We start from the raw sequence: 56221 nt of genomic DNA on the forward strand, positions 1-56221 counted from the left end.
TGCTCGAGGCGGGGCGCGACCGGGTCGGCCCGGGCGGCGAAGACGTTGAGCCGTTCGGGGTCGCGCGACGCGCGCGGGCGCCGGACGAGGAGGATCTTGGCCTTGAGCGCCTGCGCCCGCTGGCGCAGCGCCGGCCCGAGCCCCTCGGGCAGGCGGGCGTCGAGCAGCGCCTTGTCGCCCCAGGGCCCCGAGTGCTCGAGGAGCAGCCAGGTGCGCACGTGGGTGGCGGTCCCAGCGACCGGCTCGTCGCGCGAGAGGCTGGCCGCTGCGCAGCTGAAGCGGCTTCCGTCGTCGGTCACCGGCCCAGTCAAGCGGACGCGGTGGTGATCTCGAGCAGGCCCTCCCGGACGAGGCGGCGGCACAGCACCAGGCGGCTCTGCTCGTCGAGGTGCTCGGCCAGGTCTCCCGGCGAGAACGGGCCGCGGATGCCGCGGGCGGCCTCGAGGGCCGGCCGGATCCACGCGGGAACCATCAGCGACCGGTCGCCCAGCAGCACCTCCACCTGGTCGCCCCGGTCGAGCAGGACGCAGGGGTGGCCCGGACGGCGTTGCAGGAGCGTCTCGTCGGCGAGCTCGGCCCGGAGCGCGAGCACGTCCTGCAGGCCGCCGGCGAGACGGGAGGGCCGGGACGTCAGGAACCGACGGATCTCCGTCTCGACCGCGGCGGCCGGGTCGAGGCCCCTCAGCTCGGCGGCGAGCGCCTCCAGCCGCTCGGCCAGGCCGTCGCGCAGCAGCCCCGGGTCGTCGAGGTAGCCCGCAGGCAGGTGCTCGGCGCCGACCGACGCCACGACCGGAGCGACGGTGCGCTCGACCAGCCCGCGCCAGGTCAGCTGGTTGATGCCGACGGTGACGTGCAGCGACACCGTCTCCTCGGCGCGAGCGGCGTGCGGCGTACCGGTCGGGAGATACATCGAGAGGCCCGGCTCCAGGAGGACGTCCTCCGGACCCTCGTCGCCGTGCACCTCCCACTGCTTGGACCCCGCCGTCTGGAACACGAAGACGTCGTGGGAGTCCGAGTGCACCGCGAAGCCCTGCGAGCCCGGCGGGGTCAGGTAGGCGTTCGCCTGGCAGGGATGGCCGAGCTCGACCTCCAGCTCGGCGATCAGCCGCGTCAGCGGCGGCCAGTAGCGGTGCAGCCCCTGGAAGACGACGGTCGCCCCGTCGTCGAAGAGCTGCAGCACCTTGCGGGCGTCGACCAGCCCGGTCAGCGGCTTGCCCGCGAGCGTCGCACCCTTGCGCGTGTACGACGCCTCGGGCAGCACCGCGCCGTCCTTCGCCAAGCGCAGGGCCGGAGTCCGCAGCCCCGACGAGGTCAGCAGCTCGTCGGCGTCCCGCAACGACAGCAGGCCCACCAGGTCGTCGGGCGCCGTCCGGTGGAGGTGGACGCGCGACGCCCAGACCTTCGCGAGGAAGGTCTGGGCGTCACCACTCAGCAGGTCGAGGGCCGACACTCAGGAGCCGCTCCCGTCGGTGCCGTCGCTGTCGGAGGAGTCTCCGTCGGACGCGTCACCGTCGGTGCCGTCGCTGTCCGACGAGTCGCCGTCGGTGCCGTCGCTGTCCGACGAGTCGCCGTCGGTGCCGTCGCTGTCGGTGGAGTCGCCGTCGGTCACGTCGGTGGCGTCGCCGTCGGTGCCGTCGGCGTCGCCCGTGGCCGGCATCGGGTCGCCGTGGGGAGGCGTGGTCATCTGGTCGTCGCTCAGCGGCTCTTCAGGGGTGTTCGTCATGGGCTTCCTCCGTCTCGATGGCCGTTGCGGCCAGTCTGGTGTGCGGCCACCCCCGGCTCAAGGGGACGGCGGCCGGTGATTAGCGAGGTACCCGCAGCATCGGCGCGCACACCGGTCCGCAGCCGGCTGCATACGCTGGCGGCATGGTCCCCACCGTCACCCTGAACGACCGGTCCACGATCCCCCAGCTGGGCTTCGGCACCTACCAGGTGCCGCCGGCGCAGGCCGCCGAGGTGGTGACGCAGGCGCTGGAGGTGGGCTACCGCCACATCGACACCGCGCAGATGTACGGCAACGAGCAGGGCGTCGGCGAGGCCATCGCCTCCTCGGGGATCCCGCGGTCGGACCTCTACGTCACCAGCAAGCTCAACAACGACGCGCACCGGCCCGACGACGTCCGTCGTACGTTCGAGGAGACGCTGTCGCGGCTGGGCCTGGACCACCTCGACCTCTTCCTCATCCACTGGCCCCTGCCCACGCGGTACGACGGCGACTACGTCTCCACGTGGCGGGCGATGGCCGAGCTCGTGGGCGACGGCCGGCTGCGGTCCGCCGGCGTCTCGAACTTCCAGCCGCCCCACCTGGACCGGATCGTCGGCGAGACCGGCGTGGTCCCCGTGGTCAACCAGATCGAGGCGCACCCCTACTTCGCGAACGACGACACGCGCCGGGCCTCCCGCCACCACGGCATCGCGGTCGAGGCGTGGAGCCCCCTGGGCCAGGGGGACGTGCTGGCCGATCCGGCGCTTGCCGAGGTGGGCGGCAAGCACGGCCGGACCCCGGCGCAGGTCGCGCTGCGGTGGGCGATCCAACGCGGCGACATCGTCTTCCCGAAGTCGACGAGTCGGGCTCGGATGGACGAGAACTTCGCGGTCTTCGACTTCAGCCTGACCGACGACGAGATGGCGACGGTCGACGGCCTGGACCGCGGCCCGGCGGGGCGCGTCGGGCCCGACCCGGACACGTTCGACTGGATCCCGGCTCGGCGGCGCTGAGCGGTACGTCGCGAGGTCGGGGGGTTTCGGCCTCGGTCGTCGGGTACTGAGAGTCGGCGGCCGGAGCCGGCCGCAGGGGGTCGCCGCCTCGGGAGCGGCGGGGGAGGGTGACGCGCCAAGCGTCCCGTCGTTGAACCTGCAACCCGAGGTAAAGGAAACGAAATGCGCGACAGATCTCGCCGCCGCCCGATGAGGCGTGCCGCCCTGGTCGCTCTCGTGGCCGGAGGAATGGTCGCCTTCTCGGCGGCCCCGACGGCCGCGGAGGAGGACACCGATCCGCTCAAGCAGGTCACCGACCAGATCAACGAGGTCGTCGACAAGCTGCTGAAGCCACCGGCCCCGGCGCCGAAGAGGGCCGAGCAGCAGGCGGCTGCGCCCGTCCAGGACGACGACGACTCCCCGGGCTACGAGACCCAGGACCCGGCTCCGCCGGACCACGGATCCTCCCAGGGACTCTCGGCGGACCTCGCGGGCAACGACCTGGCGTCCGTCGGCACGACCGACTCCCGGATCGAGGACGACCACTCGGCCAGCGCCGACGCCACCACGCTCGCGATCGCCGGTCAGGAGATCCTCGGTGCGCACGCCGACTCCGGCGGCACCGAGGAGGACGAGGCCGACCCGCTGGCCGCGATCTGCGAGGGCACCAGTGGCGCGATCTGCGCCTCCGTGCTCTACGCGGAGGCGGAGGCCCACGAAGGCCAGACCACGTCCGACAGCTCGGCGCGCAGCGGCGTCGCGTCCGCGTGCCTGGGCGGCACCGGGGCGGCGACCTGCGACGGCCCCGTGGGAGTCGGCGTGCTGGACAGCTGGAGCGAGATCAGCCGCGACGGCTCCGGCCACACCGAGGCGTCGTCGGGCTCGTCGGTCGCCGACGTCTGCCTCGGTCCGGTCCTCGGCGCCTGCACCGTGGGCGCCCAGGCGGTCAGCTCGGAGGGATCCTCCGACTCGCGCGGCTCGGCCTCGAAGGAGTCGCAGGTGATCGGCCTGCAGCTCGGCGGACCGCTCGGTGACTTCACCGAGCCGACCGCGATCAGCATCCCGCCGGGGTGCACGAGCCCGAGTGTCGCCTGCGTGTTCCTCAACCAGGGCGAGACCTACCTCGGCAACGGCATCGCCGGCCACGGCGCCATCGCGCTGAACGCGTCGGTGCTCGACGGCGTCATCCTCGCCGACGCGGCGCAGTCGGAGACGCTGGTCCACAAGGCCGGCTCCCGCTCCGGTCCGGGCGGTCCCGGCGACGGCCCCGGCGGTCCCGGTGACGGCGACGGTGGTCCGGGTGCAGGTGGCCCGGGTGCCGGTGGCCCGGCCGCCGGCGACGGCGACGCGGGTGCCGGCGTGCTGCCGGACGCCGGCGGCGTGTGGAGCGGCCTGCTCGCGATCGGCCTCTTCACCATCGCACTCGGTGGGTTCTGCCTGGCCTGGGCCCGCCGACGAGACCCGGTCGATGCGGCTGCTTGATCGTTGGCCGCGAGGTCGCGAGGGTGTCACCATCGCCGTCGCCATCGGGGTGATCGCAGCACTGCTCGGTAGTGCAGCGGCGATCTACGCCTGGGGCGGCAACGACAGCGACAGCGGCGCTGGTGACACCCCCGCCGCGACCACACCCACCCGCTCGGGAGACGCGCTCGTAGCCGTCGTCTCCCGGGCGGGTGGCTTTGCGGTGACCGCTCCCCCGCAGCTGGTCGGCGAGAAGGTCGACCGCGGCGTCAAGCTCTCGACCCGCGCCGGGGACATCGTGATCACCGTCGGGCCCACCGGCAACAAGGGGCTGCGCGCCGGGCACGCCTCTGCCCTCGAGGCCATCCGCTCGACGTTCCCGCGCGTGCGCGTGGAGCGGCGGCTCCGCACCGAGCTGGGCGCGCTCCCGGCCCGCCGGAGCGTCGGCGTCGTACGCCGGGCGCGCGGCGACCAGGTCATCTTCTCGGTGACCACCGGGGTGCGCGGTCGCCGCACCTGGTCCGTGGTCATGTTCGCGGCCCGCGACGTGCGGCCGGCGCGCCTCGAGCGGTTCTACCAGCCGATCCTCGACGGGTTCGAGCCGGTCGCCCGATAGACACAGCAACATAAACACAGCAGACACAGCAGACACAGCAGGTCCCGACCCGGACGGGTCGGGACCTGCTGTGTCTTGTTGCGGCCGAGGTGACCGTCAGGCGGTACGCCGGCGTCGGGCCGCGACCGCGACCAGGGCGCCGCCGAGGAGGGTCACCAGGCCGCCCGCGAGCGCCGCCAGCTGGAGGTGCTCGTCCAGCCCGGTGGCCGGCAGCCAGCCCGACCGGGCGTCGACAGCGGCCCGGACGGCGGCACCGTCGGCGGCGGCGCCGGGCGCGACGTCGCTGACACCGGCGACAGCGGCGATCTCGTCGTCGGTCTCCGACACCCCGCCGACCTCGTCACCGTCGCCGGGGTCCTCACCGCCGGGCTCGCCGCCCGGCGGCACCTCGGACGTGGCCGGGCAGTCGGTCGCGCCGACCTCTCGGGCGCTCTCGCCCGGCTCGGCGTAGCGGATCGCCACCGAGTTCACCTGGCCGTCGGAGAACGGGAACGGGAACGTGCCGTCGAAGCCCTTGCCGACGAGCGCGTTGGCGTTGACGACGATGGGGTGGGAGTACACCTCGTCGACGCCGGGCTTGCGGACCCACTTGCAGACGACGACCCTCGGCAGCTTGCCCACGGCGTTCGCCTCGCCGCGGGGCGGCTCCGCCCCGTCGCCGGGGGCGGCACCGTCGCCCGGTGCCGCGCCCTGGCCGGGTGCGCCGCCCTGCCCGGGCGCGGTGTCGGGCGCCGGGGGCGCTGCGTGCGGCGGGGGTGGGGCGTCCTGGGGGCCGCGGCCCTGCCCGGGCGGGTCCGCCTGTGGTCCTCGGGCGGCCGCATGGTCGGGAACGCGGGCCTGCTCCGGCATGGGCGGGCGGTTCTCCGGCGCCGGCCGGGGGCCGGGGTCGGGACGCCCGCCGTCCTGACGGGCGGAGTTCTCGGCCCCGTTGCCTCGTGGGTCGCCGGGATCGGCATGGACGGGTGCCGCGACGAGCGCGGTCGCGAGCGCGGCTGCGGGGATCGTCAGAAGGCGGGCGGATCGGGCTGGACGGCCTGGACGGGCTGGACGGCTCGCTGAGCTGGACATGTGAGAGAACCCTTACGTGGAGCAGCGCGGCCGGAGCCGCGACCGGTTGGATTCGACAGCTGGTCCCCGAGAACCAGAAGAAGGAGCGGTCCCCCCTCGCCCGCAGCGCATGCGGACTCGGGTGAATCGCTCCCTCCCCGGTTGTCGCGCCCGCCGAGTCGGACCGCCACCACCGGTTCACGCCGGCAGTACCCAGCGGCCCGTCGTCGAGACGTTGTCGGACAACTTTTCTCGGCAGCTCCGCCCCCGGCTCTCGCCGTCCGGGGCTACCTCCGGTCGTCGGGTGTGTCGAACGGGCCGGGATGCGGCCCGCCCGCCGGGCCGCCGAGCCTGCCCTTCGGGCGGAAGAGCCGCTTGATCAGCTCGAGGATGCGCATGGCTTCATCTCCTTCCTGATCCCTTCCTGATATATCCGTCCTGCGTCGGACGGGATCACTCGTCGGCCTGCTCGGCCTGGTGCGGGTAGGCGTCCTCGTCGTCGCCGGTGACGCTGGCTCGCTGCTCCAGCGCGTCAGCCTCGTTGGCCTCGCCGCCGGAGACGTCATCACGGGGCGTCACCGTCCCGGGGTCGTCGAGCGACTGCTCCTGCTCGATGACGTCTGCCTCGTTCGCCTGCTCGATCGGTTCTTCGCTTCGGGCCGTCATGCACTCACGGTGCCCGAAAACGCCGCCGGCAACGGGTGCGTCCGGCCTCGATCCCACCCGCTCGGGCTGGGGGCCGCGACGTACGCTCGACGGATGATCGTCGGCCGGGTGCGAGAGCGGATGGGTGCGGAGCTGTTCGCGCGGGTCGCCGGGCCGGACGGGCCGCGTGCCCGCGACCGGATCCACAACCGGCCGGGTCCGCGGTGGTTCCCGCCGGAGAGCCCGATCGCCCGGGTCCACGGCGACGCCTCGATGTTCGTCGGCGGCCTGCGCGCGCTCCTGCTCCAGTCGCTGCATCCCGCGGCCATGCGCGCCGTGTCCGAGCACAGCGGCTACCGCGGCGACATGTGGGGCCGGCTCGCCCGCACCAGCACCTTCCTGGCGATGACGACGTTCGGCCATGCGGAGGACGCCGAGGCGGCGGTGGCGGTAGTGCGAAGGATCCACGCGCAGATCACCGGCACCATGCCCGACGGCTCGCCCTACGCCGCCTCGGACCCGCACCTCCTCGGCTGGGTGCACGTCGCCGAGGTCGACAGCTTCCTGCGTGCCCACCAGACCTACGGCCACCGGCCGCTCGACCGGGCCGAGCGCGACGAGTACGTCGCCCAGGCCGCGGAGGTCGCCCGGCGGCTGGGTGTGGTCGACCCGCCGCTGACCGAGCAGCAGTTGCGCGAGCGGCTGGCGTCGTACCGGCCGGAGCTGCGCGGCACGCCGGAGGCACGGGAGGCCGCCACCTTCCTCCTGCTCCGCCCGCCGCTCCCCCTCGCCGCCCGCGCGCCCTACGGCGCGCTCGCGCTGGCCGCCGTCGGGCTGCTGCCCGGCTGGGGACGACGCGCCCTGCGACTGCCGTGGGTCCCCGTCTCCGCCGACGTGGTCAGCCGTGCGCTCGGCACCGTGGTGACCGGCACCATCCGCTGGGCGATGACGCCGCCGCCCGCCGCCTGAGCCGCCGGAGAAGAACCCGGAAGATTTTCTTGCGCCGTCGTGTCGAACGCCGTGCCCGCCGTTCGGCACAGGGGTGAAAGCACCCCCTCGGGCACCCGCCCGGACGACCAAGGAGCACACTCATGGGACACCTCAAGTCCAGCCTGTTTCTCTCCCTCGACGGCGTCATCGAGGCGCCCGAGACCTGGCACTTCCCCTACGTCGACGACCAGATGGGCGCCGTCGTCGGCGAGCTGATGGGCGAGAGCGAGGCGACCCTGCTGGGACGGCGCACCTACGACGAGTTCGCCGCGTACTGGCCCGCCGCGGACCCCGCGGACCCGATGACGGGCGTGATGAACGGCGCGCGCAAGTACGTCGTGTCCTCGACCCTCGAGGCGGCGGCGTGGGAGAACACGACGCTGATCTCCGGGCACGACGTCGCGGCGCAGGTCGCGGAGCTCAAGCGGGACACCCGGATCGGCACGACGGGCAGCGCCACCCTCGTCCGGTGGCTGCTCGAGCAGGGGCTGGTGGACGAGCTGCACCTGCTGGTCCACCCGCTCGTCGTGGGCAGGGGCCGCAGGCTGTTCGAGGACGGCGCCACCGTGCCGCTCAGGCTCGTCGCCTCCACTACCTTCGACTCCGGCGTCCTGCACCTCGTCTACGCCGGCGCCGACCGCTGACCCGCCCCCCAGCCGACCGCCCCGAAGGAGCCCGACGTGCGCTACATGGTGATGCACTACCAGACCGAGGACATGGAGAACGACGTGCTGCCCTCACCCGAGGAGCAGGCCGCCATCGGCGAGTACATGCAGGAGGCGGCGATGTCCGGCGTGCTGCTCAGCGGCGAGGGCGTCCGGTCGAGCCGGCACGGCGCCCGGATCGAGGTCGACCACGGCGACGTCCGGGTGATCGACGGCCCGTTCGCCGAGGCCAAGGAGCTGATCGCCGGGTTCGCCATCCTCGAGGTCGACTCGCTCGAGGAGGCGGTCGAGCACGCCCGCCGGTTCGCCCTGCTGGTCGGGAGCCCCCGCGTGGACGTGCGCAAGGTGACCGAGTTCAGCGACCTGGCCGGCGGCCAGGAGTAGCACCCACCCCGCCACAGCGCCATGACCGACGACACCGAGCCGTTCCCCCGCGCCGAGCGCCCGGGCCAGGACGAGGTCGACCGCCGGCTCGCGGCGCTGTGGCGGGTGGAGTCGCCGAGGGTGATCGCGCGGCTGGTCCGCCAGGTCGGCGACCTGGACACCGCCGAGGAGGTCGCCCAGGACGCGTTCCTCGCCGCCATCGAGAAGTGGCGGGCCGGCGGCGTCCCGGCCAATCCCGCCGGCTGGCTGCACACCACCGCACGGTTCCTGGCGATCGACCGGATCCGGCGGCGCGACACCCAGCGCAGCAAGTACCACCTCGTCGCGGCGTCCGGCACGGACGCGCACGAGCCCGACTGGGACCGCGTCGTCGACGGCGACCTCGCCGACGACCTGCTCGGGCTGGTCTTCATGGCCTGCCACCCGGTGCTCTCCCCCGACGCCCGCTCCGCGATGACGCTCAAGCTGGTGTGCGGCCTCGGCTCCGAGGACGTCGCCCGCGCGTTCCTGGCACCGGTGCCGACAGTCGCCCAGCGCATCGTGCGGGCCAAGCGCAGCCTGGCGGCCGCGAAGGTCCGTTTCGAGCTGCCCGAGGGCGCGGACCGGGCAGCCCGCCTGGACGCCGTGCGCGAGGTCGTCTACCTGCTGTTCAACGAGGGCCACACCGCCACCCGCGGCGACCAGTGGCTGCGTGGCGACCTGTGCTTCGAGGCGCTGCGGCTCGGACGGATGCTGGCGGCACTCACGCCGACGGACACCGAGACGCTCGGCCTGCTCTCCCTGATGGAGCTCACCGCATCGCGACTGCCGGCGCGCACCGGACCCGACGGCGAGCCGGTGCTCCTGCTCGACCAGGACCGCGGCCGCTGGGACCGGCTGCTCATCGGCCGCGGCCTCGCCAACCTGGCGCGGATCGAGGAGCTCGGGGGCACCACCGGCCCCTACGCCCTCCAGGCCGCCATCGCCGCCTGTCACGCCCGGGCCGCCGTGCCCGAGGACACCGACTGGGAACAGATCACCGCGTTGTACGACGCCCTGGCCGGCGTCAGCCCGTCCCCGGTCGTCGACCTGAACCGCGGTGTCGCCGCGTCCCGCGCGTTCGGGCCCGACGCCGGCCTGGAGCTCGTGCTGCCGCTGTTCGAGGTCCCCGGCATGCGCGACCACCACCTGCTGCACGCGGTGACCGGCGACCTGCGCTGCCTGGCGGGCCAGCACGAGCAGGCCCGGGAGCACTTCCTTCGAGCAGCGTCGCTCACCCAGAACGCGGCCGAGCGGAGGACGATGCAGCGGCGGGCGGCGGAGTGCGCCGCCGGCCACGACGATCCCTAGACCAGCGGCGCGCGGCTCACCCGGACCCGCGCAGGGCGGGGAGCACGTGCTCGCCGTACGCCTCGAGCATGGGGCGGTAGTCGGGGCCGATGTTGCCGACGTAGATCTCGTCGAAGCCGGCCGCGAGGTACTGGTCGTACGTCGCGGTGTGGCGGCCGGTGTCCGGGCCGCAGGTGAGCGCCTCGCGCGTGGAGTCGCGGGTCACCAGCTGGCTGGCCTGCTCGAAGTGCTGCGGCGTCGGCAGCACCTGGGCGAGCTCCCCGGGAAGTCCCGCGTTGGCCCACAGCCGGTGGGCCGTGGCGACGCCCTCGTCCTCCGTGTCCGCCCAGCACACCTTGAACCCGACGCTGGTCCGCTTGCCACCCGCGGAGCGGAAGGTGTCGAGCACCTCCTCGTCGACGGAGGTGGTCACCAGGCCGTCACCGATGCGGGCCGCGACCTCGGCGGCCTTCGGGCCGAACGCGGAGACCCACACCTCCGGCGGCTGCTCCGGCAGCGTGTAGAGCCGGGCGTTCTCGGCGGTGAACCAGCGACCGTGGTGGTCGACGACGCCGCCCTGCCACAGCTCGCGCATCAGGCCGACGGACTCCTCGAGCATCTCCAGGCGGCGCGGGGCGGGCGGCCAGTGGTCGCCGAGCACGTGCTCGTTGAGCGCCTCACCGGTGCCCACGCCGAGCCGGAACCGGCCGTCGAGCAGCACCGCGGACGTGGCGGCGGCCTGCGCCGTGATCACCGGCCCCATCCGCATGATGGGGCAGGTCACCGCCGTCGTCACCGGCAGCGAGGTGGCCTGAGCGATCGCGCCGATCACCGACCACACGAAGGGGCTCTGCCCCTGCTCGTCGTTCCAGGGATGGAAGTGGTCGCTGATCCAGAGGGCGTCGAAGCCGGCGTCCTCCGCCAGCCGGGCCTGCTCGACCAGGGCGTCGGGGGTGTGCTCCTCGCACGACAGGAAGTATCCGAGAGTGACCATGCCCTGCGAAGTACCCGGGCCGCGCCGGCGGAGACGGTCGGCGCCGCCCGCCACCGCTGGGAGTCAGGGCTGGAAGACCACCTTCACCATGCCCTCCTCCTTCTTCTGGAAGTGCTCGTAGGCGCTGGGCGCCTGGTCCAGGGGGAGGTGGTGGGTGGCGAACGCGTCGACGCCGAACGGGTCGTCCTCGATGAGCATCCCGAGCAGCTCGTCGGTCCACGCCCGGACGTTGGCCTGGCCCATCCGGACCTGCACCTGCTTGTCGAACAGCTGCATCATCGGCATCGGGTCGGCGGAGCCGCCGTACACACCGGAGATGGAGATCGTGCCTCCGCGACGGACGGCGTCGATGGCGGTGTAGAGCGCCGCGAGCCGGTCGAGGCCGGCCTTCTTCATGACCGGCTCCGCGACCGCGTCGGGCAGCATCCCGGCGAACTTCTGCACCAGACCCGCGGCGGGCGAGCCGTGCGCCTCCATGCCCACCGCGTCGATGACCGAGTCGGGGCCGCGGCCACCGGTCGCCTCGCGCACGACGTCGCCGATGCCGCCGACCTTCTCGGCCTCCTCCAGGTCCAGGGGCTCGGCCCCGAACGCCTCCACGCGGGCCAGCCGCTCGGGGATCCGGTCCACGGAGATCACCCGGTGGCCGGCCCGGACGCCCATCCGGGCGGCCATGTCGCCGATCGGGCCGGCGCCGAGCACCAGCAGCGTGCCTCCGTCGGGCACGTCGGCGTACTGCAGGGCCTGCCAGGCCGTCGGCAGCACGTCGGAGAGGAACAGGAACCGGTCGTCGGGATGCTCGTGGGGCACCTTGACCGGCGAGAAGTCGGCGAACGGCACCCGCAGGTACTCCGCCTGGCCGCCGGGGACCTGGCCGTAGAGCTTGCTGTAGCCGAAGAAGCTCGCGCCCGTGCCGTGCTCGTGGTTCTGCGTGGTCTCGCACTGGCTGTAGAGCCGGCGGTCGCACATCCAGCAGGAGCCGCAGGAGACGTTGAAGGGCACCACCACCCGGTCACCGGGCTTGAGGTTGGTGACCTCCGCGCCGACCTCCTCCACGATGCCCATCGGCTCGTGGCCCACGATGTCGCCGGCCTCCATGAACGGCGCGAGCGTCTCGTAGAGGTGCAGGTCCGAACCGCACAGCCCGGTCGAGGTGACCTTGATGATCGCGTCGGTCGGGTCCTCGATCCGTGGATCCGGCACCTCGCTGACCTGCATGTCGTGGACTCCTTGCCACGTGACTGCCTTCATGCCGGGAAACCGCCTTCGCTCGGGGACTGGCTGGACGAGTGGGCGGTACCCGTGCGCCATCCCCGCATGCCGGTCACTTCCGGGCCTGGAACTCCACCTCCGCGATGGCCGTGCGGCTGTTGTCGGCCGTGCCCCGGTAGGCGCGGCGGATCTCGAAGGTCACCTCGGTGACGTCGCTGACCCCGATGCCGAAGCGGGCGGGCCCGACCTTGTCCTCGAACTCCAGGTCCTTGACCTCCACGGAGCCGTCGCTGCGACGTACGACGGCGTTGAGCTCGGCAGGACGGCCCTGGGTGAGGAACAGCTCCTCGTCCTCGGCCGAGATACCCGGCGTGATCAACACCTCGACCAGGCGGATCGGCTCCTCGAACTCGACCGTGAGGGTCTCACCGCGGCCGGGCCCGGCCGCGGCCGGCGCCCAGTAGTGGTTGGAGACGCCGTCCCGTGCCTCACGGGCACCGTGGCCGCGCTGGCTGCTGCTCGCCCGGATCGCGCTCGGGTTGACCTCCTCGGTGCCGGCGATCCGGTCCCGCACCGTCTCGACAGCGCCGAGCAACGGCTCCCGGAACGCGAAGCCGCCGACCCCCGCGATGCCCAGCACCGCGAGAAGCACGAGCAGGGCGGCCGGCACCCGGGGCCGGAACCGGCGAGGGTGCGCACCGCGCGGCCGGCTGCCCGCCTCCTTGACCCTGCGCTTGTTGCGCCACCGGCGCCACCAGCCGACCCGGGCGACCTCGGCCTCGGCCAGGGTCGTGCCGCAGCGGCGGCAGAACTTGCGCGACGGCTTGTTGCCGATGCCGCACTGCCCGCAGACCAGGTCGCCGTGCCGGATCGGGTCGTCCGCGGGCGGGCGGGGGCGCCGCGCCTTCGGCGCGGGTGCGCCCGGCTTCTGCGGTCCCGGCTGCTGCGGTGCACCGGGCTTGCGCGCCGCCGGCTCGTCGGAGACCGGCACCACCATCGCCTTGGCGACGTCCGGCGGCGGTGGGGGCTGCCAGGCCGCGGCACCGTCCGGGGGTGGCGGTGCGTCCGCGGGCCGCTCGGCGGTCGACACCCGCGGCGGCTCGGTCGGTGCCACCGGGCGGGACGGCGGTCCGGACCGTGGACGGGGAGCGTCCGGAGCGGTGACCACCTTGCGCTCGGCTTCGGGCTCGGCCTCGGGCTCGACCGCGGGCTCGACGGCGGGCTCCGGCCGCTGGTCGGCGTCCGGCGCGGCCGCGGTCTCGGACCAGTCCACGTAGGCACCGCACTCCCCGCAGAAGCGCTCCCCCTCGTCGAGCGGCACGGCGCACGACGGACACGACCTGCTCACTCCTCACCACCTCCTGATGCGCGCATCACGCTGTAGTGCCGGACGACGTGGGCGGGACAAACGTCCTCGAGGAGACCCTCGATCCGTCGGGTGTCGACGGCCTTGGGGTCCGCGACGGAGATCGTCACCGTGACCGACGGGGGGCCGCTGCCCTCGGCGCTTCCTCCCGGCCTCTGCGACCAGGTGCAGGAGCCGGAGTCGGCCACGGTCACCTCCGCGCCGAGACCCTGCTCGAGCGCCGCCCGGATGCCCTCGGTCGTTCCGCGCTGCCGGTGCAGCCGGGCCGCGTCGGCGATCACCCGTCGTCGGGTCGGCAGGTCCCACGCGTCGTCCAGCTCGACGCCGACCCAGGTGGCCAGCCAGGCGAGGAAGTCGTCGGGGGCCAGGGCGGGGTCGAAGTAGGCGCTGAGCGAGTCCAGGGTGCCGAGGATCGGCGCGTAGGCGTCGTCGAAGGCCGACACGAACCGGACCATCAGGTCGTCGTCCTGCAGCACCCCCGGCAGCCGCTGCGCAAGGGGGGTGGGGCTGAGCAGGCCGGGGACCAGCCGCCGTCGGCTCGCGCTCTCAGCCACCGCGGACCACCCGGACCCGGTGGTCGTAGGAGAAGGCGAGCGCGAACCGGTCGAGATCGATGCGCTGCACCGGCTCGCCCCGCTTGCCGGTGATCGGGTCGGCCGCGAACAACAGCACCTCCTCGACCAGCTCGGTGCCGGCGAGCCGCTGGAGCACGGCGTACACCTCGCCCGCCTGGACGGGCCGGCCGAACGGCCAGCCACGGCCGTCCAGCCCGCCCCGGAGCGGGTCGAAGTAGCGGTTCAGGGCGCGCAGCGCCGCCTTCTCGAGCTCGACGGAGGAGGTCCGCGCCCGCGCAACGAGGGTGGCGACCACGGTCACGCCCTGGTAGAAGGGCGGCTCGACGACCACCCGCGCGCCGACCGTCCGGCGCTCGTCGAGGTAGGCGGTGACCGCCTCCAGCGTCTCCACCGTCGGCACCAGGTCCTCGAAGCGGAGCCGGTCCTCGGCGTCGGCGGACGCCGACGGCACCAGCAGCACCTTCACGGCACCGGCATCGTCGCCGCTGGCAGGCACCGCGCGGACCCGCGCGACCTGCGGGGCGGCCGCCTTCGCGAGCTGCTCGTAGTCCTCGCACGTCACCGCGCGGTCCCGGGTCCGCAGCGCCAGGGGTCCCCGCAGCTTGGCCTCGTCGACGGACTCCGCGGCCACGCCGCCGACCGCGGCCCGGCGGTTCTCGACGCGGGCGATGCCCGGCACCGCAGTCCGCGCGACCCGGATGGCCCCGGCCGCGACGTTCCCGGCCGGACCGCCGCCGATGCGGTACGACGGCACGCGGATCGGCGCGCCCTTGGGCGGCACGGCGCCGTGCTGGCGCAGCGACCCGTCCGCCTCCCGGACGGCCGGCCCGAAGAGGACCTCCCCGGTCGACCGGTCCACCCGCACGACCGGGTCGTCCGGGCCGTGGTCGGCGAACGAGCTGACCTCCACCCAGGTGTCCCACCCGGCGCCGGAGGCGACCTCGACCGCGAACGGCTGACCGTCGGCGACGACGGGCCCCCGCCCGAGGGGGAAGACCTGGCCGGGCACCCCCTCCGACAGCCCCAGCACCTCGTCGGTGACCGTCTCCGCGTGGACGGCCGGCACCGTGCCGCCGATGGTGTACGCCGACGCCTCGGTGACCGTCGGAGAGGCGCTGTAGAACGGGAAGCCCTCGGCCGGCGGGACGACCCGGCAGCGCAGCCAGCCGGCCCTCACCTGCGCGACCACGGACACCTTGTGGCTGGGCGGGACGTGGACGATGACGTCGCCGGGCCGGTTCAGCCCGCCGGTCGTGTCCTCCTCGACCTCGCAGGTCGCCCAGGCGGACCCGTCCCAGGCCTCCCACACCAGCGGCGGCCGGGTGGGGTCGACACCCACACCCTGCAGGTGGCAGGTGAAGCGCAGCCCGATCGCGCAGGAGGGCGCCGCGTCGTCCAGGCCGACGTAGAGCAGGTCGTCGTAGGCCGGTTGCTCGCTGAAGCTGGCGAACTCCGTGCCCAGGCTGAGCTCGTCGTCCCGTCGCTCGGGCTCCCCGCCGACGTTGTGCGTGACGAGGTGGGCGAGGTTCCGCGGCGGCATGACCAGGTCGTCGACGGTGCTGAACACCACCGCCTCGTCGTGCTCGGTGCGCACCGTCGCGACCTCGGCGGCGGCCGGCAGCACCATCTCCTCCTGCGCCGCTGCGGCCAACCAGGCCGTCACCTCCACCCGCGCCGGCGTGGGCGGGTGCAGGGTGACCCCGAGCAGGTCGAGGAAGGTGATGTAGAGCCGGTCCGGGACCCGGTTGAGCCGGTAGAGCAGCTCGTCGGTCATGAACGCGAAGGTCTCGATCAGGGTGACCCCGGGGTCGGAGACGTTGTGGTCGGTCCACTCGGGGCATCGCTGCTGGACCATCCGCTTCGCGTCGTCGACCAGGTCCTGGAAGCGGCGGTCGTCGAGATTGGGGACCGGCAGGCTCATGCATCCTCCTCGTGGGGCGGAATGACGTAGAAGGGGAAGACCAGGTTGCGTGGGTCGTTCACGCCTCGCACGGTGTAGCCGATGTCGATGTAGAGGACGCCGCGATCCACGCCGTCGAACCTCACGACGACGTCGCCGAGCTCGATCCGTGGCTCCCACCGGTTCAGGGCCACGCGCACGGCGTAGGCGATGTCGCCTGCCGTCGCGGCGTCGGCGGGTGCGAACACGAAGTCGTGGACCGCACAGCCGAACTCCGGACGCATCGGCCGTTCGCCGGGCGCCGTCATCAGGATGAGCCGGATGCTCTCCTCGATCTCGTCGCGACCGCCGACCAGCGCCACCCGTCCCGTCGCATCGGTGCGCAACGGGAAGGACCAGCCACGGCCGACGAACTCCGAGCCCATGTCAACCGCCGATCAGCACGGTCGGACAGCCGGGCGGAAGGATCGGCGCCCCGCAGCCGGCCAGGTCGCCGACCCGCGCGGCGGGCTTCCCGCCGATGAGCACCGTCAGCGAGCCCTTCACGATCGGCGAGGGCGGGTGCGGCCCGGCCGGCGGCGGCATGCTGCAGGCGTGCTGCGACCCGACCGTGGCCGCCGGGAGACCACCGATCAGCACGGTGGGCACGCCCGGCGGCAGGATCGTGCCGGGATGGCCGGTCAGGTCCCCGGCGCGGGCTGCTGGCGTCGACATCAGTTGATCTTCACGATTGCGCCCTTGAGGGTCAGCGGCCCGGTCGCGTCCACGCTGACCGTGGCGCCCTTGAGCTTCAGTTCCGCCTGCGCCGACACCTCCACGCTGGTGCCCCCGACCTTGATGCTGCCGGTCAGGCTCTTCACATCCACGTTCTGCTGCGCCTCCACCTTGACGTTCTTCTTCGCGGTGACCTCGACCGGTCCCTCGGAGACGATCTGGATCCCCTTGGCGGTCTGCAGGAGGGTGACCCGCTGGGCACCCCGGTTGGTGCTCACCTCGAGGGTCTCGTTGCCGTTCTGCTCGACGAACGCCACCTTCATGCCGGTGCGCGAGGTCCAGCCGCGCCAGGTCACGGCGCCCGCTCCGCTCTTGGTGTGCTCGCTCCAGGCCGGGTCCGGGCGGTCCTTCCGGTTGAACATGCCGCCGAGCACCACCGGCTGGGTGAAGTCGCCGCCGACGAAGGCGACGAGGACCTCGTCGCCGACCTCCGGCAGGACCACCAGGCCACGGCCCTTCGCAGCGCCGGCGTGGACCGTGCGACACCAGGAGGACTCGAGCGACTCGTCCCACCAGGGGAACTTGACCTTCACCCGTCCACCCTCCTCGTCGTCCTTGACGTTGGTCACGATCGCCGGTGCGACGCCCGCGAACGGCGCCGGGTCGGTGCGGGTGGCGCCGTGGACGGAGCCGAACAGCGAGCGGTCGGATCCGTGGCTGGCGGCGAAGTGGGTCAGGTAGGCCCCCCGGGCGTCGAACTCGTGGCGCACCGACGTCAGGACGTACTTGCCCGCGAACCCCGCCGGCGCCTGCTCGAGGCTGACCGGCTTCCCCGCACGGAGGTCGGGGTCGCCGAGGGCGACCCCGTCGATCTCGGCGTACCCCCCCGCCCGGTGGTCGCTCCGGGACCGGGCGACGTTCGCTGCCGTCGTCCCATCGGTGATCCGCGGGTCGGCGACCACGACGGTCGAGCTCCCGAACGCGCGGGTCGCCTCCTGGGTGCTGCCCTTGTCCAACGTGGCGCTCGCGGTGGACGCGGTGGCCCTGCCGTTCACCGCCATCTTCTCGGCGGGATCCCAGCCCCGCACCTCGACGTTGCTGACCTGGTCCGATGCCGTGACGCTCGTCCGGAGCTCGACCACGTTGCGGTGGACCGTCAGGACCGGGGTCTCCCCGGCGGCGGCCGCGGCGGCGTGCTTGGCGAAGTCGAGCTTGCCGTCGCGGAAGGTGAGCAGGCGCTCGTGGGCGACGGCCAGGCGCGCGAGGAGATCCCAGTCGCTCTCGGCCTCCTGGGCCAGGTAGGGGTAGACGGGCGTGGTGCTGTCGATCCGGCCGCAGGCCAGACCGGCCTCGCCGGCCACCTTGCGGACCACGTCGGAGGCGGACATGTTGACGAACGTCCGGCACTTGGTGCCGCGTCGAAGCCGGTGGGACAGGTCCAGACCCCGGACCATCGTGTATCCGGCGCCGGCACTCACCTCGAACTCCATCGCGGTGACCTCCGCCTCCAGGAGCAGCACCGGACCCGTGGGCGCGCCGGTCTGCGCGGAGATCCTCACCTTCCGCCCGAGAGCGAAGCTGCCCGCTTCGAGCATCGCCCCCTCGGGGTCGGTGAAGCGGAGGGTGAAGACGTCGGGCAGACCGGTGTTCTGCTCAACTCGTGTGCTCGTCAGGCTGTCGGCCACCACGGCCGGCAGCGGGCGGCCCTCCACCGCCACGACCAGCATGCTCCGGACCACCTCAGTGACGGGCATCGGCCATCACCTTCCGCGGGGGCGTCGCGCCCTCGAGCTGGTCGAGCGCCGGCAGCAGGAGCTCGGTGCCGGGCCGGAGGCGACTCGGATCGTCGATCCGGTTGAGCTCGGCGATGGTGCGCCACAACGACGGCCGTCCGTACTCCGCGTAGGCGATGGCGGGCAGGCTGTCGCCCTCGACCACCTGGTGCACTCGGTGCGGCACGAGGGCTCCCGAGGTCGGGTTCTGTCCCGCAGCCTCCCCGGACAGCTCCTCGAGGGTGATCTGGCACGTCGCCCGGATCGGCACGCCGGACGTGGTGAACAGCGTGTACTTGGCCTGCACCTGGCTGACGTAGGCGAGGAAGCTGGTCAGCCCGCCCCAGCGGAATACAACCCACGGCGGGGACGCCTTCTTGTTCTGCAGCGACTGGTCCGTGGGGACCGTGAGCTCGAAGAGCCGCTCGACCGCCTTCACCACCGAGCTGTCCTGCTTCTCGGACCCGTCGAAGAAGATCTCCAGCGTGAGCTTCGACGGCTCGGCCCCGGTGAACTGCGGCGGGGAGGCCGACTTGTTTCCCTTGGCCTCCTCCCGCTTCCACTTCGCCGCCTTCGCCAGCGACAGCTCCTTGGGGTTGAACTGGAAGTCGATCTGCGGGAGCTTCGGTCCGGGCGCGGCCAGCGACCCGTCCTTCGACGGCTCGTGGACCATGAGGTAGGCGTGCTCGAGCTTCGACCCGGCCCCCGCACCGGCGGCGGCGGCGTCGAAGCCGACGGGACTGCTGCTCATCGGTGTCCTCCTCAGCCGTTCGGCATGAAGCCGTGGTGGGCGATCTCGAGCGTCTCGGTGAGCACCTTCGGCTGGTCCGGGGTCATCTGCGGACCGGTCCACCGGACCGGGACCACGTCGTTGAGCGACCAGGTCGCCACGACCGTGCCGTCGGCCGTCATGCACTGGATGGTCGCGGTCTGGCGCTGGTAGCCGGTGACCATCGTGGCCACCCAACGGGCGATGCTCTCGGTCTGCTTGCCGAGCGGTCGGGTGAGCTTGATGTTGGGGTACTTCAGCTTGGTGGGCAGCTGCCACACGTAGCCGTTGTTGCCGCCCTCCTCGCGGGTCTCCATCACCACCTCCACGCCGATCCCCTCGCAGCTGGTGAAGGCGCCGAGGTCCTGCCCGTCGATCTTCACGAGGTAGCGGACGCTGAGGGCGGTGTCGACGTCCTGGAGCTGGCTCATCGTGCGCTCATCTCCTTCCCGTCTCGATGCCGGGCCGCGGCCCGGTCAGGACAAGGTCCTCACCTGCACTCAGCACCGACTCACCACCGGTCCGTCCGGAGGCCGCGGCGGTCCCGCTCGACCACGAACTCGCGGCGGATCAGCCGCAGGATCGCGGGGAACAGGTCCCGGGCGAGCTCCTCGGTCTCGGCAGGGGTCCGTTCGGGTCCGGCCGCGTCCGCGTCGGCGGGCGCGGCCCCGCCGGCAGTGGCGGCGGCCGGAACCATGCCGCCGAGCCCGGTGCCGGCGGGATCGGCCCCGGAGGCGGGCGCACCGGGACCCGGCCCGCCCTCCGCGCCGGAGGTGCCGGAGCCCTCGGAGCTGTCGGGGCTGGTGGAGCCACCTTGCTCGCCGGTCCCGAGCTGCTCGAGGTCGTCGTCCACGGCCGGTCCCCCGAGAGCCAACGGGCCCACCGGAACGGCCGCCGGCGCCGGACCGCCCGCAGGCCGACGGGACCTCGGGCGCCGGCGTCGGCGGCGCTGGACGACCAGGTCACCGCCGTACGCCGGGGCGGGAGCCGGTGGCGGCACGAGGACGGCCGACGGCGTCGTGGTCGAGAAGGAGTCGGGTGCGCTCCCGCCGGGCGATGCCGTCGACGGCACGGTCGCGCCAGGAGCGGCCGCACGTTGGACCGCCACGACGTGCGGTCTCCCGCCGGTCACCGCAGCCGGAGCGTGCGGCACCGCGACCGGGCCGCTGCTGGCGACCGGGGCGGTGGCCGGGCCGCCGACGGGGGACGGTCGCTGCCCGGTGAGCCGCTGCAGGAGAGTCCTCGGGGGCTGCGGCTCAGGCACGTCGTAGCGGGCCGCGGGACCCGGGCCGGGAGCGGCGTGGCCGGCGGCGGGGTCGGCGGGGTCGGAGGAGTCGGAGAAGTCGGAGAGGCCGGAGACGTCGCGCCCGGTGGGCGCTTGCGCCACTGCTCGGCCCGAGCCGGCCGGCGCCGCGGTCGCCTCGACGCCGGAGGCAGGCAGTCGCTGGACGCGCACCACCCGACCGGGGGGAGCCGTCGGGGCACCGGCCGGCCGCACCGCGAGTGCCGGCTGCGGCACGCCGGGCCCGGGCAGGACGGTGGCGCGCTGGATCGAGGTGGCCAGTCCGCGGACGTGCAGCGGAGCGTCGCGGTGCACGTCGAGCACCGTCGCGGCCGGGCGGGGGACGTCGTCGAGCCCCTGGAGCGGGACCGGTTCGGCGAGGTCCGGGCCCGGAGCGTCGTCGACGGAGGTGCCCGGGGCCTGGTCCGGCCGGTCGACCGACTGCTCGGTGTCGGGCGGGGGACGCCGCTGCAGCACCGGGCCGGCGACGGGAGCCGGCGGAGCGATGTCGACCTCGGTGAAGCCGCCCGCCCCGGGCCGAAGGTCCCCATCGGTGGTCCGTCCGGGGGCGGGCAGGTCACGCGGGCCCGACGACCGCTGGACCGACCGCTGGACCGGCGCGGCCGGCGGCGGCACGGCGACGGCGCTGTCCGGAACCCGCTGCAGGGGCGCGCCGAAACCCGGCCGTGGGCGCTCCGCTCGGCGCGACGGCCCGGCGCCCTGGCGGTCGACCGCACGCTGCAGGCGCAGGGGCGGTGCGGTGGGCGGGCTGCCGGGGTCGAACCGCGGTCCCACCGGCTCCGGCTCCGCGGCGGTGGTGCCGTCCGTCGCCGCGGGCAGCACCGGGAGGGCGTCGGACGCCGGGAGCAGGCCGGTCTCGGCCACCTGCTCGCCCACCTGCTCGGCCACCTGCTCCGCGATCGGCTCGCCGGGCCCGGGCGGCTCGTCACCGGGCGGTGCGGCCATCGACGGTGCCGGCGCCGGTGCCGGACCCGGGTCCCGCACCGCGTCCGCTACCGGGTCGGGCGTCGGCGCCGCCGGCCCGGGCGTGGGTGCCGCCAGGACGAGGGCCGGCGGGTCGGCCTCCCGCACCTGTGCGACGGAGGCGGGAGCTGTGCCGGAGGCTGGGGGCGGGAGCGGCACGGCCGCGCGCTGCACCACCGGCGCGGACTGGCTCGCTGCCCGGGTCAGCGGGCGACGTACGGCCTCTCCGGTGGGCGCCGGAGGCGGCGCCGACGGCCCAGACGGTGGCGGCTCGGACGGTGGCGGCTCGGACGGTGGCGGCTCGGACGGTGGCGGCTCGAACTGGGGCGGGTCCTCGGCGGCGGCGGTCCGCTGGACGGGCAGGGCGGCCGACGGCCGGGGTGGCGGCAGCAGGGGCAGGTCGACGGGCGGCCCCTCCAGCAGGCGTGGCGCACCGAGTCCTCGGCCGTCGCCGTCGATCAGGCCGGACGGTGCCGCGTCCGCGACCGCGTGGGTCATCGTGCCCGTGAACGACGGCGAGACCCACGCCCCGGGCTGGAACGATCGGCTGACGGGGCGGATGGGCTCGCTCAGCTGTCGCTGGATGGGCGGCAGGAACGCCCAGCCCATCGGGGCGGGCGCGGCCGGCGACTCGCGCGGGGTGTCCGCCGCGGTCGCACGTGCGCCGGTGCCTCCCTCAGCGTCCTCCGCGGACCGTGTCTCTCGACGCCACGGCCACGACCATGCCACTGATCAGCGCTCCTCGTTGAGCCGGTTGTTGATCGCGGCGATCTCCTGCACGTAGCGCAGCCGCTGGCGGTGCTCCATGTCGAGGATCGCGTCGGGCTGCCAGTGGAAGTGGTACGCGACGTACGAGACCTCCGCGTAGATGCGGTCCGCCCCGTACGTCACGATTCCCCCAGGCGCCCACCGGAGAGGTCGATCGCGAACCGGTGCGAGCAGTCCGGGCAGGTCACCGCCGCACGGGTGTGCCCCTCGGCGTTGATCCGGCGGTAGAAGTCCTGGAGGAACGCCACGTCGCTGGCGAACATGTTCTCGACGACCTGCGCGTCGACCGTCGGCAGCGTGCCCAGGCGGGTGATCACCCGGCCCAGCAGCACCACGGTGGTGAACGCGGCGTTCTCCTGCACCCGCTCGTCGTAGAGCGGGAGCAGCTCGTCGCGCGCCGTCGCCAGCCGCATCGTGCCCGCGCGGTGCGTGACGCCGTTGCCGTCGACGTACCCCCGCGGCAGCTCGAAGTCGAACTCCGTGCGCAGCGGCGCCTCCTGGGCGGGGCGCGCGGCCGCCGAGCCATCCAGCGAGGGCTCGGCGAGCGCGGGACCCCGCTGCATCAGGACACCGTCACTTCGTCGAAGCAGACGGTGAACTTCTCCGTGGCCTGCTCCGATGCACCGGCCTTCAGCTCGTTGACCTCGACGCTGCGGACCCAGCAATTGGTGAAGTTGTAGGTCTTGATCGGGGCGCCGGCGTAGTCGAGCAGGACGACCGAGGCCGTCTTGCGGGACCCGGCGACGTCGCCCTTGCTGACGGTGGACAGCCAGTCGGTGACCGTCTTGGAGTCCGTCAGGCCGCGGGTGACCGTGAACTCCCCCGGCTTCGGGCGGCCCACCAGCTGCCGGACGACGTACTTGCCGTCGGAGGTCTGCTGCTTGAGCTCGATCTTGTCGACCTCCTGCTTGAGGCCGCTGACCTGGTTGACCTTGGGGACCTGGATCCCGTCGATGGTCACCTTGAAGGAGTACGCGGGCGATGAGTCGAGTGCGTCTGCGAGGGGCATATCTGGTTCCTACCTACTCTGCTACGAGGCTGGTGCCGCCGGAGAACTGGGACAGCTGGAAGATCACGAACTCGGCCGGCTTCACCGGCGCCACGCCGATCTGGCACACGACCTGGCCGGCGTCGATGCCCTCGGACGGGTTGGTCTCCTCGTCGCACTTCACGAAGAAGGCCTCGTCCGGCGTGGTGCCGAAGAGCGCCCCGCGGCGCCACTCGTTGATCAGGAAGGCACTGATCGTCCGGCGGATGCGGGCCCACAGGTCGGGGTCGTTCGGCTCGAAGACCACCCACTGGGTGCCCATCAGGATGGACTCCTCGAGGTAGTTGAAGAGCCGGCGCACGTTGAGGTAGCGCCACTCCGCCTCGCTGGAGAGCGTCCTGGCGCCCCAGACCCGCACCCCCCGGCCGGGGAACGTGCGGATGCAGTTGATGCCCACCGGGTTGAGCAGGTCGTGCTCGGCCTTGGTGATCGACGTCTCGAGGCGCAGCGCGCCGCGCACCACCTCGTTGGCCGGCGCCTTGTGCACACCGCGGGTGTCGTCGCTCCGGGCCCAGATGCCGGCCATGTGGCCCGACGGCGGCACGAAGGTGTTCCCGCCCGCCGCGGGGTCGAACACCTCCACCCACGGCCAGTACATGGTGGCGAACTTCGAGTCGTAGCCCGCCTCCTGCACCCGCCAGTTCAGCACCTGCTGGGCGTTGAGGCCCGGCGGCGTGTCCAGGATGGCGACCCGGTCGCCCATCAGCTCGCAGTGGGAGATCATGCCGAGCTGCACGGCCTTGAACGTGTCGAGGTCGATCGCGCCCTGCTCCAGGGCGGCGGCGAGGTCCGGTGCGGCGACCATGGTGATCTCGTCGATGGCCTCCAGGCCGCCGAACCCGGTGCGCTGTGCGACGTCGCCGACGTAGTCACCGGCACCCAGGTTCTCCGTGCTCGGCGGGGTGGCCGGCGGCTCCACCGCCTCCAGCTCCACGTTGCCGTGGGCGATCGGCGTCAGCGCGCTCCCCGAGCTGGTCTCCTCGAGGTTGATCAGCTTGGAGGACTGCTTGACCTTGGTCGCGACGTTGTTGTCGCCCGGCTTCGCGGTCACGTGGTCGAAGGTCTCCGACGGCTTCCCGTCGACCTTGACGACGAGCTTGAACTCACCGTCGGGCGGGTTCTCGCCGCTCGCCGGCTCGACCGAGATCTCCAGCTTCTTCTCCGCCTGGGCGCCCTTGGCGATGGACACCACCTCGTAGCCGCCCAGCGTGGCCCGCTTGGGCGCGGCGATGGCCTTCGGTGCCGAGCCGTTGGACTTGCCGCTGTTGGGCGCGATCCGTACGACGAAGCAGTTGCCTCCGCCGTTCATGAACCAGGCGTAGACGGAGTGGGCGAGGTAGGAGTTCTCGACGAAGTCCCCGAAGGCGTCGGAGAACTGGGTCCAGTTGGACACCAGGGTCGGCTCGTTCACCGGGCCCTTGGCGGCCAGACCCACGAACGCGGCCACGGAGGTCCCCACGCCCTCGATCGGCCGCGTGCCCGCCGGCATCTCCTCGACGTAGACCCCGGGCGAGAGGTAGTTCGGCATGGTGCCTCCTCAGCGATTGACGTGCGTACAGCGTCGTCACCTCCGGGTTCACCCGGCAGGTCCCTCAGGCCGCCCGGTCAGGAAGGGTCTGCTGCCCGATCAGGCACTCGCCGTACGCCGCCCGCCGGTCAGGCCCGCGGTCGAGCTCAGGACTCACCGTCGGGTCCGCTGAAGCCGGGCAGCTGCACCTCGGTCCGGAACCGCGCCCGGCGTCCCTGGTCGTCGGCGGAGCCCTTCTCCGAGTTGCAGGGTCCGCACAGCAGCTGCAGGTTCGAGATGTCCTCGTTCCAGCGGACGCGCTCCTGGTGGGAGCAGCGGTGCCCGACGTCCTCCCAGTGCTGGGCCACCGAGCCGCGGTGGTCGACCTGGGAGCCGGCCACGTTCGCCCGGTGCGGGCCGCGGCGGGCCGGGTCGCGGGACCGCGACCAGCCCGGGCAGGTGAAGGTCGGTCCGTCGGCATGCCTGGCCTCCCTCTCGAGCGCGCCGCGGTGGCGCTGGTAGCCGCTGCCGTAGAACCAGCCCCGGATGTCGGCGCGGTACTCGTCGCGCAGGAGCCGGCCGTCCAGGGTGTACTTCGTCTGGCCCGCGGTGCCTCCGCCGGGGACCAGGTCGGGGCCGCCGTTGGCCACGTTGTCCAGGAAGCGGGAGACCTCGAAGGTGACCCGGGGCTCGTTGGTGCGGCTGGTCCCGCCGATGGTGCGCTGCACGTCGTACCTCAGCACCACGAACCCGTGCCGCACGCCCGGGCGCTCGTGCAGGTCGGCGCTGAGCACCGTCGCGTTGCGGCCGGTGCTCCGGACGATGAAGCGCTGGCCGACGAGCTGGCGGGCACGCTCGACGAGGGCCCGCACGTCGGTGCCCAACGGCACCGGCGGCGTCTCGGCCCGGTTGCGCTGCACGTGGATCTTGAACGTCCCCGCCGCGGCGCCCGCGACCATGCCGGCGGACCGGAGCCCGTGCCGCTGGCGCAGTCCGCCGAGCTCGCCGCGCACCGACTCCGGCGTCGCCCCCGGGCGGCGCAGCAGCTGCTCGCCCTCGCGGACGGCCGCGGAGAGGCTCCGGTCACCCGCCGCGGCGCCGGCCCCCCGGCCGAGGCCGAGCGCGGCCGCGGCGCGACGGCCGATGCCACCGACCCAGCCGAGCACCCGGTCGATCGCCCCGTCGATGACGGTGTGGACGCGCTGCATGATGTTGCGCACCGGCGTGGCGATGTCGCCGATGCCGAGCAGCCGGGAGAGGAAGCCGAGCAGCACCGGTACGGCGCGGCCGAGCGCCTGCTCGACCCGCTGCACCGCGCCCCCGATGGAGCCCGACGCGATCGCCTCGATCGAGTCGAAGATCGCCTCCCCCAGCGCGGCGATCTGGCGGCCACGCTCGATGAAGAACTGCACGGTGTTGTAGATGGCGATCGCGGCCTGCACGATCGCCCCGGCCGGGTTGAACATCGACACGATCCGGGTGATCGCCTGCGTGACGACGTTGTTGGTCACCCACTCGCGGATGCCGCCGAGCACCGTGTCGACGATGCCGCCGGTGAGCTCTGCGATCCGGTCGGTGATCGCGGCGAGCCCGCGCCGGTGGAGGTCGGCGACGAGGCCCGCCCCCTGCTCCAGCCGGTTGAGGACGGGCTCGGGGATCAACCGGGTGAGCCGGCCGCGCACCCGCTGCCAGGTGAGGCCGAGGAAGTCCATCGCCATCCCCAGGACACCGGGGAGGTCGAGCCTCGCGGGGATCCGCAGGACGCCCCCGAGGGCGCCCGTCAGCCACGAGATCAGCCCGTTGCGCAGGTGCGTCCCGATGTTGGCCCCGAACGCGAGGAAGCCGCCCTTCGCTGCAGCGACGAGGTTGGCGAGGAAGCCCATCGGATCCGCGACGATCCGGTCGAAGGCCCCACCGGCCCGGCGGATGATGCCCATCACCTGACCGCCCGCGCCGCCGGCGAGCGCCATGGCGCCCTCGACGATGAACTCCATCAGGGTCCGCACCGCGCCCGAGGCGAACGAGCGGAGCCGCTGGAGCGGCTCGCTGAAGACACGCATCACCCGGGCGATGGCGCCGGGGATGTCGAGGAGGTCGGAGGCGTCGAGCGTGGCGAGGACCCGGTCCACCAGTCCCTTGACGTAGTCGAACGTCAGACCGAGCTTCGGCACCTCCTGGTCGAGCCAGGCTCCCGCCCGCTCCACAGCGCGGGACTCCTCGAGCGGTCGGCGGATCCGGTCAGAGCCCGGGACGATGTCGAGGAACCCGTTGATCAGCGCCGCGCCGGTGCGCTCGACCGGGGCGTCGGTGATCGGATCCTTGCCCAGCACGACGGCGAGCAGCGAGTAGCCGGGGAATCCGCGGGCCCGGTCGCGGACGCTCCGCAGGATCGTGTCCCGCACTCCCCCGGCCGCGTCCGCGATGTCGTCGAGGAGGCCGGTGCGCTGGACCACCGGAGCCGCCGCTGCGGCCGGCACCGGCTCCGCGACCCCCGGCCCCGCGACCCCCGGCCCCGCGACCCCCGGCCCCGCGACCTCCGGTCGTACGACGCCGGGCGGCGTCGTACGGGAGCGCTGGACGGCCGCGGCCACCGCCCGGTTGCCGGCGGCGCGCTGGAGCGCCAGCACCTGCCCGACCGCACGTGGAGCCGACGGCCCGGCGCCGCTCGCGGGTGCCTGCCGGTCACGCTGCTCCGGGGCGGGAGCCTGCTCCCTGGCGGTGGTCATCGGCGGGGCCACCCCTCAGGTCGGGAGCTCCTCTTCCTCCTCGGCGGCCTCCTGGCGCTGCACGGGCCCGAGGCTGTCGTCGTGCGCGGCCTGGAGCTCCTCCTCTTCCGGGGCCGCCTCGCGCTGTACGGGCCCGAGGCTGTGGTCGTGCGAGGCCTGGACCTCCTCGTGCTCGGCGTGCCGCTGGACCGGTGCGGGGGCCGCCATCACCGCCTCGGCGTTCGAGACGGCCTCGCGCTCGAACCGGTCGGAGGGGTCGCTGACCGACAGGCCGCCGCCGATCGGGGTGCCGTCGACCGGCCCGTTGCGCTGCTGCACGACGTGGGTGAGCTCGTGGGCGAGCATCGTCTGGCCGGCGGCCGACCCCGGGTCGTAGGCGCCGCGCTGGAAGACGATGTTGGAGCCGACGGTATAGGCGTGGGCGCTCACCGACCGCGCGGAGGCGTCGGCGGCGTCCCCGGTGTGGACGCGGACGTCGCTGAAGTCCTGGCCCATGCGGGCCTCCATGTCGCCACGCACCTCCGTGGGGAGCGGCGAACCGCTGCCGGACACCACGTCCTGCACCGACGGCGTCTCCTCGACGACGCCACGTGCGGCGGCGTTGCCGGCGCTGCGCTGCAGGCCGAGCATGCCGCCGCTGCCGAGGACGTCGGGCCGTCCAGCGAGGGCGGCCCTCACCAGCAGCGGGTCCGGCGCGTCCACCTTCGGACGCGACGGGTCCGCGGTCTCCAGGTCGGGGCGCTCGTGGTCGTGCTGGTGCATGGGATCCTCCGGTCGTCGGCCTTCCCCCACGCTGCTCCCGCGCGGTCGCCGGGGCCAGCACCGCCTCACGGGCCGGCTGGGCAGCGGTGGCTGCCCGTTCGGGCACCGAGGTCAGGCGGTCTCCCTCAGCAACGGCCAGTACGGGCCGAACTCCGACTCCAGGCACAGCCGGCCGAGCTTGCGGTACTCGCGGTGCACGGCCAGCACCAGGTGCCGCATGCCGATCACGCCCGCGTCCGCGGCCGCCAGGTACGCCGCCGTCACTGCCGACGAGCGGATCGAGCCTCCGGCCAGCTCGAACGACTTCGCGAGGAAGTCCAGGTCGATGTCGTCGCCGCGGCGGACCGCGCGCCCGAGGCACGCGTCCCACAGCGACCGGCGCCCGCTCTCGTCGGGCACCGGGAACTCCACGACGACGTCGAGCCGGCGGGTGAAGGCCTCGTCGATGTTCGCGCGGAGGTTGGTCGCGAGGATGATCAGGCCGTCGAAGGACTCCATCCGCTGCAGCAGGTAGGCGCTCTCGACGTTGGCGTAGCGGTCGTGGGCGTCCCGCACCTCCGACCGCTTGCCGAACACCGCGTCGGCCTCGTCGAAGAGCAGCACCGCGTTCACGCCGGCCGCGGCCGTGAAGATCCGCTCCAGGTTCTTCTCGGTCTCGCCGATGTACTTGTCCACGACGGTGGCCAGGTCGACGACGTACAGCTCCAGGCCGAGGTCGTGCGCGATCACCTCGGTGGCCATGGTCTTGCCGGTCCCGGAGTCGCCCGCGAAGAGTGCCGCGACGCCGATCCCGCGGCCGCCGCCCGGTCGCATCCGCCACTCGCCGAGCACCTGCTCGCGGTGGCGGGCGCGGAGCGCGACCTCGGTCAGCGAGGTCAGCACCGCGGGCGGCACGACGAGGTCGGCCCACGACACGGCCGGCTGCACGCGGCGGGCGAGCCGGTCCAGCGCCGATCCGTTCTCGGCCCGCGCGCCCGCTGCGACGTGGTCGGCGGAGACCCCCCGACCGGACAGGGAGGCCTGCAGCTGGGCGGTCCGCGCCGCGCGTACGACGTCCTCCGGCCGCAGCCGGAACTGCTCGGTGGCAGCGAGGACGTCGGACCCGACACCCGCACCGGCGAGGGCGAAGCGCCACAGCTCCCGCCGCTCGGCCGTCGTGCTCTCCGGCACGCTGAGCTGCGCCACCGCGTGCCCGGACCAGGCCGGGTCCCACACCCGCGAGCCGACGAACACCAGTGGTCGCGGCTCCGCCAGCAGGTGGCCCACCAGCGCCGGTCGCTGCTCCAGGGCGGTGACCGGGCCGGCGACGAGACCCGCGTCGGACAGCCGGGCCTCCCGCGCCGCGACCCGGGCCAGCCGCTCGGGATCCGGCTGGGCGAGCAGCCGGTCGAGGTCCACGTGGAGGGCCCGGTGCCCGGTGAGCCGGAGCGCCTCGGTCGCGAGCACCCTGCCCGAGCCGGTCGCCGGCTCACGCAGGTAGACCAGCGGCACGCCGTCCTCGAAGGCGCGGGCGAGCGGGGCGGGGTCGCCCCACGGCACGTCCGGGACGTCGGTGAGGACCGCGGCGAGCTCGGTGTCGGGAGCGTCGTCGCCCAGCAGGTAGGCCACGACCCGGTCGGGCACGCGGAGGGCCCGACCCCCGAACGGCCGGTCTCCCCCTTCCAACTCGACGAGGCCGCCGCGGACGAGCGGGCCGTGCAGGAGGTGCTCGTAGCCTTCCGGCGTGCCGAGCGGGACGCCGGCCAGCTCCAGGGCGACCGCGACGGAGGGCCGCCGGCGGCTGACGTCGTCGTTGAGGTAGCCGAAGAGTGCCTCGAACCTGGGGTCGACATCGGCGGCGATGCCGACGAGCAGCAGGTCGACGTCGACCGGGTCGAGCCCGAAGTTGGCGGCGACGTCGCGGAGCCGGAGGGCGACTCCGGAGTCCTCGGCCTCGTCCGCGGCACTCTCGACCGCGGTCGCGCGTTCCTGCGGCGGCCAGTGGACCGGGCTCCGCGGACCCGCGAGGAGCCGGTCGATCGCGACGTCGTCCAGGTAGAGCCCGCGGAAGGGGTCGTCGGGGTTGGGGTCGTCCCGGCGCCGGGCGGCCACCAGGGTCCGCACCCGCTCCTCCACCACGGCGAGTCGGCCCAGCACCTGGGCCAGGCTGTGCGAGGTCATCCGCTGGTCCGCCTGCGCGCCCGGGGCCGGCCGACCGGGACCGGTGCCGGCGCCTCGGCGGCGGGCGCCGGCACGTGCCGCTGATGGCGCTCGCTCCCGCCGTGCACGGTGTCGTGTGCCTCGATCACGATGCCCTCCTCGACGGGTGGGCCGGCGGGGTAGACCCGACCGGTCCACACCGGTGCCACGACGACGAGGTCGAGCGACGGCTTGAGCTCGCCGCCCAGCGCCGACCACACGTCCGCGAAGGCGCGGTCCTCGGGTGGCGGGAGCCCGACGGTGAGCTTGACCGCCTCCCCCGGCTCGGCGAGCGGACCCACCACCAGGTGGTCCGGCAGCGCGTCGTACCTGAGGAAGGCGCGGAGCAGCGCGTCCAGCAGGCGGTGCTCGTCCTCGGGTCGCTGCGTCCACGCGGTCACCAGGTAGCTCAGCTTGAAGAACCGGGGAGCCGGGGCCCGGGAGACGACCGCGCCGGTGTCCGGCTCGACGTGCTCGACGAACCCCGCGGCCCGACCCTTCAGGTCCTCGCGGATGTCGTAGAGGTAGAGATTCACCGTCGGCGCGTTGCGGCGCGCGGCCCAGTCCTTGGTGGGCGCGTCGAACACCACGTCGATCTCACCGTCGACGGCGTCGCTGCGCACGATGTCGCGCAGCGCCTCGTCGACCTGGGAGATCATCGCCGCCCCCTCATCCGCGGCCCACCAGGTCCGGCGGGGACATGGACCGGAGCGTCACCAGGATCTCGCCGTCGACGGGTGCGAACTCGTCGGTCGTGCTGGTGGCGGTGAGGATGCGCTCGCCCAGCTGGTCGCGCCGCACGAACAGGATGGAGGTCCGCGCGGTGCCGTCCTCGGCGACGGTCAGGGTCCCGGGCTCGGGCACCGTGCCCTCGCTCCAGCGGAGCCCGACCGAGGTGCCGGGGGGCATGTTCTCCGCGTACGCCATCACCACCTGCCCGGGTCGAGCCACAGCCGGCACCAGCCGGATCGTCGGCTGCAGCACGGGCAGCGTGACGGCCGCTCGGTTGTTGGCCGGCACCACGTCCCGGGTGGTGGTCGAGACCCGCGCCACGATCCGCCCGCTGCCCTCCGCCGGCGTCGCCAGCAGCACGTCGTAGCGGATGACGGCGCCGGGCGCGAGGCTGCCCAGGGCGCACGGGTCCCCGGCGGCCAGGCACTCCGGCGTCGCCGGCGCGGGAGGCGCCGGCGGCGGCACCGCCGGCGTCAGGTGGTCGGGCCAGACGGCCCGAAGGGTGACGGCCTGCGCGACCCTCAGGCCTCGGTTGCGCACGACGACGGTCGCGGTGCGCCGGCCACCGGCGTAGCCCACCGGCTCGTCGAGGCGGACCCGGACGAGGACGTCGGCGGTCGGCGTCGCGGCCGGACGCCCCGGCCGGTAGGCGGGCTCGGTCTCGGGGCCGCGCTCGTCGGTCACGCTCCGCAGCCCGCTGCCGTCGGGCTCGATGGCCCAGATGCCCCGCTGGTCCGGCTGGCCGACCGGCTGACCCGCGAAGGCGATCTCCGACCCGTCCGGCGCCCACGCCGGGTCGTCCCCCGCCTCGACGACGTAGCGGGCCTCGGTGGGCCGGGTCTCGCCGTCCCAGTAGTCCAGACCCACGAGCACCTCCGGCTCCGCCACGGTGAGGCCTCCGTCAGGGGTGTCGCCCTCGATGTCCAGCATCAGCAGGTCGCCGTGGTGCTCGTAGACGATCCGGCTCCCGTCCGGGGACCACGCCGGTCGCCGCCCCTCCACCGGGCAGGGGCCCTCGCACATCCACGCCACGGGGCCACCGGCGCCGGCGCCGTCCGCCGGGACGGCCCACAGCTCCTGGGAGTGGAACTCGTAGTAGTCGACGATGGTGCGAGCCACCACGAGGCGCCTTCCGTCGGGCGACCAGCTCGGGTCGGCGTCCTCCAGCGGCTCGACGCCTGAGCCGTTGCCGGTGGGCGTGATCCGCACCAGGCTCCTGGCCTGGACGTCGTAGACGAACACGCGGCGGAACTCGTTGGGCCGATGGCGGACGAAGGCGATCCGCCGGCCGTCCGGCGACCACTCCGGGTCGGAGTCGACGTCGTCGCGGCGGTGGTCGGTGAGATCGCCCAGCGGCTGGGGATCGGTCCCGTCGGCGTTGGCCACGACGAGCTCCTCACCGAACCCCTCGCTGCCCGACGCCCGGGTGTAGTCGCTCCTGGCGTAGACCATCCGCCTCCCGTCGCGCGTGTACGACGGCGCGGTCTCGTGGTGGCGGAACGGCCGGGACTCGACCGAGGTGCGCGCGTCCACGACCACCCGGCGATCGGACCCGTCGGCCGCGAGCGCGTCGCTCACGTCGCCGTCCACGAGCCGCGTGGTCTCCTCGTGGGGTCCCCGGAGGGCGCGTGCGGTGAAGACCAGGTCGATGTCCGGCGTCTCGCCACAGCAGAACCTCCCGAGGAAGGCCGGATGGCTCTCGGCCACCCGGCGGTCGTCGGCGACCCGGGTGACGGTCGTGAAGGTGAGCTCCGGAGGCTCCTCCGACCCGGTGAAGCGCCAGGTGAGCTCGGCGAGCCAGATCCCGCCCAGCGGGTCCCGATCCTCCTGTGGACCGGTGCTCCGGAACGCGATGACCGGGCGCCCCGCGCTGCCGTCCCAGGCGGCCTCCGAGCTCTGCTGGCGGGGTCCTCCCGCCCACGGGTCGACCCGGGTCTCCGGGTCGGACAGCCGGCGCAGGGCGAGCGAGCCGTCGTCCCGGGCATGGGTCGAGGTGTGGACGATCCACTCCTCGGTGCCGGAGTCCTCGCCGGCGACGCGGACGATGCGGGGATGGGTCTCCGCCTCGTCGGGGGTCTCGACCAGCACCTCCGGCTCGAACCAGTCGCCGTCGTCGTACCGGACCACCCACAGGTCGGCGAGGTCCTGGTCCGTCGAGCGGGAGAAGACCAACTCGCCGGTGCCCTCCCCCTCCGGGAAGTCGGGCGTGACCGTGGGCCACTGGTCCTGCTGGTCGTCCTCGCCCGGCCCGGTCAGGTTCAGGAAGGTCCAGTCCTTGGAGCAGGGCTCGGACGCGGCCGCGGCCCGGTGTGCGCGGCTCCGGTCGTCGGCGGGGTCCGACGCCCAGCCGGGTGCGGGGCGGGCCGGCGGGCCGGGCGGCGGGGGCCCCGTCGCCAGCCAGATGTCCCAGTCGCCGTCGGCGTCGGAGGCGAAGAACACGTGGCGTCCGTCCACCACCGGATGCGCCTCCACGAACTCGTCGCAGGTGACGCGGACCTGCGCCGTCGAGCCGTCGTGCGGGTAGTCGAGGTAGACCTCGCCCCGCGGGTGGTCGCGGGTGCTCACGTAGGCGGTCGAGTCGCCGTCGTGCGCCATGGAGAGCTCCGCCTCGTGCACCGGCTCGGCGGCGAAGCCGGTGACGGTGGTGAACGGCCCCGCTCGGCCGACCTGTCCCGTCATGTCGTAGCGCGGGACCGGAAACTCCCCGCCGGTCTCCGACCGGGTGACCCGAGCGCCGTAGAGGGAGTCCTGCTCGTCGGTGAAGCCCACCCGGGTGTCCGCCGGCAGGGGTGCCGCCGCCCCCGCCTCCCCCGCGGACACCGCAGCCACCGCCTCCGCTGGCCGGTCGGCCGGCGGCCGGCCGGGACTGCCGTCCGAGGACGGCCCGGGCAGCGCGAGAACCGACGACACCGCTAGGGCGAGTGCCACCGTGGGGACGCGGTACCGCTTCACCAGTCGTCTCCTTCTCGGGATCCGTCGATCGTCGTACGCACCGGAGCACGCGGCGGCGCGGCCGCGGGCAGGCGATCGGGTGGCGCCGGGCGCCTGATCGGGCACCTCAGATGAGCCCCTCGCGCAGGGCGTAGGCGACGGCGTGCGACCGGTTGCGCAGCTGGAGCCGGGTGGTCACGTCGTGCAGGACGTTCTTCACCGTCCGCTCCGAGTAGGCCAGCTGGGTGGCGATCTCGCTGGTGTCGCAGCCGTCGGCGACGAGCTTGAGAACCTCGATCTCCCGGGCGGCCAGGCCGTTGAAGGCGATGCCGCGCGGACCCAGCACACCGCGTTGGAGGGCGCCGACCTGGTCGAGCAGGCGACCGAGGAGGTCGGGGGGCACCGTGCCCTCGTTGCGGGAGGCGGCGAGGATCGTGCCGACGAGGCGGTCCGCGCTCGCGTCGGGGCGGCGGAGCACACCGACGACGCCGGTCTCCACGACGGCGACCAGGTCGCTGTCGTCGAGCTGACCGACCACCAGCACGGTGCGGGAGCCGCCGCAGTCGCGATGCAGCTTGCGCAGCAGGTGGAGGGTCCCCTCGTCGACCCGGTCGGCGACGACGACGGCGACCGACGCCTCGCCGGCCTCGTCCTGCGAGACGATCCGGACCTCGGGACGGGGGCGGAGGTGGCTGACGACTCCGGCCCGGAGGATCGGGTCGACAGCGTGGACGTGGACACGGATCTGACGGTTCATGGCTGCTGGTCACTCCCTGGGGGCAAGGACCGCTGGAGGGGGATGCGGTCCGGGCGAGCAGATCAGGAGGCACTCCGCGTGCACTCAACGCGGGCTCTACGGGCAGGTCCGGTTGCCCGGAAGTCCACCCGTACGACGGGTCTGGGCGGGGGCCGACCGACCTAGCGTGACGCGCGTGACGACGACTGCCAGCCTCGAGTCCACGGCCGTCCAGCTCGACCCGGGCGCCGAGGCCGTGATCCCGCTCCAGATCCGGAACAACGGGTCGGTGGTGGAGGGCTACGACATCACCGTCGTCGGCGTCCCCGGCGCGTGGGCGACGGTCGAGCCGGCGCAGGTCTCGCTGTACCCGGGCACGACCACCACCGCCACGGTCACCTTCCGGCCGCCTCGGTCGGCACGCACGCCCGCGGGCGAGCAGCGGTTCGGCGTGGTGGTCACCCCGCGCGACAACCCGCACGACGCCGTGGTGCCCGAGGGGGTCGTCGAGATCCTGCCGTTCCTCGAGACGACGGCGGAGCTGGTGCCGCGGACCTCCCAGGGCCGCCGCGGCCGCCACCAGGTCGCCGTCGACAATCGCGGCAACGTGCCGGTCAACGTGCTGGTGCGGGCGCACTCCGACGGTGATCGGCTGCAGCTGCGGGTGGACCCCGTCGGGCTGGTCGTGCCGCCGGGCGAGGCCCGGTTCACCAAGATCCGGGCGAAGTCCCGGCGTGCGATCTGGCGGGGCCAGCCGGTGACCCACCCGTTCGTGGTGGAGGTGGCGCCCGAGCACAGCACCCCGGTCGAGCTCGACGGCAGCTATGTGCAGACGCCCGTCGTGCCCAAGTGGCTGATGTGGCTGCTGCTGGGGCTGCTGCTCCTCGCCGGCGCGCTGGTGGCGCTGTGGTTCACGCTGCTCAAGCCGACCATCGAGTCGCAGGCCAAGGAGGCCGCCGAGGAGGCGGTCGAGGAACCGGCGGCGGAGGCGAAGGAGGCCGCCGAGGCCGCGAAGCAGAACGCCGAGTCCGCCAACGGAGCGGCCACCGACGCGGAGCGCTCCGCCGAGCAGGTCAGCGACGCCACGGGCGAGGAGCGCCGCAGGCCTGCGCGGCAGATCGTCACCGACGAGTTCACCCGGCTCAACGCGCGGCCGCTCCAGGGCACCACCGGCACGGCGGAGATCGCCGTCCCGGAGGACGGCGTCTACCGGGTGACCGACGTCGTGCTGAGCAACCCGCAGGGCGACGTGGGGAGGGCGCAGCTGCTCGTCGACGGGGAGGTGCAGCTCGACGTCGCGCTGGAGAACTTCCGCGACCTGGACTTCCACTTCGTCTCGCCGATCGTCGGGCAGGAGGACGTCCGCCTCGTCGTCCGGTGCCGGACACCGGGCTCCCCGCCGGACGCCCCGCAGCCGAGCCGGTGTGACATCTCCGCGCTGCTCGGCGGCGAGCAGTCGGTGCCCCGCCCGCCTCGCGAGTGACGGGCCGACCGACGGCCCGCTCGCACCGCGTCAGGGGCGTCCGGTGCGGACCAGCTCGGCCGTCGACTCCACGACGCCGAGCGACGCCAGCACCGCGGCGTAGGACTGCCGGGCGCGCTCGGCCGCTGCCAGGTCCTGACCAGCCTCGTAGGCCTTGATCAGCAGCCGCCAGGAACCGTCCCGGCACGGTTCGATGTCGATGCTCCGCTGGGCGGCGACCGCCCCCTCCTCCGCACGTCCCGCGGCGAGCCGGAGCTCGGCGAGCAGGGCAGCCGCCTCCGCGGCACGCACCCGGTAGCGGTCGCGGACCCCCACCACCCACTCCGAGGGCCCGTCCTCCGGCAGCACGTCGCCGCGGTAGAGGAGGAGCGCCCGCTCCAGGGCCGCCGCCGAGCGCTCCACGTCCCCCCGGGTGCGGCACTCCTCGGCCTCCCGGGTCGCCGCGTCGAAGTCGCGGAGGTCGGCGGCGGAGCCCGCCGGCAGGGCCAGGCAGTAGCGGTCGCCGTCCCGGAGGAGCAGACGGCTCGCCCCGCGGGCGACCCCCGGCTCCAGGGCCGTCCGGAGGCTGGAGACGCAGACGTGGAGGTTGTGGGTGCCGGCGCTCGCGTCGAGCTGGGGCCACATCGCGTTGACGAGCAGCTCCCGGTGCACGGGCGTGCCGGCGTGGAGGGCGAGCATGCGCAGCAGCGCACGCGCCCGCGGCCGGACGCCCGCCAGGCGCGGCGGGTGACCGTCGATCGAAATGTCGAACCCGTCGAAGCACCGCACCTCGAGCGGCAGGGGACGCTCTGCGACGACGGCGGCCCCGCTCGGCTGCGACGGGTCGGCGATCCACTCCCAGGGGCGGCAGCCCAGGCCGATCCGCTCCGCCTCCGTCACCGCATCGGTCAGCAGGCCGGCATCCCCCCGCAGCCGGCCGAGGACGCCCCACGCGACCGCCAGCGCGCCCGGGACCTGCGCGGCGTGGGCGAAGGCGACCGCGAGGTCGGCCTCCCGCTCGGCCTCGAGGGAGCCCGTGCAGGCCGCCGCCAGCGCCGACCCGCTGCGGGCCCAGGCCTCGAGGGCCGGGGCGCCGACCGAGCGGCAGCGCGCGACCAGGTCGTCGAAGGCGTCCGTGGACGGAGCACCGCCGCGCAGGCCCAGCACCGCCCTCGCCCCGGCGAGCAGCAGCGCTCCCCAGCGGTCGCCCGCCCGGTCCGCCTGGGCGAGCAGGTGGGGCAGGCTCTCCGGCTCGGCGATGCCGTGGACGATCCTCGCCATCCACGGCACGCCTCGCAGCTCGGCCTCGTCGACGACCCGGTCGACGGCGACCGGGGTGCCGGCGAGTGCCGACGCTCCGGCGAGCCACAGCGTGGCGAGATCGTCGCTGGCACGGGTGTCGACGGCGCGCCGGGCAGCGACGAAGTCGCCGGCGACGGCGCTCTCGACCGCCTGCAGCAGACGCCGTCCGCTGTCGTCGCGGCCCTCCGGCGGGTCGGCGGCGTAGCGACGCGGGTCGGGGCGGTGCAGGCTCGCGCGCAACCGTTCGAACCACTCCGCTCCCGCCGTGAGGTCACCGTCGACCCACACCCGGACGAACCGCCGGAGGCGGGCGTCCATGTCCCTCAGCGCAGCGGTCGCGCCCACGGGATCCGCGCCCAGCTCGGCCAGCGCGCGCTCCAGGCGGCCGGCGCGGACCTCCCGCACCGCACGGCCCAGACGACGCCAGGCCTCCTCGACGCAGGGCGCGTCGGTCCACTCCAGGTCGGGGTCGGCGAGCACGGTGGGACCGGCGCCGTCGAGCACCACGCTCGCGGCCGCCCAGTCGCCGACCGACACGTAGGCCCGGACGGCCGGTCCCGCCTCGCCCTCGGCCACCATCCGATCGGCGCAGCGACGCACGTGGGCGGCGAACTGCGCCGCACCGAGCTCGTCGCGGAGCTCGTCGAGGAGCTGGCGCCGGACGAACCGGGGCAGGCCGTGGCCGGCCGGGCCCTGCCGCAGCAGGCCGCGCCGGACGAGGTCGCGGAACGACGGCACGCCGTCCTCGTCGAGCACGTCGCTGCACCGTGCCGGGGTCAGCGTCTCGAAGGGGGAGGTGATCCGGAGCAGGCGGAGCTCGGACTCGTCGAGGCCGTCGAGCACCACCCGCGCGACGTAGTCCGTCGCCAGCGTGGCACCGGTCGGGAAGTCCCGCAGCAGCTGGCGCCGCCGCCGGTCACGGACCCCGCGCGTGGTCTGGTGGAACAGGTGCAGCGCAGCCGCGAACCCGGCGGTCCGGTGGGTCAGGTGCCAGGCGTCATCATCGTGCAGCGGCTCGTCGTACACCGAGGAGAAGAGCTGGGTCGTCTCCGGCTCACGGAACCGCAGGTCGTTCATGTCGAGCATCGCGCTGGGCAGCTCGGACCGGGCCAGGTTGAGCCCGGGCTCGGTGCGCGAGATCACCACCAGGCGCACGTCGCTGGCGTCGACCAGGTCCTCGAGCAGGCGCGCCACGTCGGGGGTGTCGACGTGGTGGAAGTCGTCGATCACGACCACCGGCGCGCCGTCGTACTGCTGGAGGCGGTCGAGGAGCGCGTCGCGGGAAGTGGGCCGGGGCGGCCCGGGCCGGAGCGGGTGGAGGGCCTGGGCGAGACCGCGGATGGCCTGCTCGTGGGGATGGCAGGGCTCGACCCGCGCCCGCCACCACACGACCTCACGCCGGACCGTCTTCGCCCAGTGCGCGACCGCCGTGGTCTTGCCGACGCCGGCGGGGCCGACGACCACGGTGATCCGGGACCGGGTGACCTGGTCGAGGCGACGGTTGAGCCGGCCGCGAACCAGGCCGGGCACGTCCGGAGTGCCGGTGTACGGCGCGATCCGCACCGCCGGCTCCACCTTGGCAGGCAGCGCGATCCGGTCGGCCGCGGTCCTGCGGATGAGCGCGTCGGCCCGAGAAACCGATGCCATTGAGCTGTCCCTTCGCCTACCCCCAGCGGACCTTCGAGATTGGCGTTGGACCTTCGTCCAGCACCGTCATCCACCTGCGCACGAGTGCTCCCGCAAGTATTCAGGCACGGCACCGGGCGCGGCGCAGCGAAATCCGCAGGTTCTTTACTTTCGGCGGGGCTGGGGACGGCTCAGCGCACGGGCACGGCGTACCAGATCGTCCGGTGGCTCCAGTCGCCGGGACCACGCCGCTTGCCCGAGCAGACCAGGATGGCCAGCCGGCCGGCACCGCTGGAGGAGTAGTAGCCGGGCGTCGGTCGTCCGGCGCGGACCCGCACGCGCTTCACCACGCGGTAGCAGAGCCGTTCGCCACGTGGCCCGTGGACGACGAGCCGCTCGCCGCGGTGCAGCTGGCTGAGCAGCCGGTTGCCCAGGGCACGCCCCGCACTCCAGGGGTAGGTGTGCGCGGTGAGCCGGCCGACGCCGCGGCGACCGCCGGCGCGGGTGGAGGCGTTGTCCCAGGCGAGCTGCCACTTGCCGCGCGCGGTGAGCGGCGGAGGCAGCGGCGACCCCCAGCGGTCCCGGCCGCGGGCCAGGACGCGGGTCCGGCCGACGACCCCGGGGATCGTGATCGCGGCCGGCCGGAAGGCGTGCCCGACCGGGCGGCACAGACCGGCACGGGAGGCCACCTGCTCGAGCGAGGCGTCGACCGGGCTGCCGCCGCCCCGCGCCGTGCCGGGCGCCGCGAGTGCGGCGCCCAGCACGATCCCGGCGGCGAGGACGGCGCCCAACCGCCACGCGAGCCGTCCCCGCCGCGTCATCTCAGCGCCACCAGCCCGGCTTCACCCGGAAGCCGGTCGACGGCAGCGGCGGCACGCGCCGGACGCGGATGCCGGCGACATCGGGGTTGTTGGTGCACCTCGCCTCGCCGGTGCAGGCCACCCGCGCCGTGTTGACGACGCGGCGTGCGAGCGCGGCCCGGGTCGTCTTGGCGATCACGTACACCGGCGGAGCGTTCCGCTTGGCGCCGAGGTCGCGGTCCAGGCTGCAGGAGACCCGGTCCGTCCGCTTGTGGACCGTGCAGTCCCAGCCGCGGCCCCTTGCCGACTGCAGCTGCAGGCCACGCGGCAGCCGGTCGACGACCTTCAGCGGGGCGGGTGCGACGTCCGGGCCGCGGTTGGTCACCCGCAGCCGGTACTTCACCGTCCCGCCGACCAGGACCTGCGAGCTCCCGATCACTCGCTTGTCCAGCACCAGGTCGAACCGAGGAGCTCGGTGGTCGGTCCGGCAGTTCACGGTCCGCCCGTCCCTGACCTCGCAGCCGGGCGAGGTGACCGGGTTCACCAGCCTGCGGTTGCCGAGTCGCGCCACGTCCCGCACGGTGACCGAGTAGGTGATCCGGGCGACCTCACCGACCGGGATGGTGCCGTTCCAGGCGATCTGACCACGCCGGTAGCGGACGGTGCCGATGCTGGCCCTGATGTCCTTGTTGTAGCTGGCGTCGTCGAGCACCTTGGTCAGGTCGTCGGTGAACTCCGCCTCGGCGGGCGCGCTGCCCTGCTGGGTGACCAGCACGGTGTAGCGGATGCGCTGACCCGACTTGACCGGCGAACCCGAATCCGGGTTGGCGGACTTCACGGTGGTGTAGTTGGCCACCTCGAACCCTGCGGGGTCGCAGTTGATCGTCGGCGGCACCTGCGAGTCGGCGGGGATGTCGGCGTCGGCGCACGCAGTGTTGACCACCGTCCCGTCGGTCGACTCGTCGAGGACGAACTCGAACTCGTGGGACTCGGTCTCACCGGGTGCGAGCTCGTCGATGTGGAAGTTCCCCAGCGCGGGCTGCTGGTCGTCGCTGACGTCCAGGTTGGTGATCGTGCCCTGACCGGTGTTCTCCACGACGATCCGATAGCGCACCGTGTCGCCGTAGCGGAACGCCGGGTAGTCGGCCAGGTCCTGGGCGTCGCGCCAGTTGCCCCGGTTGTCCTGCACGTACTTCTTCAGCGCCGCCGAGTAGTAGTACGCGACGGACATCGGCTCCGACGTGCGCATCTCGAGCCGGGTGTGGCCGGTGCGCGCCTGGGCCCGGTTGACGTAGAGGTCGCGCGGGTCGGCGCCGTCGGTGGCGATCCGCACCTTGAACTGCTGGGTCGCACCGGGGTCGAGCCGGGGCCCGATCACCCGGACCGCGGTGGCGTCCGGGGTGAAGACCGGCGTCCAGCCGACCGTGTTGCCGACGGGGTTGTTGGGCGCCCCGTTCATCGGGTCGGCCGGGTCGTCCGACAGCGTCGCCGGGTCCGCGGTGGTGTAGAACACCTGCGATCCGGCCACCGGCTCCACTCCCACCAGGGAGTAGTCGCCCTCGAAGTCCGTGCCGCGGGCATCACCCTCGAACGGCAGGATGTCGATGGTGTCCGTGAACGCCTGCGGCAGCGGGTCGAAGGAGCGCAGCGTCACTGACCACACGCCCTCGCCGTCGCCCGAGCCGTCCAGGTTGGGGATGTACGGCGTGTCCGCGGTCTTGGAGATCACGGTGTAGCCGTTGGCGGTGGTCGTCACCGTCTTGCTCGCCGGAGCCGACTCCTCACCGGCGAGGCTGGACACGGCCGTGTTCGTCAGCTGGGTGCCCGGCGCGATGGTGTCGTCGGCGACCGCCTCGTAGACCAGCGGGTGCTGCGTGTTGGTCGCCACGTCGTCCAGCGTCCAGGTCAGCACCTGGCGCTGGCCGTTCATCGAGATCACCGGCTCCGGCGACGCGGAGCCCGCCACGTAGGTCATCCCCACAGGAAGGGTGTCGCGGATGACGTAGTCGTCCACGGTGGGCGGGATCGTCCCGGTGCCGTTCGCCGAGTAGGTCAGCGTGAACTGGGCGGGCACGCCCGGCGTCACGGTGTTCTGCGCCGACGCTTTGCGGATCGCGGGCGTCGCGAGCACCACCCAGAGCACGTCGCGACGGGCGTTGGTGTACGGGTACCGCTCCCCCGGCGTCGGCGTGATGCCCGGCGGCACGTCCGCCGGCGTGACCCAGGTGCCGTTGCGCAGGTAGGAGCCGAACGTCCAGATGTCCTGCCCGATCGACGCGTTGTCCTGGATCCTCGTGGGCACCCGGAACTGGATGCCGATCGCGTCCTCCGCCGCGTACGACGAGTGGGGGTAGGTCATCCGGACCGCCGTCACCGTGGCCGGGTTCGCCGGCTGGGTGGTCGACCAGGTGCCGTTGCCGCAGTTGAAGGTGTTGGGGTCACCGACGCCGCCGGTGTAGTACTCGACCACCGCGCCCGTCGGCGGGCCGTCGAGCTGCCGGCCGGCCTGGTTCTCCAGGCTGACCCAGTACTCGATCGGCCGCTCGGCCGTGGGGTTGAAGTCGACGTACTGGGTGTCGAGGACCTGGCACACGCCGTACCGCGCGGTCGCCGGCACGCTGTCGGCGCTGAGGTGGTTGGCCACGTAGGTCCACACCGTCGTGCCCGTGGACACCCGGTAGGTGTCGTCCCACCGGTCGCCGCCGTTGTTGGTGTAGTGACGCAGGTAGGCGGCACTGAACCCGCCGGGCAGGACGTAGGTCTTGCTCGCGGCGTTGTTGCCGGCGAGGTCGGTGGTGGTCTGCCCGGTGGGCGCGGTGTACGTCGGCGCGTTCGAGGTGAGCCGGACCGACCCTGCCTGGTCGGTGAGGACGCGGACCCACATCTGGCCCGCGGCCACGTAGTCCCAGTTCGCCGGGAGCGGGTTGCCGAACGAGTCGTGCGTCGGTGCGTTGACGAGGTCGTAGTTGACCCCGGTCAGCGTCAGCGTGAACACGCCCGGCTGGCCGGCCACCGGGGCCAGCGTGCAGGAGTCGACGAAGTTGGTGTGGCGCGGGTTCGAGGGCACCGTGGAGTACGGGTGTCCCTCGGCGTTGCCGAGGTCGTGCTCGGTGCAGCCCTGGACGCCGTAGTTCTTCGCCAGGCCGACGCCGGTCGGGTGGGTGCCGAGCACGACGGGGTTGCCGTTCACGTCGACGAGGCTCAGCCGGTAGCTGACGGTGTTGGGACCCGGGTCGGAGCCGTTGCCCAGCCGCAGCGACCAGTTGAACGGGACGTCGACGTAGCTGGGGTTGCGGACGTCGTCCCATGCGCCGTTGTAGTTCGAGGTGCCGGCGAACTGCATGTCCATCACGAAGGGGTTGCGGATCAGGATCGGCGGCAGCTCGACGTTCTCGCCGTCCGGGCCGGTGCCGTCGAGCACGATCTCCTCGCCGGTGTTGCCGTTGGCGACGACGGGCGTCTGGAGGAGGAGTGCGGTGCCCATGTCGACGGTGCCGAAGTTGCAGGTCAGCGTCGTGCGGTCCGCGTCGAGGCTCGACGCGGGAGTGACGCCGGTCCTCTTGCAGAGGTCCGGGATGCCGTCGAAGAACGCCTTGTCGACGGTGAACGTCGCCGTGACGTTGTCGACCGGGTCGTTGGACGGCGCCGGGGCGTTGTCGTTGACGTTGATCCGCCACTCGGCCACGACCGGGTTGCCCCGCGAGATGGTCGCCGGGGCGTTCTCCCACTCGCCCTCGATCTTGTAGACCGGGGCGGCCGTCGCCGGTGCGGCGAACGCTGCGAGCCCGGTCACCGCGACGAGCAGGGCCAGGGAGACGACCGCCCATCTCGGCCGTCTGCTGCCGACCGTGGCCGGTGCAGAGCCGGCGGGCCTGCGGTGGGAGCGGGAGAGCGGGAGCGGGAGCGGGGGGATGGTCATGGGTCTTCTCCTCGAGCAGAAGCCAAGCCGAGCGTGACCTCCCCCCCGAGACGCCGACTGGCGAAACCGTGACAGGTTCCCGCGCCGCGCATACCGTCGAGCCGCCGATTTGGTCCACGGTTTGGTCCGCGGATGGTCCGGCCCTCGCGGTGATGGCCTGCGGCGGCGCCGCGACGGACCAGGTCCCGCCGTGGCGGCGGTTCGGTCAGTCGTGCCGTCGGCGCGGCCGCCCGCGACGTGGGCCGCCCGGGCGAGCGAGCGTCGCCAGGGTCACCGGGGCGGTCACCGCCAGCACCGCGACGCCCACCAGCATCAGGCCCTCGGGCGACAGCTGCCGCAAAGCCAGCGTGCTGAGCAGGGGGGCCGCGAAGCCGAGGTAGGTCAGGCTGTAGAACACCGCGTTGAGCGTGCCCAGGTCGTCGGCGTGTGCCAGGTCCTCGACCGTCGTCAGTCCGCCGACGAGGATCAGGCCGTAGGCCGTGCCCAGCAGCATCGCCGCCGGCAGCACCAGCCACGCGGCGCCGGTCGACGCCAGCAGCAGACCGGCGACCAGCCCTGCTGCCGCGGCGCCCAGCCCGGCGGTGATCACCAGCCGCGGGTCGCCGATGCGGCGGCCCAGCGGCTGCACCGCGACGCCGGTCCACAGAGTCAGGCCACACAGCGCACCCGTCACTGCGATCGGTGCCAGCCCGATCTCGGCGAAGGTCGGCACGGTCGCGAACGCGGTCGCCGCGGCCCCGAACACCCACGGCGCCGTCAGGGTGAGGCCGATCGCGAAGCGCCGCGACCTCATCGCCTGCCACACCTCCGAGCGTCGCCGCGTCTCGTCCCGGCTCCGTACGACGTCCGCCTCCGGCGCGTGCCAGGCGACCGCGAGCACGAGCACCATGAGCAGCAGGTGCGGGACGTACGGAAGGACCGTCGGCGCAGGGAGCCACTGGGCCACGGCCCCCGCCACGAGGGGGCCGGAGCCGAACCCCGCCGACAGCGCCAGCGTCGCTCGACGCGCGCCCGTGCCGGGCGGGCCGTCCGTGGACAGCTCCTTGACCCAGGCGGTGCCCGGAGCGAACGCGGCGCCGGACGCGACACCGGCGGCGAGCCGCCCGAGGAGCAGCACCGCGGCGTCGTCACCGCCGACCATCAGCACGGCCGTCGCCAGGACCGAGAGCACCAGGACCGGTCGGATGACCTTGCGCCGCCCGATCCGGTCCGAGATCGGCGCGACGACCAGCAGCGCCGGGATCAGGCCCAGCGCATACGCGCCGAAGAGCGCGGTGACGGCCTCCCCCGAGGCGCCGTCCTCCTCGCGGTAGACCAGCAGCATCGCGGCGAACTGGTTGGCGCCCCAGCCGACCGCGAAGAGCGCCGCGGCCACACGCAGCCACGCCGGCATCCGACTCGCTGCCACCCGCGCACTCTAGTGGCGGCCGAGCTCGCCACCGACGTCGCCCGGCATGCAACAGGGCCCGACCGCCGTGCGCGGCCGAGCCCTGTCCTCGGTGGAGCTGAGGGGATTCGAACCCCTGACCTTCTCATTGCGAACGAGACGCGCTACCAACTGCGCCACAGCCCCAAACGAGGGGAAACGGTAGCACCCGCCCGCGGGCAGGTCCGAATCCGGCTCCCCCTCCAGTGGTCGGCGTCCGCGACGCCGTCAACCCTGCTCGTACGGCGCGCGGGAGGGTGCCGCGTCCTGGTCCTCGCCGTACGACGTCTCCGCACGGTCGGGGTCCTCGTCGGGGGTCTGCGGCGGCTCGCCGTAGGTGTCCCGGGCCGGCTCGGCGTCCTGGTCGGCGCCGTACGACGTCTCGCCGCCCTGGCCGGGCTCGCCGAAGACCGTGGACTCGCCGCGGGCGATGTCGCCCTGCGAGGAGTCCCCGCTGAACGAGGCGCCGTCACTGCCCTTCCGGGGGTCCGCGAACTGGGTGTCGGAGGACACCGCGGCGGACGAGTCGCCGTACTCCTGCTCCTGCCGCTGCTTCTCCTGCTGGCCCTCCCGCTCGAGGTCCTGCGGCTGGTCGAGGCGGTCCTCGAGCCGGTCGGACGCGCCCTCGTCGCCGTAGGCGGCCTCACCCAGGCCCTGCGCGCGCTCCTGCTGGTCGCCGGTGTTCTCTCCGGGCATGCTGATCAGCCTCCGAGGTCGTGCGGCCGAGACGGTCCCGGCGCGTCCCGGCGGCACGGGCGCGCCGGGCAACCTCGCGTTACCCGGTGTGCCGCGGAGTACCCGTCGCGCTCAGGAACCGGCGGCGCGGCGCTCGACGTCGGCGGCCGCGGACTCGGCGTCGGCCTGTGCCCGCTGGGCGTCGGCCTCGCGGGCGAGCCGCGAGTCGGCCTCGTTGCGCCCGGAGCTCCACACTCCCGTGGAGTCGAGGTCGATGGTGCGGACCGTGCGGCCGGCCGCCTCCTTCGCGACGTAGGTCGGCAGCGGGACAGGCACCGGCGTCCACGCGCCCGGGTCGGGCGCGGCCTCGGCCCGGTCGGCGGAGGCGGCGGCCACGACGGGGATCTCCCCCGTGTCGTCGTCCATGCCGTCCAGGCCGTCCAGGCCGTCCAGGTCGTCGGCCCGGTCGGTGGCAGCCGCCTGCTCCTCGGCGGCGATCACCTCGTCCGCGAGCGTACGGCGCCGCTTCCGGACCCGTGCCGCGGCGCGGGCCGCCCGCTCACGGCGCACCATCAGCCGGCAGGCGACCAGCCACGCCAGCAGCAGGCCGCCCGGGACGGCGACCCACGGCACGGCGATCACCTTGCCGACGGCGAGGCCGCCGACGACGACGAGCGCGAGGAGCAGCACGGTGAGCACCCGGCGACGCCGTGCGGCGGCCCGGGCGGCCGCCGTCCGGGCAGCGGCGGTCCGGGTCGAGGGACGCGACGGACGCGGCGCAGGGGTGGGCGCCGCGGCCGCGTCGAGCGCTGGCTCGTCCGGCCTGCTCGCGTCGGCAGCCGGCTCCGGCCGGCGGCCGGCGGGCACCAGCTCGGCCGCGGTGGCGGAGACGGCCTCGCGACGGGCGACGACCCGGAGCCGGTCGGAGAACCCGTCGACGGACCGGCTGACGTCGTCGTACTCGTGATGCTTGAGCGCCTTCGGGACGAGGTAGACGGCCCACGCCACCGCGAGGGCGACGAAGATCAGTGCGCTCAGGTCCACACCGAGAGGTTAGGAGCGCTAGCGGAAACTGGTGCGCATGTCCATCGGTGTGTCACAGATTGATTCCTGTGACTCCTGAGGTCCGGCTTCCCGGGCAGCGCTGAGGACCCCGCCGGCCTCACCGCTCGCTCTGCTCCTCCAGCCGCACCAGGACCCCGCGCGGCGCCTCCTCGCGGGTGATCGCGAAGATCCGGTGGTCGCGCCAGTCGCCGTCGATGTGCAGGAACCGCGGCGCATAGCCGATCTCGCGGATGCCGAGCTTCTCCACCACCCGCAGCGAGTTGGTGTTCTCGGGCCGGATGCAGATCTCGATCCGGTGCAGCCCCGCGGTGAAGAAGCAGTGGTCGATCACCATCGCGACCGCCCGCGGGATCACTCCGCGTCCCGCGAACTCCTGGTCGATCCAGTAGCCGACCGAGGCGAACTGCGCCGAGCCGCGCACGATGTTGTTGACGCTCACCTGGCCGGCGAACCGGCCGTCGACCTCCACGACGAAGGGGTACGTCGTCCCGCGGCGGGCCGCCTGGTTGAGCCGGGCCACCAGCGACGGGAACGTGCTCGCCCGGGCGTCCGCGCCCGGCGGCGCCGTCGCGTCCCATCGCGACAGCCACGCCGCGTTGCGGCGGCGCGCCTCCTGCCACGCCTTCGCGTCCCGGCGGCGGATGGGACGCAGCCGGACGACCGGGTCGGTGCCCGAGATCAGCTCGTTGGGCCAGGCCCGGCCGGGTGTGCCGACGATCATCCGAGCGCCGGTCGACCGCTGCTCGGGACGGCGCGCCCAGCTGGTCAATGGTCGCTCCCAACCACCTGCTCGACGGCGTGCACGAGGATCGGCGCGAGCACCTCGAGGGCGTCCTTCACCCCTCCGCGGGAGCCCGGCAGGTTGACCACCAGCGCCTGCCCGGCCACACCGGCGAGCCCACGGGAGAGTGCGGCGGTCGGCACTCCCTTGGCCACCCCCGCGGCGCGGATCGCCTCGGCGATCCCCGGCACCTCCCGGTCCAGCAGGGGCCGGGTCACCTCCGGTGTGCGGTCGGTGGGCGTGAGCCCGGTGCCGCCCGTCGTCAGCACCACCCGGGCGCCCCCCGCCACCGCGGCGGCGATCGCCTCGCCGACCGGCTCGCCGTCGGGGCGCACCACCGGGTCGGCGACGGCGAAGCCGAGGTCGCGGAGCGCTGCCACGATCAGCGGTCCGGTCGTGTCGTCGTACACGCCGGCGGCGGCGCGGTTGGACGCGACGACCACCGTGGCGGGCAGCTGCGCGGGCGGTCGGGCAGGCAGCTGGGCGGGGCCGCTCATCGCGACCAGTCCCCCGACCTGCCGCCCGACTTGGCCTCCACCCGCACGTCGCTGATGACGGCGGCCTTGTCGACCGCCTTCACCATGTCGACGACGGTCAGCGCGGCGACCGACACCGCGGTGAGGGCCTCCATCTCCACCCCGGTGCGGTCGGTGGTCCGGACGGTCGCGCTGATCTCGACCGCGTCGTCGGCGACCTCGAGGTCGACGGTGACGCCGGAGATCGACAGCGGGTGGCACAGCGGCACGAGCGCCGGCGTCTGCTTGGCGCCCAGGATGCCCGCGACCCGGGCGACGGCGAGTGCGTCGCCCTTCGGCACGCCCTCGCCCCGGAGGAGCGCGACCACCTCTGCCGAGACCAGCACCCTCCCCGAGGCGGTCGCCTGCCGCGTGGTGACGTCCTTGGCGGAGACGTCGACCATCCGGGCCGCGCCCTGGTCGTCGACGTGGGTGAGGCGCGGGGCGCCGGCCTGGTCGGCCATCTCAGTTCTCCTCCGGATCCAGCAAGAGCACCTCCACGATCTCACCCGCGGCCATCAGCCGCGAGGAGGGCGGGACGACGAGCAGCAGGTCCGCCTCCGCCAGCAGCCGCTGGGAGTGGCCCGCGTGGCCGGGCAGCGGCGCCACGCGGCCGTCGGCGTCGTACGCCCCGGGCAGCAGCACCGTCCGGTCGGTGCCGGCGACCGGCGCCGCGAGCGGCGCGCACCGCGCCGTGCGGGGCGTCAGCCCCGCGAGCACCCGGAGGGCCGGGAGGCAGAACAGCAGGAACGAGCAGTACGCCGCCACCGGCGTGCCCGGCAGCGTGACGACCGGGACCGTTCGGCTGCCGGCGGCCGCCACCGACCCGACCCCCTGGGGCCGGCCGGGCTTCATGGCCACCGGTCCGAACCAGAACCCGTCCACCTCCCGGAGCGCGGCCTTCACGACGTCGTGGTCACCGGCCGAGATGCCGCCGGTGGTGACGACGAGATCCGCGTCGTCGGCGGCGCGGAGCAGCGCGTCGCGGAAGGCGGGCGGGTCGTCGGGGACCGGTCCGTGGACGCGGGCGTCGGCTCCGGCCCGTCGGGCTGCCGCCGCCAGGGTCACCGAGTTGCTGTCGGCCACCTGGCCGGAGACCAGCTCGGCGCCGGTGGAGACGACCGCGACGCGGGGGCGGGGACGCACGGCCGCGGTGGACCGGCCGACCGACGCCAGCAGGCCGAGCTGCGGCGGCCCGAGCCGGCTGCCGGCGGCGAGCGCCAGGGCACCGGCCGCGACGTCCTCGCCGCGGCGGCGGATGTGCCGGCCGTCGGGCGCGGTCCGGCGGACCTCGACCGGGTCGGCGCCGCTCGTCCACTCGAACGGCACGACGAGGTCCGATCCCGGCGGGACCGGCGCGCCGGTCATGATCCGGATCGCCGCGCCGGTGGGCAGCGGCACCACGTCGTCACCGGCGGCGACCGTGCCGACCACCGGCAGCCGGACCGGCGTCGACGCCGACGCGGAGGCGACGTCAGCCGCACGGACCGCGAACCCGTCCATGGCCGCGTGGTCGAACGGCGGCACCGCGACCGCCGCGCAGACGTCCTCGGCGAGCACCCGGCCGGCCGCGTCGGCGAGGGGCAGCTCGACCGCGCCGAGCGGCGCCACCAGTGCCAGGACCCGGTCGAGGTGGTCGGCGACCGTCGTCCGGCTCTCAGCCATCGGCGCCGGCGAGCACCTCGCCGGCAGGCACCCGCTGGGCGCCACGACCCTCCAGCTTGACGTGGCCGACCACCCGCACGCCGTGACCGAAGGTGAAGTCGCCCTCGATCTCGAGTGCGGCGGCGTCGGAGAGCGACGGAGCGCCCTCGGGGAAGCGCTTGTCGAACTCGCCGACCAGCTTGTAGTGGTCGCCGTCGAGGTCGACGTAGGGGATGTCGGAGGCGATCTGCCGCAGCGCGAAGTCCTCGCCGATCTCGTAGACGTCGGAGCGCAGCACCAGCAGGTCGTTGGTGGTCTTCACCGGGATGAACCGGTCGCGCCCGACCTCGATCAGCGTCGCGCCCTCGAACACCTCGATCGCCGCACCCATCGCGGTCTCGACCTGCACCACCTTCGGCGTCGAGGGGTCGGCCGGGTCGAGGGTCTTCTCGTTGCGGATCATCGGGAGGCCGAGGATGCCCTCGCGCTCGTCGAGCTTGGCCTTCATGGCCTGCAGGTCGAACCAGATGTTGTTGGTCGAGCAGTACCGGTGGCGGCTCAGGTCGGCCAGCGCCGCCTTGTCCTCCTCGGCCGTCTGCGCCGTCTCGCGCAGCACGATCCGGCCGTCGGCCTTCCGCCGCGCGAAGTGGCCGCCCTTCCGGTCGGAGGGGGTACGACGCACCGCCTCGATCGCGAACGGCGCTCCCGACTGGGCGAACCACCCCGCGACCCGAGGGGTCGGCACCGCGCCGAGGTTGTCGGAGTTGGAGACGAAGGCGTAGCGGTAGCCCTGCTCGATGAGCTGGTCGAGCAGCCCGCTGCCGCGCAGCGCGGTGTAGATGTCGCCGTGGCCGGGCGGACACCACTCCAGGTCCGGCGCCTTCGGCCAGGCGGCCGGCACCAGGTCGGGCAGGAGCAGCTTGGGCTCCTTGTTCTGCAGGAACTCCAGCGGCAGGCCCTCGACCGGCAGGTCCTCGTAGCGCGCGAGGGCGGCGAGGCTGTCGTCCGACGTGCGGAAGGAGTTCATCAGGATCAGGGGCAGCCTGGCGCCGTACGCCTTGCGGAGGTGGAGGGTCTGCCGGGCGATCACGTCGAGGAAGGACAGCCCGCGCCGCACGCAGAGCAGCGACTTGGCGCGGTCCATGCCCATCGACGTGCCCAGGCCGCCGTTGAGCTTGATCGCCACGGTCGTGCCGATGGCGTCGGCGGCCGCCTCGTCGGACACCTCGACGTCGGCAAGGGACTCCATGTCGACCGGCTCGATCGTCGACTCGGGGATCAGCCCCGTCTCACCGTGCTGGAGGAGGCGGTAGTAGTGCGCGAACGTCTCGATCGCGACCGGGTCCACACCGGCGTCGAGCATCTTGGCTCGCGCCAGCTCCAACCCGCTGCTGCGCCCATTCGTACCCATGTCACCGATCGTAGGCTCACCCCGTGGACACGCCGCAACCGCGCCCCGCTGCGACGCAGAAGATCGCGCTGCGCGACCAGCTGGTCACCGCCCGGCGGCGTCGTCCGCTGGCCGAGGTGGGCGAGGCCGCGCGCGCCATCGCCGACCACCTCCTCGCCAGTGCGGAGGTACGACGCGCGGCGACCGTCGCCTGCTACGTCTCCGTCGGCACCGAGCCCGGCACCACCGAGCTGCTGGACCGGCTGCGCTCGGCCGGCAAGCGCGTCGTACTGCCGGTGCTGCTGGCCGATCTCGACCTCGACTGGGCCGCCTACGAGGGGCCCGGCTCGCTGGTCCCGGCCCGCCGCGGCCTGCTCGAGCCGTCCGCCCCGCCGCTCGGCCCCGACGCGGTCGCCACCGCCGACGCGGTGCTGGTGCCCGGCCTCGCCGTCTCCCGCACCGGACTGCGGCTCGGTCGCGGCGGCGGCTCCTACGACCGGGCGCTGGGGCGAGTGCCCGTCGGCACCTTCACCTGCGTCCTGCTGTACGACGACGAGCTGCTCCCCGACGTACCGGCCGAGCCGCACGACCGCCCGGTCACCGCCGCGGCGACGCCCGCGGGGATCACCCGCTTCTGAGGTCGCGCGCCACAACAGATCTCGTCGTGCTCGGCCGGTGATCGCAGCGAAAGCTGTTGGGGCGCCGCGTGTGGTGCGGCCCGCGCCGCGGTGGCGTACTATTGGCACTCGCAAGCGGAGAGTGCTAGGTCTCTCCCAGGAGTCCGGAGATTCGCCGATGCCCACGTACCAGTACCTGTGCACCGAGTGCGGTCACGCCTTCGAACAGTTCCAGAGCTTCAGCGAGGACTCGCTGACCACCTGCCCGGAGTGCACCGGCCGGCTGCGCAAGGTGTTCAACTCCGTGGGCGTGGTGTTCAAGGGGTCCGGCTTCTACAAGACCGACAGCCGGACGTCGAGCACGGCCGGTACGTCGACCGCCTCGTCCTCCGGCGACGGCTCGTCGACGGGTGCCGCCACCGCCGGCTCGTCGAGCTCCACCGGCTCCTCCGGCTCGTCCTCGGAGACCTCCAGCTCGAGCAGCGCGTCGTCCGCGGCTGCCGCTCCGGCGTCCTGACGGACCTGTGGATGACGCCCGCGGGCGGGCGGCGGACGGCCTACGGTCGGCCGCATGGATCCTCGGGACCCCTCCGCGCGGCCGCGCCGGCGCCTCGCTGACGCCCTCACCGCCGTACGACGCCGCCTGCTCCGCCGACGCCGGCTGATCGCCGCGGCGCTGGTCGCGGTGGCGGTCGCCGCCGCCCTGCACACCGTCGCCCCGCCCCCGCCCGAGACCCGGACGATCCTGGTCGCCGCGCGGGACCTGCCGGCCGGTGAGGCGATCACCGCCGACGACCTCGCCGAGGCGCGGCTCCCGCCCGGCGTCGTACCGCGGGGACTGGCGCGGGAGCCGGTCGGCCGCCTGCTCGCCGCGCCGCTGCGCCGGGGCGAGCCGGTCACCGACGTGCGCCTGGTCGGCTCCGGTCTCGCCGAGGCGGGCACCGCCGGGACGGTGGCCGTGCCGGTGCGGCTCTCCGACGCCGGCCAGGCGGCCCTCCTCGGCGTCGGCGACCGGATCGACCTCGTGGCCACCGACCCGCAGGCGCGGACCAGCGAGGTCGTCGCCCGCGGGGCGACGGTGCTCGCGGTCCCGAACGGTGACCGCGCCGCCGACGGCGCGCTCCCGGGCCGACTGGTGGTGCTCGCCCTACGATCCTGGGAGCAGCACCGCGTCACCACCGCGGCGGTCACCGCGTTCGTGACCTACCTGTGGGCCCCCGGCTAGGGCCGGGGCCGCCCACCAAGCACCGCACCAAAGCACCGCATCACGCACCCGGTCGCCCGGGAGGGCGGCCGGCTCGGAAGAAGGAGCACGCAGTGTCCGGGTTCAAGAGCTTCATCCTCAAGGGCGACCTGGTGCAGATCGCCGTCGCGTTCATCATCGCGGCCGCCTTCGCCAGGGTCGTCGAGACGTTCACCGCGACCTTGACCGGCTTCCTCGGCAAGATCGGGGGCCAGCCGGACTTCGGCGCCGTCGAGGTGGCCGACGTCAACGTCGGAAACTTCCTCAACGCGCTGGTCGCGTTCGTGATCCTCGCCGCGATCGTCTACTTCCTGGTGGTGGTGCCCTACACCCGCGCCAAGGAGCGGCTCTTCCCCGCCGAGGTCAGCGGGCCGACCGAGGTCGAGCTGCTCACCGAGATCCGCGACGCGCTCAAGGCGCGCTGAGGACTGCGTCTCCTCACCCGTGGTGGGGCGGCACCTGCGACCTGAGCCACTGGTCGGTCGTGGCCTCGTCCGCGGCCCGCCCAGCCTCGTCACCGCGCCCGTCGGGCTCGTCGCGCTCGTCAGTGGTGACCGACGGCAGCACGTCGCCGAAGATCTCGGCCAGCCGACGCCGGCGCTTCCAGTCCGGCTCCGGGTCGGGCGGCCCCGACGGACGCTCGTCGCTCACGTGCACAGCCCGGCCGCGGCCCGGGCGTCGGCCGACAGGCCCTGGTTGTCGGGATCGGACGCCTCATCACGGGGGTCCCCGGGCGTCGGCGAGCCGGTCGTGGCGTCGTCCGACGGGTCCTGCGACGCATCGTCGCTGCCGCCGTCCGACGGAGACGTCGGCGTGCTGGGCGATCCGTCCGGATCGTCACCGGCGCTGAGCGCGTCCTTCAGGAACAAGGGCGTGAGCGGCTTGTCGTCGATGACCAGCTGCCAGAGCTGCTCCACCTCCGGGGTCCACTCGACGCCGCCGCTGACCTTGTCGGTGCCGCCCCAGGGCGTGGTCACGAACTTGATGTTGTCGGCGCCGATGCCCTGGGCCGTCACCGCCAGCTTGGCGATCTGCGCGACGTTCTCGAAGTTGGTCTGCAGCGAGCTGGTCGCGGCGTTCATGAACCCGATCAGCCGGTTGGGCTGGGCGAGCATGCCGGCGGTCAGCGCCTTGTTGATCATCGAGCCGATGAACGCCTGCTGCCGGCGGGTCCGGTTGGTGTCGGTGCCGTCGCCGATGCGGTAGCGGGCCCGCACGTAGGTCAGCGCCTCGTCGCCCTTGATCTCGCGGGTGCCGGCCTCGAGGTGGATGTTGCGCACCTCGTCGTCGATGTCCTCGGGGATGCACACCTCGACCCCATCGAGGGCGTTGACCATGTCCTTGAACTGGTTGAAGTCGACGACGACGTAGTTGTCGAGGCGGATGTCCGTCAGCTGCTCGAACTGCCGCACGGTGCAGGCGGGGCCGCCGACGGCGAAGGCCTCGTTCCACTTGACGTAGCCGTCGCTGCCGGGGATCTCACTGCCGTCCTCTGCGTAGCACGTCGGCCGGATCACGGCGGTGTCACGCGGGATCGAGATGCCGTAGGCGAACTCGCGGTCGGCGGACAGGTGGAACAGGATCGTGGTGTCGGACAGGCCGCCACCGGACTCGCCGTCGATCCCGTTGCCCTCGCCGGCGCGACTGTCGGAGCCCATCACCAGGATGTTCTCGGGCTCCCGAGGCCCGACGACCTTCTTGTCCGGCCGCTTGCCGAGCTGCTTGTCGATGTCGGCGACCTGGATGTTGCCGTTCCAGTTGTTGTAGACCATCACCACCCCGACGCCGGTGAGCATCCCGAGCGCCAGCAGGCTGGACAGGATCACCTTCACCACGGTCTTGCCGGGCTGGGGCGCCTTGCGCCGACCGGCGACCCGGCGGCTCCGCTCGGCACGCGAGGTGGGCACGCGACGGGCGCGCCGGCCGGGCGTCCCCGGTGTGCTGCCGGGTTCAGCGTCGTGCGTCATCGATCACCTGGTGTGCGGGCCGCCGCGGGCGGTGGTTACATGGGGACGCTGCCGAGCCAGCGAGGGGTACGGCGCTCCGCGCCGCGCCCACCGTACGTGGGCGGCCCAAGGCCGCGGGTCGGGTCGCGCGCCACCATTGTCGCCGGGACGCCGCGCCGATCCCAATCCGCTGCGCACCCCCGGCGTCGGACCTGTCAGGATTGGACGCCGAGGAAGGCCCCCGTAGCTCAGTGGATAGAGCAGCCGCCTCCTAAGCGAAAGGTCGTAGGTTCGACTCCTACCGGGGGCACCACCGGAGTACGACACGCCGACGGCCCCGTGCCTCGGCTTTACAACGTGTCCGGATCGCGAACACCCTTCTGACAGTCTTTACTTTCCAAATGATCGGGATCACACTGGGCGGATGGTGAACCTCGACGCCATCCGCGTGTACGTCGTCGACGATCACGAGGTGGTTCGGCAAGGGGTGGTGAGCATCCTGGGCGACGACCCGTCGATCCAGGTCGTCGGCCAGTCCGGCAGCGCCACGGTCGCCCTGCGCGAGATCCTCGCCCTGCGCCCCGACGTCGTGGTCCTCGACAACCACCTTCCCGACGGCAGCGGCATCGACGTCTGCCGCGAGATGCGCGCCACCGACCCCGCCATCAAGGCCCTCATCCTCACCACCTACGACGACCCCGAAGCCATCTCCGCCGCCATCCTCGCCGGCGCCTCCGGCTACGTCCTCAAACGCATCGAGGGCAACTCCCTGGTCAGCGGCATCCGCCTCGTCGCCGGCGGCCACTCCCTCATCGACCCCACCGTCGCCAGCCGCGTCGTGGAGCAGATGGAGATGCAGAAGAAGTCCCTCGACGTCATCACCGAGCTCACCCCCCAGCAACGCAAGATCTTCTTCCTCATCGCCCAAGGCATGACCAACCGCCAGATCGCCGAACAGCTCTACCTCGCCGAGAAGACCGTCAAGAACCACGTCACCGGCCTCCTCGCCCGCCTCGGCCTCCAACACCGCACCCAGGCCGC

52 protein-coding genes and 2 tRNA genes (2 of these 54 running past the window's edge) are annotated in these 56221 nt (G+C 73.6%); 14 read left to right on the forward strand and 40 right to left on the reverse strand.

Annotated features, from left to right (window positions below; all coding sequences use genetic code 11):
- The 3 genes in view from ACPOLA_RS00570 to ACPOLA_RS00580 are tightly spaced (at most 8 nt apart) and all read right to left on the reverse strand, a layout consistent with a single transcriptional unit that may run on beyond the window.
- Positions 1-299 carry the 5' portion of a ferredoxin family protein gene (locus ACPOLA_RS00570; protein WP_435768400.1) on the reverse strand. 622 nt of this gene lie to the left of the window's left edge, so the window shows 299 of its 921 coding nt (coding positions 1-299); it begins with the start codon at positions 297-299; its stop codon lies beyond the left edge, outside the window.
- A gap of 8 nt (positions 300-307) precedes the next feature.
- On the reverse strand, positions 308-1450 hold the full coding sequence (locus tag ACPOLA_RS00575; RefSeq protein WP_435768401.1) for a cupin domain-containing protein: 1143 nt from the start codon (positions 1448-1450) through the stop codon (positions 308-310).
- Positions 1451-1723, reverse strand: a complete 273-nt coding sequence (locus ACPOLA_RS00580; RefSeq protein WP_435768402.1) for a hypothetical protein — start codon at positions 1721-1723, stop codon at positions 1451-1453. It lies immediately after the preceding gene.
- A 143-nt stretch (positions 1724-1866) separates the two neighbouring features.
- Here ACPOLA_RS00580 and ACPOLA_RS00585 point away from each other — a divergent pair, with 143 nt between their 5' ends.
- The 3 genes from ACPOLA_RS00585 (at position 1867) to ACPOLA_RS00595 (ending at position 4774) form a co-directional block, all read left to right on the forward strand.
- Complete coding sequence (locus tag ACPOLA_RS00585; protein WP_435768403.1) at positions 1867-2718, forward strand: aldo/keto reductase; 852 nt, start codon at positions 1867-1869, stop codon at positions 2716-2718.
- Positions 2719-2880: 162 nt separating this feature from the next.
- On the forward strand, positions 2881-4179 hold the full coding sequence (locus tag ACPOLA_RS00590; protein ID WP_435768404.1) for a hypothetical protein: 1299 nt from the start codon (positions 2881-2883) through the stop codon (positions 4177-4179).
- Positions 4180-4381: 202 nt separating this feature from the next.
- On the forward strand, positions 4382-4774 hold the full coding sequence (locus tag ACPOLA_RS00595) for a hypothetical protein (RefSeq protein ID WP_435768405.1): 393 nt from the start codon (positions 4382-4384) through the stop codon (positions 4772-4774).
- 96 nt (positions 4775-4870) lie between these two features.
- Here ACPOLA_RS00595 and ACPOLA_RS00600 read toward each other — a convergent pair whose 3' ends face one another.
- Complete coding sequence (locus tag ACPOLA_RS00600) at positions 4871-5395, reverse strand: LPXTG cell wall anchor domain-containing protein (protein ID WP_435768406.1); 525 nt, start codon at positions 5393-5395, stop codon at positions 4871-4873.
- An 879-nt stretch (positions 5396-6274) separates the two neighbouring features.
- Complete coding sequence (locus ACPOLA_RS00605; RefSeq protein ID WP_435768407.1) at positions 6275-6487, reverse strand: Rv3202a family protein; 213 nt, start codon at positions 6485-6487, stop codon at positions 6275-6277.
- A 93-nt stretch (positions 6488-6580) separates the two neighbouring features.
- On the opposite strand from ACPOLA_RS00605, the gene ACPOLA_RS00610 reads away from it, so the two are divergent.
- From ACPOLA_RS00610 to ACPOLA_RS00625, 4 genes are all read left to right on the forward strand, one after another.
- Positions 6581-7435, forward strand: a complete 855-nt coding sequence (locus ACPOLA_RS00610) for an oxygenase MpaB family protein (protein WP_435768408.1) — start codon at positions 6581-6583, stop codon at positions 7433-7435.
- A 122-nt stretch (positions 7436-7557) separates the two neighbouring features.
- Complete coding sequence (locus ACPOLA_RS00615) at positions 7558-8100, forward strand: dihydrofolate reductase family protein (protein ID WP_435768409.1); 543 nt, start codon at positions 7558-7560, stop codon at positions 8098-8100.
- Between the two features lie 45 nt (positions 8101-8145).
- Positions 8146-8505: a YciI family protein gene (locus tag ACPOLA_RS00620; protein WP_435768511.1), complete on the forward strand. Its 360-nt coding sequence runs from the start codon at positions 8146-8148 to the stop codon at positions 8503-8505.
- Positions 8506-8526: 21 nt separating this feature from the next.
- Entirely contained in the window at positions 8527-9834 is a 1308-nt protein-coding gene (locus ACPOLA_RS00625; RefSeq protein WP_435768410.1) for an RNA polymerase sigma factor, read from the forward strand.
- 16 nt (positions 9835-9850) lie between these two features.
- Here ACPOLA_RS00625 and ACPOLA_RS00630 read toward each other — a convergent pair whose 3' ends face one another.
- The 21 genes from ACPOLA_RS00630 to ACPOLA_RS00730 form a co-directional block, all read right to left on the reverse strand.
- A complete protein-coding gene (locus ACPOLA_RS00630; protein ID WP_435768411.1) occupies positions 9851-10807 on the reverse strand; it encodes a TIGR03557 family F420-dependent LLM class oxidoreductase in 957 nt (318 codons plus the stop codon).
- Positions 10808-10870: 63 nt separating this feature from the next.
- A complete protein-coding gene (locus ACPOLA_RS00635) occupies positions 10871-12058 on the reverse strand; it encodes a zinc-dependent alcohol dehydrogenase (RefSeq protein ID WP_435768412.1) in 1188 nt (395 codons plus the stop codon).
- Between the two features lie 73 nt (positions 12059-12131).
- A complete protein-coding gene (locus tag ACPOLA_RS00640) occupies positions 12132-13367 on the reverse strand; it encodes an NADase-type glycan-binding domain-containing protein (protein ID WP_435768413.1) in 1236 nt (411 codons plus the stop codon).
- The gene (locus ACPOLA_RS00645; RefSeq protein ID WP_435768414.1) at positions 13364-13939 is read right to left on the reverse strand and encodes a phage tail protein I; all 576 of its coding nucleotides are present in this window, start codon (positions 13937-13939) and stop codon (positions 13364-13366) included. The genes ACPOLA_RS00640 and ACPOLA_RS00645 overlap by 4 nt, the downstream gene beginning before the upstream one ends.
- Positions 13932-15881, reverse strand: coding sequence for a putative baseplate assembly protein (locus tag ACPOLA_RS00650; RefSeq protein WP_435768415.1), 1950 nt, complete (start codon positions 15879-15881; stop codon positions 13932-13934). The genes ACPOLA_RS00645 and ACPOLA_RS00650 overlap by 8 nt, the downstream gene beginning before the upstream one ends.
- Entirely contained in the window at positions 15878-16285 is a 408-nt protein-coding gene (locus tag ACPOLA_RS00655; protein ID WP_435768416.1) for a GPW/gp25 family protein, read from the reverse strand. Before ACPOLA_RS00655 ends, ACPOLA_RS00650 begins: the two co-directional genes overlap by 4 nt.
- A gap of 1 nt (position 16286) precedes the next feature.
- Positions 16287-16574 carry a PAAR domain-containing protein gene (locus ACPOLA_RS00660; protein ID WP_435768417.1) on the reverse strand — a complete coding sequence of 96 codons (288 nt, stop codon included), beginning with the start codon at positions 16572-16574 and terminating at the stop codon, positions 16287-16289.
- The gene (locus ACPOLA_RS00665) at positions 16574-18328 is read right to left on the reverse strand and encodes a VgrG-related protein (protein WP_435768418.1); all 1755 of its coding nucleotides are present in this window, start codon (positions 18326-18328) and stop codon (positions 16574-16576) included. Before ACPOLA_RS00665 ends, ACPOLA_RS00660 begins: the two co-directional genes overlap by 1 nt.
- Positions 18315-19097, reverse strand: a complete 783-nt coding sequence (locus tag ACPOLA_RS00670) for a CIS tube protein (RefSeq protein WP_435768419.1) — start codon at positions 19095-19097, stop codon at positions 18315-18317. The genes ACPOLA_RS00665 and ACPOLA_RS00670 overlap by 14 nt, the downstream gene beginning before the upstream one ends.
- Positions 19098-19108: 11 nt before the next feature.
- Positions 19109-19546, reverse strand: a complete 438-nt coding sequence (locus tag ACPOLA_RS00675; RefSeq protein WP_435768420.1) for a phage tail protein — start codon at positions 19544-19546, stop codon at positions 19109-19111.
- Between the two features lie 80 nt (positions 19547-19626).
- Entirely contained in the window at positions 19627-21879 is a 2253-nt protein-coding gene (locus tag ACPOLA_RS00680; protein WP_435768421.1) for a hypothetical protein, read from the reverse strand.
- A 234-nt stretch (positions 21880-22113) separates the two neighbouring features.
- Positions 22114-22272, reverse strand: coding sequence for a DUF6760 family protein (locus ACPOLA_RS00685; protein ID WP_435768422.1), 159 nt, complete (start codon positions 22270-22272; stop codon positions 22114-22116).
- Positions 22269-22712, reverse strand: coding sequence for a hypothetical protein (locus ACPOLA_RS00690; RefSeq protein ID WP_435768423.1), 444 nt, complete (start codon positions 22710-22712; stop codon positions 22269-22271). The genes ACPOLA_RS00685 and ACPOLA_RS00690 overlap by 4 nt, the downstream gene beginning before the upstream one ends.
- A complete protein-coding gene (locus tag ACPOLA_RS00695) occupies positions 22712-23158 on the reverse strand; it encodes a phage tail protein (RefSeq protein ID WP_435768424.1) in 447 nt (148 codons plus the stop codon). Before ACPOLA_RS00695 ends, ACPOLA_RS00690 begins: the two co-directional genes overlap by 1 nt.
- Positions 23159-23171: 13 nt before the next feature.
- Entirely contained in the window at positions 23172-24725 is a 1554-nt protein-coding gene (locus tag ACPOLA_RS00700) for a phage tail sheath family protein (protein WP_435768425.1), read from the reverse strand.
- A gap of 146 nt (positions 24726-24871) precedes the next feature.
- Positions 24872-27430 carry a phage tail protein gene (locus tag ACPOLA_RS00705; protein ID WP_435768426.1) on the reverse strand — a complete coding sequence of 853 codons (2559 nt, stop codon included), beginning with the start codon at positions 27428-27430 and terminating at the stop codon, positions 24872-24874.
- Positions 27431-27445: 15 nt separating this feature from the next.
- A complete protein-coding gene (locus tag ACPOLA_RS00710; protein WP_435768427.1) occupies positions 27446-28192 on the reverse strand; it encodes an eCIS core domain-containing protein in 747 nt (248 codons plus the stop codon).
- Between the two features lie 111 nt (positions 28193-28303).
- A complete protein-coding gene (locus ACPOLA_RS00715; RefSeq protein WP_435768428.1) occupies positions 28304-30352 on the reverse strand; it encodes an ATP-binding protein in 2049 nt (682 codons plus the stop codon).
- Positions 30349-31029 (reverse strand): Pvc16 family protein, encoded by a 681-nt coding sequence (locus tag ACPOLA_RS00720; protein ID WP_435768429.1) that lies wholly within the window; start codon positions 31027-31029, stop codon positions 30349-30351. Before ACPOLA_RS00720 ends, ACPOLA_RS00715 begins: the two co-directional genes overlap by 4 nt.
- Positions 31030-31039: 10 nt before the next feature.
- Positions 31040-34054, reverse strand: a complete 3015-nt coding sequence (locus ACPOLA_RS00725) for a hypothetical protein (RefSeq protein WP_435768430.1) — start codon at positions 34052-34054, stop codon at positions 31040-31042.
- Positions 34055-34160: 106 nt separating this feature from the next.
- Positions 34161-34790 (reverse strand): helix-turn-helix transcriptional regulator, encoded by a 630-nt coding sequence (locus tag ACPOLA_RS00730; protein WP_435768431.1) that lies wholly within the window; start codon positions 34788-34790, stop codon positions 34161-34163.
- Positions 34791-34965: 175 nt separating this feature from the next.
- On the opposite strand from ACPOLA_RS00730, the gene ACPOLA_RS00735 reads away from it, so the two are divergent.
- The gene (locus ACPOLA_RS00735; protein WP_435768432.1) at positions 34966-36252 is read left to right on the forward strand and encodes a COG1470 family protein; all 1287 of its coding nucleotides are present in this window, start codon (positions 34966-34968) and stop codon (positions 36250-36252) included.
- 30 nt (positions 36253-36282) lie between these two features.
- Here ACPOLA_RS00735 and ACPOLA_RS00740 read toward each other — a convergent pair whose 3' ends face one another.
- The 12 genes from ACPOLA_RS00740 to ACPOLA_RS00795 form a co-directional block, all read right to left on the reverse strand.
- The gene (locus ACPOLA_RS00740; RefSeq protein ID WP_435768433.1) at positions 36283-39180 is read right to left on the reverse strand and encodes an AfsR/SARP family transcriptional regulator; all 2898 of its coding nucleotides are present in this window, start codon (positions 39178-39180) and stop codon (positions 36283-36285) included.
- Between the two features lie 170 nt (positions 39181-39350).
- The gene (locus ACPOLA_RS00745; protein ID WP_435768434.1) at positions 39351-39980 is read right to left on the reverse strand and encodes a sortase family protein; all 630 of its coding nucleotides are present in this window, start codon (positions 39978-39980) and stop codon (positions 39351-39353) included.
- A gap of 1 nt (position 39981) precedes the next feature.
- Complete coding sequence (locus ACPOLA_RS00750) at positions 39982-43878, reverse strand: DUF7927 domain-containing protein (protein ID WP_435768435.1); 3897 nt, start codon at positions 43876-43878, stop codon at positions 39982-39984.
- Between the two features lie 205 nt (positions 43879-44083).
- Positions 44084-45286: an MFS transporter gene (locus tag ACPOLA_RS00755; RefSeq protein WP_435768436.1), complete on the reverse strand. Its 1203-nt coding sequence runs from the start codon at positions 45284-45286 to the stop codon at positions 44084-44086.
- A gap of 92 nt (positions 45287-45378) precedes the next feature.
- A tRNA-Ala gene (locus ACPOLA_RS00760) sits at positions 45379-45451 on the reverse strand.
- A gap of 81 nt (positions 45452-45532) precedes the next feature.
- On the reverse strand, positions 45533-46000 hold the full coding sequence (locus ACPOLA_RS00765) for a hypothetical protein (protein ID WP_435768437.1): 468 nt from the start codon (positions 45998-46000) through the stop codon (positions 45533-45535).
- A gap of 111 nt (positions 46001-46111) precedes the next feature.
- A complete protein-coding gene (sepX, locus tag ACPOLA_RS00770; protein WP_435768438.1) occupies positions 46112-47023 on the reverse strand; it encodes a divisome protein SepX/GlpR in 912 nt (303 codons plus the stop codon).
- Between the two features lie 118 nt (positions 47024-47141).
- Complete coding sequence (locus ACPOLA_RS00775; protein WP_435768439.1) at positions 47142-47813, reverse strand: GNAT family N-acetyltransferase; 672 nt, start codon at positions 47811-47813, stop codon at positions 47142-47144.
- Entirely contained in the window at positions 47810-48322 is a 513-nt protein-coding gene (locus tag ACPOLA_RS00780) for a MogA/MoaB family molybdenum cofactor biosynthesis protein (protein ID WP_435768440.1), read from the reverse strand. The genes ACPOLA_RS00775 and ACPOLA_RS00780 overlap by 4 nt, the downstream gene beginning before the upstream one ends.
- Entirely contained in the window at positions 48319-48804 is a 486-nt protein-coding gene (gene moaC, locus ACPOLA_RS00785) for a cyclic pyranopterin monophosphate synthase MoaC (protein WP_435768441.1), read from the reverse strand. The genes ACPOLA_RS00780 and moaC overlap by 4 nt, the downstream gene beginning before the upstream one ends.
- 1 nt (position 48805) lies before the next feature.
- The gene (locus tag ACPOLA_RS00790; protein ID WP_435768442.1) at positions 48806-50005 is read right to left on the reverse strand and encodes a molybdopterin molybdotransferase MoeA; all 1200 of its coding nucleotides are present in this window, start codon (positions 50003-50005) and stop codon (positions 48806-48808) included.
- Positions 49998-51395, reverse strand: a complete 1398-nt coding sequence (locus ACPOLA_RS00795; protein ID WP_435768443.1) for a UTP--glucose-1-phosphate uridylyltransferase — start codon at positions 51393-51395, stop codon at positions 49998-50000. Before ACPOLA_RS00795 ends, ACPOLA_RS00790 begins: the two co-directional genes overlap by 8 nt.
- 23 nt (positions 51396-51418) lie before the next feature.
- Between ACPOLA_RS00795 and ACPOLA_RS00800 the strand changes: the two genes are divergently transcribed.
- The 4 genes from ACPOLA_RS00800 (at position 51419) to ACPOLA_RS00815 (ending at position 53659) form a co-directional block, all read left to right on the forward strand.
- The gene (locus ACPOLA_RS00800) at positions 51419-52012 is read left to right on the forward strand and encodes a 5-formyltetrahydrofolate cyclo-ligase (RefSeq protein ID WP_435768444.1); all 594 of its coding nucleotides are present in this window, start codon (positions 51419-51421) and stop codon (positions 52010-52012) included.
- A gap of 157 nt (positions 52013-52169) precedes the next feature.
- Positions 52170-52508, forward strand: coding sequence for an FmdB family zinc ribbon protein (locus ACPOLA_RS00805; protein ID WP_435768445.1), 339 nt, complete (start codon positions 52170-52172; stop codon positions 52506-52508).
- Between the two features lie 54 nt (positions 52509-52562).
- A complete protein-coding gene (locus tag ACPOLA_RS00810; protein WP_435768446.1) occupies positions 52563-53216 on the forward strand; it encodes an SAF domain-containing protein in 654 nt (217 codons plus the stop codon).
- Positions 53217-53308: 92 nt separating this feature from the next.
- The gene (locus ACPOLA_RS00815; RefSeq protein ID WP_435768447.1) at positions 53309-53659 is read left to right on the forward strand and encodes an MscL family protein; all 351 of its coding nucleotides are present in this window, start codon (positions 53309-53311) and stop codon (positions 53657-53659) included.
- 13 nt (positions 53660-53672) lie between these two features.
- On the opposite strand, the gene ACPOLA_RS00820 is transcribed toward ACPOLA_RS00815, so the two are convergent.
- Both ACPOLA_RS00820 and ACPOLA_RS00825 read right to left on the reverse strand, forming a co-directional pair.
- Positions 53673-53885, reverse strand: a complete 213-nt coding sequence (locus ACPOLA_RS00820) for a hypothetical protein (RefSeq protein WP_435768448.1) — start codon at positions 53883-53885, stop codon at positions 53673-53675.
- Positions 53882-55201, reverse strand: a complete 1320-nt coding sequence (locus ACPOLA_RS00825) for an LCP family protein (RefSeq protein WP_435768449.1) — start codon at positions 55199-55201, stop codon at positions 53882-53884. Before ACPOLA_RS00825 ends, ACPOLA_RS00820 begins: the two co-directional genes overlap by 4 nt.
- Before the next feature lie 216 nt (positions 55202-55417).
- Here ACPOLA_RS00825 and ACPOLA_RS00830 point away from each other — a divergent pair.
- Both ACPOLA_RS00830 and ACPOLA_RS00835 read left to right on the forward strand, forming a co-directional pair.
- Positions 55418-55493: transfer RNA gene (locus ACPOLA_RS00830), tRNA-Arg, on the forward strand.
- Between the two features lie 111 nt (positions 55494-55604).
- On the forward strand, positions 55605-56221 hold the 5' portion of the coding sequence (locus ACPOLA_RS00835) for a response regulator (RefSeq protein WP_435768450.1). 70 nt of this gene lie beyond the right edge of the window; 617 of the gene's 687 nt are visible here — the first part of the coding sequence; its start codon is at positions 55605-55607; the stop codon falls past the right edge of the window.

This window comes from Nocardioides proteolyticus (assembly GCF_051280635.3).
In the GTDB taxonomy this organism is placed as follows: Bacteria; Actinomycetota; Actinomycetes; order Propionibacteriales; family Nocardioidaceae; genus Nocardioides.

Coding starts and splice junctions, on each gene's coding strand:
- ACPOLA_RS00810 (WP_435768446.1), top strand. CDS start 52,563: ATGGATCCTCGGGACCCCTCCGCGCGGCCGCGCCGGCGCCTCGCTGAC.
- ACPOLA_RS00635 (WP_435768412.1), bottom strand. CDS start 12,058: ATGAAGGCAGTCACGTGGCAAGGAGTCCACGACATGCAGGTCAGCGAG.
- ACPOLA_RS00795 (WP_435768443.1), bottom strand. CDS start 51,395: ATGGGTACGAATGGGCGCAGCAGCGGGTTGGAGCTGGCGCGAGCCAAG.
- ACPOLA_RS00705 (WP_435768426.1), bottom strand. CDS start 27,430: ATGACCACCGCCAGGGAGCAGGCTCCCGCCCCGGAGCAGCGTGACCGG.
- ACPOLA_RS00615 (WP_435768409.1), top strand. CDS start 7,558: ATGGGACACCTCAAGTCCAGCCTGTTTCTCTCCCTCGACGGCGTCATC.
- ACPOLA_RS00675 (WP_435768420.1), bottom strand. CDS start 19,546: ATGAGCCAGCTCCAGGACGTCGACACCGCCCTCAGCGTCCGCTACCTC.
- ACPOLA_RS00720 (WP_435768429.1), bottom strand. CDS start 31,029: ATGATCTCCCAGGTCGACGAGGCGCTGCGCGACATCGTGCGCAGCGAC.
- ACPOLA_RS00650 (WP_435768415.1), bottom strand. CDS start 15,881: ATGAGCCTGCCGGTCCCCAATCTCGACGACCGCCGCTTCCAGGACCTG.
- ACPOLA_RS00825 (WP_435768449.1), bottom strand. CDS start 55,201: ATGACGCACGACGCTGAACCCGGCAGCACACCGGGGACGCCCGGCCGG.
- ACPOLA_RS00610 (WP_435768408.1), top strand. CDS start 6,581: ATGATCGTCGGCCGGGTGCGAGAGCGGATGGGTGCGGAGCTGTTCGCG.
- ACPOLA_RS00805 (WP_435768445.1), top strand. CDS start 52,170: ATGCCCACGTACCAGTACCTGTGCACCGAGTGCGGTCACGCCTTCGAA.
- ACPOLA_RS00670 (WP_435768419.1), bottom strand. CDS start 19,097: ATGAGCAGCAGTCCCGTCGGCTTCGACGCCGCCGCCGCCGGTGCGGGG.
- moaC (WP_435768441.1), bottom strand. CDS start 48,804: ATGGCCGACCAGGCCGGCGCCCCGCGCCTCACCCACGTCGACGACCAG.
- ACPOLA_RS00630 (WP_435768411.1), bottom strand. CDS start 10,807: ATGGTCACTCTCGGATACTTCCTGTCGTGCGAGGAGCACACCCCCGAC.
- ACPOLA_RS00700 (WP_435768425.1), bottom strand. CDS start 24,725: ATGCCGAACTACCTCTCGCCCGGGGTCTACGTCGAGGAGATGCCGGCG.
- ACPOLA_RS00740 (WP_435768433.1), bottom strand. CDS start 39,180: ATGGCATCGGTTTCTCGGGCCGACGCGCTCATCCGCAGGACCGCGGCC.
- ACPOLA_RS00695 (WP_435768424.1), bottom strand. CDS start 23,158: ATGCCCCTCGCAGACGCACTCGACTCATCGCCCGCGTACTCCTTCAAG.
- ACPOLA_RS00750 (WP_435768435.1), bottom strand. CDS start 43,878: ATGACCATCCCCCCGCTCCCGCTCCCGCTCTCCCGCTCCCACCGCAGG.
- ACPOLA_RS00715 (WP_435768428.1), bottom strand. CDS start 30,352: ATGACCTCGCACAGCCTGGCCCAGGTGCTGGGCCGACTCGCCGTGGTG.
- ACPOLA_RS00605 (WP_435768407.1), bottom strand. CDS start 6,487: ATGACGGCCCGAAGCGAAGAACCGATCGAGCAGGCGAACGAGGCAGAC.
- ACPOLA_RS00585 (WP_435768403.1), top strand. CDS start 1,867: ATGGTCCCCACCGTCACCCTGAACGACCGGTCCACGATCCCCCAGCTG.
- ACPOLA_RS00680 (WP_435768421.1), bottom strand. CDS start 21,879: ATGACCCACGCGGTCGCGGACGCGGCACCGTCCGGCCTGATCGACGGC.
- ACPOLA_RS00780 (WP_435768440.1), bottom strand. CDS start 48,322: ATGAGCGGCCCCGCCCAGCTGCCTGCCCGACCGCCCGCGCAGCTGCCC.
- ACPOLA_RS00665 (WP_435768418.1), bottom strand. CDS start 18,328: ATGCCCGTCACTGAGGTGGTCCGGAGCATGCTGGTCGTGGCGGTGGAG.
- ACPOLA_RS00580 (WP_435768402.1), bottom strand. CDS start 1,723: ATGACGAACACCCCTGAAGAGCCGCTGAGCGACGACCAGATGACCACG.
- ACPOLA_RS00690 (WP_435768423.1), bottom strand. CDS start 22,712: ATGCAGCGGGGTCCCGCGCTCGCCGAGCCCTCGCTGGATGGCTCGGCG.
- ACPOLA_RS00655 (WP_435768416.1), bottom strand. CDS start 16,285: ATGGGCTCGGAGTTCGTCGGCCGTGGCTGGTCCTTCCCGTTGCGCACC.
- ACPOLA_RS00625 (WP_435768410.1), top strand. CDS start 8,527: ATGACCGACGACACCGAGCCGTTCCCCCGCGCCGAGCGCCCGGGCCAG.
- ACPOLA_RS00620 (WP_435768511.1), top strand. CDS start 8,146: ATGGTGATGCACTACCAGACCGAGGACATGGAGAACGACGTGCTGCCC.
- ACPOLA_RS00710 (WP_435768427.1), bottom strand. CDS start 28,192: ATGCACCAGCACGACCACGAGCGCCCCGACCTGGAGACCGCGGACCCG.
- ACPOLA_RS00765 (WP_435768437.1), bottom strand. CDS start 46,000: ATGCCCGGAGAGAACACCGGCGACCAGCAGGAGCGCGCGCAGGGCCTG.
- ACPOLA_RS00730 (WP_435768431.1), bottom strand. CDS start 34,790: ATGAACCGTCAGATCCGTGTCCACGTCCACGCTGTCGACCCGATCCTC.
- ACPOLA_RS00790 (WP_435768442.1), bottom strand. CDS start 50,005: ATGGCTGAGAGCCGGACGACGGTCGCCGACCACCTCGACCGGGTCCTG.
- ACPOLA_RS00590 (WP_435768404.1), top strand. CDS start 2,881: ATGCGCGACAGATCTCGCCGCCGCCCGATGAGGCGTGCCGCCCTGGTC.
- ACPOLA_RS00660 (WP_435768417.1), bottom strand. CDS start 16,574: ATGTCGACGCCAGCAGCCCGCGCCGGGGACCTGACCGGCCATCCCGGC.
- ACPOLA_RS00745 (WP_435768434.1), bottom strand. CDS start 39,980: ATGACGCGGCGGGGACGGCTCGCGTGGCGGTTGGGCGCCGTCCTCGCC.